Origin of the sequence: Gemmiger formicilis, assembly GCF_018784445.1 — a bacterium.
GTDB lineage: Bacteria > Bacillota > Clostridia > Oscillospirales > Ruminococcaceae > Gemmiger.
Map to the genome: position 1 here is coordinate 173,015 of NZ_WQOH01000004.1, position 57,671 is coordinate 230,685.

The 57,671-nt window shown below is 60.3% G+C and carries 52 protein-coding genes (2 of these 52 running past the window's edge); 43 read left to right on the plus strand and 9 right to left on the minus strand.

The features are described 5' to 3' along the window. The 7 genes from gltX to GPK89_RS01070 form a co-directional block, all read right to left on the minus strand. Positions 1-301 carry the beginning of a glutamate--tRNA ligase gene (gene gltX / locus GPK89_RS01040; protein ID WP_215690914.1) on the minus strand. It extends 1,142 nt beyond the left edge of the window, so the window shows 301 of its 1,443 coding nt (coding positions 1-301); the start codon lies at positions 299-301; its stop codon lies beyond the left edge, outside the window. Between the two features lie 208 nt (positions 302-509). Continuing rightward, positions 510-1,799, minus strand: coding sequence for a GTPase HflX (gene hflX / locus GPK89_RS01045; protein WP_215690922.1), 1,290 nt, complete (start codon positions 1,797-1,799; stop codon positions 510-512). Next, positions 1,796-2,374 carry a GNAT family N-acetyltransferase gene (locus tag GPK89_RS01050; RefSeq protein ID WP_215690925.1) on the minus strand — a complete coding sequence of 193 codons (579 nt, stop codon included), beginning with the start codon at positions 2,372-2,374 and terminating at the stop codon, positions 1,796-1,798. The genes hflX and GPK89_RS01050 overlap by 4 nt, the downstream gene beginning before the upstream one ends. A 9-nt stretch (positions 2,375-2,383) precedes the next feature. After that, a complete protein-coding gene (locus GPK89_RS01055) occupies positions 2,384-3,838 on the minus strand; it encodes a lipopolysaccharide biosynthesis protein (RefSeq protein ID WP_215690928.1) in 1,455 nt (484 codons plus the stop codon). 112 nt (positions 3,839-3,950) lie between these two features. Further along, positions 3,951-5,264: a surface carbohydrate biosynthesis protein gene (locus GPK89_RS01060; protein WP_215690931.1), complete on the minus strand. Its 1,314-nt coding sequence runs from the start codon at positions 5,262-5,264 to the stop codon at positions 3,951-3,953. Between the two features lie 168 nt (positions 5,265-5,432). Beyond that, on the minus strand, positions 5,433-6,377 hold the full coding sequence (locus GPK89_RS01065) for a hypothetical protein (RefSeq protein ID WP_215690934.1): 945 nt from the start codon (positions 6,375-6,377) through the stop codon (positions 5,433-5,435). A gap of 223 nt (positions 6,378-6,600) precedes the next feature. Then, entirely contained in the window at positions 6,601-8,097 is a 1,497-nt protein-coding gene (locus GPK89_RS01070; RefSeq protein ID WP_215690936.1) for an MBOAT family O-acyltransferase, read from the minus strand. A 133-nt stretch (positions 8,098-8,230) separates the two neighbouring features. On the opposite strand from GPK89_RS01070, the gene GPK89_RS01075 reads away from it, so the two are divergent. The 3 genes from GPK89_RS01075 (at position 8,231) to GPK89_RS01085 (ending at position 11,580) form a co-directional block, all read left to right on the plus strand. Beyond that, positions 8,231-9,550, plus strand: a complete 1,320-nt coding sequence (locus GPK89_RS01075; protein WP_215690937.1) for a TrkH family potassium uptake protein — start codon at positions 8,231-8,233, stop codon at positions 9,548-9,550. Positions 9,551-9,671: 121 nt separating this feature from the next. Continuing rightward, positions 9,672-10,343: a potassium channel family protein gene (locus tag GPK89_RS01080; protein ID WP_215690939.1), complete on the plus strand. Its 672-nt coding sequence runs from the start codon at positions 9,672-9,674 to the stop codon at positions 10,341-10,343. Between the two features lie 148 nt (positions 10,344-10,491). Then, positions 10,492-11,580, plus strand: a complete 1,089-nt coding sequence (locus GPK89_RS01085; RefSeq protein ID WP_215690942.1) for a sugar kinase — start codon at positions 10,492-10,494, stop codon at positions 11,578-11,580. 78 nt (positions 11,581-11,658) lie between these two features. Here the strand turns inward: GPK89_RS01085 and GPK89_RS01090 are convergent, their stop codons facing one another. Further along, positions 11,659-12,441 carry a ZIP family metal transporter gene (locus GPK89_RS01090; protein WP_215690944.1) on the minus strand — a complete coding sequence of 261 codons (783 nt, stop codon included), beginning with the start codon at positions 12,439-12,441 and terminating at the stop codon, positions 11,659-11,661. 258 nt (positions 12,442-12,699) lie between these two features. Here GPK89_RS01090 and GPK89_RS01095 point away from each other — a divergent pair, with 258 nt between their 5' ends. The 34 genes from GPK89_RS01095 to recA all read left to right on the plus strand — a co-directional run bounded on the left by GPK89_RS01095 (position 12,700) and on the right by recA (position 49,563). Next, positions 12,700-13,908, plus strand: coding sequence for a phosphoglycerate kinase (locus GPK89_RS01095; RefSeq protein ID WP_215690947.1), 1,209 nt, complete (start codon positions 12,700-12,702; stop codon positions 13,906-13,908). Positions 13,909-14,009: 101 nt separating this feature from the next. Beyond that, positions 14,010-14,780 carry a triose-phosphate isomerase gene (tpiA, locus tag GPK89_RS01100; RefSeq protein WP_078784486.1) on the plus strand — a complete coding sequence of 257 codons (771 nt, stop codon included), beginning with the start codon at positions 14,010-14,012 and terminating at the stop codon, positions 14,778-14,780. Positions 14,781-14,877: 97 nt separating this feature from the next. Then, the gene (gpmI, locus tag GPK89_RS01105) at positions 14,878-16,404 is read left to right on the plus strand and encodes a 2,3-bisphosphoglycerate-independent phosphoglycerate mutase (RefSeq protein ID WP_215690950.1); all 1,527 of its coding nucleotides are present in this window, start codon (positions 14,878-14,880) and stop codon (positions 16,402-16,404) included. Between the two features lie 221 nt (positions 16,405-16,625). Beyond that, a complete protein-coding gene (locus GPK89_RS01110) occupies positions 16,626-18,254 on the plus strand; it encodes a hypothetical protein (protein ID WP_215690953.1) in 1,629 nt (542 codons plus the stop codon). Between the two features lie 113 nt (positions 18,255-18,367). Beyond that, complete coding sequence (locus GPK89_RS01115; protein ID WP_215690956.1) at positions 18,368-19,489, plus strand: N-acetyl sugar amidotransferase; 1,122 nt, start codon at positions 18,368-18,370, stop codon at positions 19,487-19,489. Beyond that, the gene (locus tag GPK89_RS01120) at positions 19,489-19,791 is read left to right on the plus strand and encodes a Dabb family protein (protein ID WP_215690958.1); all 303 of its coding nucleotides are present in this window, start codon (positions 19,489-19,491) and stop codon (positions 19,789-19,791) included. Before GPK89_RS01115 ends, GPK89_RS01120 begins: the two co-directional genes overlap by 1 nt. 117 nt (positions 19,792-19,908) lie before the next feature. Continuing rightward, entirely contained in the window at positions 19,909-21,066 is a 1,158-nt protein-coding gene (locus tag GPK89_RS01125) for an amidohydrolase (protein ID WP_215690960.1), read from the plus strand. Between the two features lie 24 nt (positions 21,067-21,090). Beyond that, positions 21,091-22,653, plus strand: coding sequence for an O-antigen ligase family protein (locus GPK89_RS01130; protein ID WP_215690962.1), 1,563 nt, complete (start codon positions 21,091-21,093; stop codon positions 22,651-22,653). 296 nt (positions 22,654-22,949) lie between these two features. Continuing rightward, entirely contained in the window at positions 22,950-23,900 is a 951-nt protein-coding gene (locus GPK89_RS01135) for a hypothetical protein (RefSeq protein ID WP_215690966.1), read from the plus strand. Positions 23,901-23,917: 17 nt separating this feature from the next. Next, on the plus strand, positions 23,918-24,622 hold the full coding sequence (locus tag GPK89_RS01140; RefSeq protein WP_215690969.1) for a class D sortase: 705 nt from the start codon (positions 23,918-23,920) through the stop codon (positions 24,620-24,622). Then, positions 24,619-25,476: a hypothetical protein gene (locus tag GPK89_RS01145; protein WP_215690973.1), complete on the plus strand. Its 858-nt coding sequence runs from the start codon at positions 24,619-24,621 to the stop codon at positions 25,474-25,476. Before GPK89_RS01140 ends, GPK89_RS01145 begins: the two co-directional genes overlap by 4 nt. A gap of 91 nt (positions 25,477-25,567) precedes the next feature. Beyond that, positions 25,568-26,941 carry an N-acetyl sugar amidotransferase gene (locus GPK89_RS01150; protein WP_215690976.1) on the plus strand — a complete coding sequence of 458 codons (1,374 nt, stop codon included), beginning with the start codon at positions 25,568-25,570 and terminating at the stop codon, positions 26,939-26,941. 44 nt (positions 26,942-26,985) lie between these two features. Continuing rightward, entirely contained in the window at positions 26,986-27,753 is a 768-nt protein-coding gene (gene hisF / locus GPK89_RS01155) for an imidazole glycerol phosphate synthase subunit HisF (RefSeq protein ID WP_215690979.1), read from the plus strand. Continuing rightward, positions 27,750-28,397, plus strand: coding sequence for an imidazole glycerol phosphate synthase subunit HisH (hisH, locus tag GPK89_RS01160; RefSeq protein WP_215690982.1), 648 nt, complete (start codon positions 27,750-27,752; stop codon positions 28,395-28,397). The genes hisF and hisH overlap by 4 nt, the downstream gene beginning before the upstream one ends. A gap of 186 nt (positions 28,398-28,583) precedes the next feature. Continuing rightward, entirely contained in the window at positions 28,584-29,510 is a 927-nt protein-coding gene (locus GPK89_RS01165; protein ID WP_215690985.1) for a sugar nucleotide-binding protein, read from the plus strand. A gap of 3 nt (positions 29,511-29,513) precedes the next feature. Further along, positions 29,514-30,302 carry a sugar phosphate isomerase/epimerase family protein gene (locus GPK89_RS01170; RefSeq protein WP_215690988.1) on the plus strand — a complete coding sequence of 263 codons (789 nt, stop codon included), beginning with the start codon at positions 29,514-29,516 and terminating at the stop codon, positions 30,300-30,302. Further along, positions 30,299-31,099 (plus strand): glycosyltransferase family 2 protein, encoded by an 801-nt coding sequence (locus GPK89_RS01175; protein ID WP_215690991.1) that lies wholly within the window; start codon positions 30,299-30,301, stop codon positions 31,097-31,099. The genes GPK89_RS01170 and GPK89_RS01175 overlap by 4 nt, the downstream gene beginning before the upstream one ends. A 366-nt stretch (positions 31,100-31,465) precedes the next feature. Further along, on the plus strand, positions 31,466-32,584 hold the full coding sequence (locus tag GPK89_RS01180; RefSeq protein ID WP_215690994.1) for an FAD-dependent oxidoreductase: 1,119 nt from the start codon (positions 31,466-31,468) through the stop codon (positions 32,582-32,584). Further along, positions 32,581-33,492 carry a glycosyltransferase gene (locus GPK89_RS01185; RefSeq protein ID WP_215690996.1) on the plus strand — a complete coding sequence of 304 codons (912 nt, stop codon included), beginning with the start codon at positions 32,581-32,583 and terminating at the stop codon, positions 33,490-33,492. The genes GPK89_RS01180 and GPK89_RS01185 overlap by 4 nt, the downstream gene beginning before the upstream one ends. A gap of 3 nt (positions 33,493-33,495) precedes the next feature. After that, a complete protein-coding gene (locus tag GPK89_RS01190; protein ID WP_215690998.1) occupies positions 33,496-35,199 on the plus strand; it encodes a hypothetical protein in 1,704 nt (567 codons plus the stop codon). After that, a complete protein-coding gene (locus tag GPK89_RS01195; RefSeq protein WP_215691001.1) occupies positions 35,196-36,413 on the plus strand; it encodes an NAD(P)/FAD-dependent oxidoreductase in 1,218 nt (405 codons plus the stop codon). Before GPK89_RS01190 ends, GPK89_RS01195 begins: the two co-directional genes overlap by 4 nt. A 252-nt stretch (positions 36,414-36,665) precedes the next feature. Further along, positions 36,666-37,328, plus strand: a complete 663-nt coding sequence (gene cmk / locus GPK89_RS01200) for a (d)CMP kinase (RefSeq protein ID WP_215691013.1) — start codon at positions 36,666-36,668, stop codon at positions 37,326-37,328. 11 nt (positions 37,329-37,339) lie between these two features. Beyond that, positions 37,340-38,053 carry a lysophospholipid acyltransferase family protein gene (locus tag GPK89_RS01205; RefSeq protein ID WP_215691016.1) on the plus strand — a complete coding sequence of 238 codons (714 nt, stop codon included), beginning with the start codon at positions 37,340-37,342 and terminating at the stop codon, positions 38,051-38,053. A gap of 1 nt (position 38,054) precedes the next feature. Then, on the plus strand, positions 38,055-39,974 hold the full coding sequence (locus GPK89_RS01210) for a bifunctional 4-hydroxy-3-methylbut-2-enyl diphosphate reductase/30S ribosomal protein S1 (protein WP_215691023.1): 1,920 nt from the start codon (positions 38,055-38,057) through the stop codon (positions 39,972-39,974). 133 nt (positions 39,975-40,107) lie between these two features. Next, on the plus strand, positions 40,108-40,557 hold the full coding sequence (locus GPK89_RS01215; RefSeq protein ID WP_215691026.1) for a GtrA family protein: 450 nt from the start codon (positions 40,108-40,110) through the stop codon (positions 40,555-40,557). 131 nt (positions 40,558-40,688) lie between these two features. Beyond that, on the plus strand, positions 40,689-40,847 hold the full coding sequence (locus GPK89_RS01220) for a hypothetical protein (RefSeq protein WP_215691029.1): 159 nt from the start codon (positions 40,689-40,691) through the stop codon (positions 40,845-40,847). Further along, positions 40,844-41,518, plus strand: a complete 675-nt coding sequence (deoC, locus tag GPK89_RS01225) for a deoxyribose-phosphate aldolase (protein WP_215691032.1) — start codon at positions 40,844-40,846, stop codon at positions 41,516-41,518. The genes GPK89_RS01220 and deoC overlap by 4 nt, the downstream gene beginning before the upstream one ends. A gap of 420 nt (positions 41,519-41,938) precedes the next feature. Then, positions 41,939-42,718, plus strand: a complete 780-nt coding sequence (locus GPK89_RS01230) for a ZIP family metal transporter (RefSeq protein ID WP_215691033.1) — start codon at positions 41,939-41,941, stop codon at positions 42,716-42,718. Between the two features lie 49 nt (positions 42,719-42,767). Then, complete coding sequence (locus GPK89_RS01235) at positions 42,768-44,069, plus strand: hypothetical protein (RefSeq protein WP_215691035.1); 1,302 nt, start codon at positions 42,768-42,770, stop codon at positions 44,067-44,069. A gap of 22 nt (positions 44,070-44,091) precedes the next feature. Continuing rightward, complete coding sequence (locus GPK89_RS01240; protein WP_215691037.1) at positions 44,092-44,799, plus strand: response regulator transcription factor; 708 nt, start codon at positions 44,092-44,094, stop codon at positions 44,797-44,799. A 58-nt stretch (positions 44,800-44,857) separates the two neighbouring features. Then, the gene (locus GPK89_RS01245; protein ID WP_215691039.1) at positions 44,858-46,306 is read left to right on the plus strand and encodes a sensor histidine kinase; all 1,449 of its coding nucleotides are present in this window, start codon (positions 44,858-44,860) and stop codon (positions 46,304-46,306) included. A 209-nt stretch (positions 46,307-46,515) separates the two neighbouring features. Continuing rightward, positions 46,516-47,442 (plus strand): DUF1385 domain-containing protein, encoded by a 927-nt coding sequence (locus tag GPK89_RS01250; RefSeq protein WP_215691047.1) that lies wholly within the window; start codon positions 46,516-46,518, stop codon positions 47,440-47,442. Continuing rightward, entirely contained in the window at positions 47,439-48,257 is an 819-nt protein-coding gene (gene prmC, locus GPK89_RS01255; protein WP_215691051.1) for a peptide chain release factor N(5)-glutamine methyltransferase, read from the plus strand. Before GPK89_RS01250 ends, prmC begins: the two co-directional genes overlap by 4 nt. A 133-nt stretch (positions 48,258-48,390) precedes the next feature. Further along, positions 48,391-49,563: a recombinase RecA gene (gene recA / locus GPK89_RS01260; RefSeq protein WP_215691053.1), complete on the plus strand. Its 1,173-nt coding sequence runs from the start codon at positions 48,391-48,393 to the stop codon at positions 49,561-49,563. Between the two features lie 274 nt (positions 49,564-49,837). Here recA and GPK89_RS01265 read toward each other — a convergent pair whose 3' ends face one another. Beyond that, the gene (locus tag GPK89_RS01265) at positions 49,838-50,335 is read right to left on the minus strand and encodes a macro domain-containing protein (protein ID WP_215691064.1); all 498 of its coding nucleotides are present in this window, start codon (positions 50,333-50,335) and stop codon (positions 49,838-49,840) included. Positions 50,336-50,874: 539 nt separating this feature from the next. On the opposite strand from GPK89_RS01265, the gene GPK89_RS01270 reads away from it, so the two are divergent. The 6 genes from GPK89_RS01270 to GPK89_RS01295 all read left to right on the plus strand — a co-directional run. Next, positions 50,875-51,492: a regulatory protein RecX gene (locus tag GPK89_RS01270; RefSeq protein ID WP_215691067.1), complete on the plus strand. Its 618-nt coding sequence runs from the start codon at positions 50,875-50,877 to the stop codon at positions 51,490-51,492. Between the two features lie 227 nt (positions 51,493-51,719). Beyond that, entirely contained in the window at positions 51,720-53,060 is a 1,341-nt protein-coding gene (gene rimO / locus GPK89_RS01275; protein ID WP_215691070.1) for a 30S ribosomal protein S12 methylthiotransferase RimO, read from the plus strand. A gap of 3 nt (positions 53,061-53,063) precedes the next feature. Continuing rightward, positions 53,064-53,639, plus strand: a complete 576-nt coding sequence (pgsA, locus tag GPK89_RS01280) for a CDP-diacylglycerol--glycerol-3-phosphate 3-phosphatidyltransferase (protein WP_215691074.1) — start codon at positions 53,064-53,066, stop codon at positions 53,637-53,639. Further along, a complete protein-coding gene (locus GPK89_RS01285) occupies positions 53,639-55,576 on the plus strand; it encodes a hypothetical protein (RefSeq protein WP_215691077.1) in 1,938 nt (645 codons plus the stop codon). The genes pgsA and GPK89_RS01285 overlap by 1 nt, the downstream gene beginning before the upstream one ends. Positions 55,577-55,649: 73 nt before the next feature. Next, entirely contained in the window at positions 55,650-57,047 is a 1,398-nt protein-coding gene (cysS, locus tag GPK89_RS01290) for a cysteine--tRNA ligase (protein WP_215691080.1), read from the plus strand. Between the two features lie 94 nt (positions 57,048-57,141). Beyond that, positions 57,142-57,671 carry the 5' end (the start) of a phospholipid carrier-dependent glycosyltransferase gene (locus tag GPK89_RS01295; protein WP_215691087.1) on the plus strand. It continues 2,416 nt past the right edge of the window, so 530 of the gene's 2,946 nt are visible here — the first part of the coding sequence; it begins with the start codon at positions 57,142-57,144; its stop codon lies beyond the right edge, outside the window.

A 57,671-nucleotide genomic window follows, 5' to 3' on the forward strand; every position in this document is an offset into this window, starting at 1 on the left:
CCTTGACCAGCTGCTCGGCATATTGCTTGAACATGCCCATGCGCTCGCTCTGGACATAGGGGCCGACAGGGCCGCCGATGTCGGGGCCCTCGTCCCAGGTCAGGCCGGTGGCCTTCAGCGTGTTGTAGATAATGTCGGTGGCGCCCTCGACCAGACGGCCCTGATCGGTGTCCTCAATGCGCAGGATAAAGGTGCCGCCGTTGTGGCGCGCTTGCAGATAGGTATACAGTGCGGTGCGCAGGTTGCCTACATGCATATAGCCTGTGGGGGACGGCGCAAAGCGAGTGCGGACGGTAGACATAGTTATTACCCCTTTTTATAGATAAAAGATAATAGATAATACATAAGGTGCGGGCACAGCCCGCCAGAATTATTATAAAACGCAGAGCTATGAGATGTCAACGGGAAAACACACCGTAGGGGCCGGGCATGCCCGGCCCGCAGCCGAAAGGCAGGAGCGCATTTGCGGGAAAGTTGAGGGCCGGACATGTCCGGCCCCTACAGAACGATTAAAGCAGGTATTCCTCAAACCTATGCAAATCGTCGATTTTTACGGTGGCGCGGTAAAAAACGCCCTCCTCGCGGTATTCCTCCTCGGCGACGCTGCCGCGGCTGCGCAAGATATCGGCCAAGGCCAGCTTGTCATAGGGCAGCACGACCTCAATGGTGCGGACGCGGTGGTTCAGCACCTCGTCGATCTTCGCCAGCAGCGCGTCCAGGCCATAGCCGGTCTTGGCGCTGGTCAAGAGGATATCCGGGTCAAAGGCCACGGCATTGGCGACGTCGCACTTGTTGTAGACCACCAGCTGGGGGATGCCATCGCAGTTGAGGCTGCCCAAAACTTCATCGGTCACGGCCAGCTGTTCGGCGGCCTGGGCGTCGCCCGCGTCGGCGACCTTGATGATGACATCGGCGAACGCGGCTTCCTCCAGCGTTGATTTGAACGCCTCCACCAGATGGTGCGGCAGGCGGCTGACGAAACCGACCGTGTCCACCAGGATGATTTGCAGCCCGCTGGGCAGCACCAGCTTGCGGGCTGTGGGGTCCAGCGTGGCAAACAGCATATCGGCCTCAAAGATCTGCTCGCCGCACAGGGCGTTCAGCAAACTCGACTTGCCCACGTTTGTGTAGCCGACCAGCGCCACCACCGGCACGTTGTTTTTCTGCCGTGCCCGGCGGGTCTCGCCGCGGCGCTTTTCCAGCTCTTTCAGGCGGCCTTCCAGATGCTCAATGCGGTGGTGCAGGTGGCGGCGATCCAGCTCCAGCTTTGTCTCACCGGCACCGCGGCGGGCACCGCCGCCGCCCCCGCCGCCGCCGCCCTGGCGGCTCAAACTCTCGCCCAGGCCCTGCAGGCGCGGCAGCTGGTAGCGCAGTGTGGCAAGTTCGGTCTGCAATTTGCCCTCGTTCGTGGTAGCGCGGGCGCGGAAAATTTCGAGGATCAGCATCGTGCGGTCCAGCACTTCGACTTGCAGTGCCGCCGACAGATTGCGGATCTGGCTGCCGGTCAGCTCGCCGTCAAAAATCGCGGCGGCTGCGTTTACGTTCTGGCAGACAAGCCGCGCCTCGGCGACCTTGCCCTCGCCCAGCAGCGTGGCGGCCTCGGGGGTCGAGCGTTTCTGCACCACCTCGGCCACGGCGTCCATACCGTTGGCGTCGGCCAGCGCCCGCAGCTCGTCCAGGCTGCGGGTTATATCGTACTTGCCCTGGTCCAACGCCAGCAGCACTACCGGCAGTTTCTCGGCGTCGGTGGTTTTCTGGGCAGTGGTGCCAAAGTCTAATTCAGTCGTGTTATCGCTCATAATTCCTCTTTCAAAAGATGGTACGCACGGCAGGGGACCGGCGTGCCGTCAAACTTGCGGTCGGTCACGTCATGGTCGTAGACAAAGCCCGCCTTCTCCAAAACGGCGGCGCTGGCAATGTTCTCGTTGGCGTGTACGGCGGCCAGCCAGTCAGCCCCCACCGTGTCAAACCAGTAGTCCCGCACAGCGCACAGGGCCTCGGTCATGTAGCCCTTGTTCCACCACTTGCGGCCCAGCGCGTAGCCGACCTCCCAGGGGGCGCCCAGGCGCTCGGTGTTCAGGTGCCAGCCGGTTTTCAACATCGGGGCAGGGCACAGGCTGATGGTCCCCATCAGCACCTCCGAATGCTTGTCGGTGATGCCCCACTGGTAAAACTTCGGGTCGTTGTAGTGTTTTTCCCACTCATTCAGCGTTTCGGCAGTCTCGCCCCAGCTGCGGTGGGCGTTCCAGCGCAGATACTTCGTCACCTGCTTGTCGCGGGCCCAGTTGTTGTACATCATTTCGCTGTCATCGATGGAAAGCTGCCGCAAAACTAAACGTTCCGTCGTCAATTCCTGTGTGCCGCAATGTTTCATGGTTTCGCCTTACTTTCTGTGGAAGATGCTGCGCAGGATGCCAAGGCCGATGCCCCAGAGCTTGGCGAGCTGTGCACGGTAGAGGGTGCAGTAGATGAACAAAATCACACCTATCAGCGCAAATTTTATAATAAAATGCTGCCACAGCAACGTGCCGACTGCTGTGACCGCGAACGCCAGCAGAAAGCCGGAAATCGTCTTGGCATAGCTGGCGACGGTGCGGTAGTACATCTGGCCCGTGACGCTGCGGTACAAAAACGCAATGCCGTTGCTGGCGGCCAGGGCCAGCGCTGCGCCGGTCAGCCCAAAGGCGGGTACCAGCACCGCGCACAGCCCCAGGTTGGACAGCGCCCCCAGCCCGATGCCGATGGTATCATGCCACGGTTTGCGGGCAATCGAGTTGCCGTAGACCGTGCCCTCGCACAGAATGTTGAAGACGACGGCCAGCATCAGCAGCGGGAAAATGGCGAGGCACCCGCGCTTGTCGGGGAAAATCACGAACACGATATCCTCGAACATGACCAGCACGCAGAAGAAGCTGAAGATCAGCAGGTTCAAAACGTCATGTACGCGGCAGATGCGCTCCTGCTCCTCGCGGTAGTGGGCGTAGACGTAGGGGCCCCAGTAGGTGGAGAAGCCCGCCTGGATGGCCGTGACCAGTTGTGCCAGGCTGTACCCGAAGGCAAACAGGCCCTGCGCATTCTCGCCGCAGGCGTTGCCCACAAAGGAAAGGCAGATACCGCTGGACAGGCTGAACAAGATCTGGGCCGGGGCCAGTGCCACGCCGTAGGGCACAGTCTGGCGGGCAATGCCGCCCAGCTGGCTGGCGGGCAGCGGCGCAAACACAGCGCTGCGGTACTTGTACCCGAATGCAATGGCAACCACGCCAAAGCTTAAAATGGCCGCCACGGCCAGGATAAATACGTTGGAGGTGAAAAAGCCCGGCAGCAGGTAGAACAGATTGTAGCAGCCCTGCATCCAGAGTGTTTCAGCCGTGTAGGCGCGCAGGTCGTTTTCCAGGCGCAGCAGCACGTTCAGATACCGCACCAGCATATACAGCGCCGCATTGATGAACAGCAGCGGCACGATGCCGGGGCCTGCCGACCCCAGGCCGAAGGCCGCCGCCAGCGGCTGGGCAAAGAACACGCTGCCTGCGACACCCAGCAGCATCATGAACGATGCCGAAATGCGGGTGCAGGCTGCGAACAGCTGGCGCGGCTCGGCCCCGGCGGGCGGCTCATGGTAAAAGCGCAGCAGCGCCTGATCCAGGCCCAGGATGCCGATGTTCATGAGGGTGGCCGTGTAGGTCATGAAGGTGACCGGCGCACCCAGGACCTCGGCGGGCAGCAGCCCCTTGACGATGAGCGCCAGCCCGGTGATGGCGAAGCCTAAATAGGTCGCCACCGAGTATTTCATCACATTCCCGGCAAAGGATTCACCGGAGGATTTTTTGCTTTCTGACATATGTGTGTCCTATCATAGCGTTGTAGGGGCCGGGTATGCCCGGCCCGCGGCCTTGCCATTACTGCGCGTCTGCCGCACTGCGGAGGGCCGGGCATGCCCGGCCCCTACATGCTCAGCGGACGAACGGCTTAATGCGTTCCGTCATTGCTGCCACCTGTTCCGGCGTTACATGGGCTTTGTCCACATACCCATAAATGCGCTGGGCAAAATTGGCCAGCGGGGGGCAGAAGGCAAATACCTTTTTCGGCTCCCAGCCGTGGCGGTAGAGAAAATGCACCCCGGCCAGCGCACAGAACTTTACCTTGTTAAAGTGCGGCGTGAAGCCTTCGCCCATCGGCTCGTCCCGGGGCGGGTTCTTGTATACATCCTCCAATAGGTCGGCCATCCGCTTGTAGGCGGGCGTATCGCTCGGGTCAAAATAGCCCTCGATAACGTCCTTTGCAATCGGGAACGGCGGTTCCGGCGCGGCCATGGCAGCGGCAAACTCGCCGCAGGTCGTCACATAATGGGCATCCTTGTAGATGACCGGGTCGTACTCGTGCTCAATGGGCACCGGGCGCAGGATGTGGCAGCTCTTGCCGGCCATGTACACCTCGGCGATGGCGGTGCTCATCCAGATGGAAATAGAGTCTGCCGCCACGATCCACTGCTTGACAGAGTCGGCAAAAATGACATGGAAGTTCGGCCGCTTCTTCGCCAGTTCTTCCAGCGCGGGGCTGTTCCACTCGCTGGGGTGGCGGCGGTAGACCAGCTCGACCTCGGGATGCTGACCTAAATATTCATCGAACCAACGCAGTGTCTCCTTCATCGAGACACGGTTCGTCTTGGCAAAGCCGGTAAAATCGGTGCCCGCCATCTTGGAAAGCTCGGCGACCTCGTCGTCATTCATGCTGGCGTAGCCGAAGCTGGAAATATACAGGTGCAGCTGCTTGGCCGGGTCCAGGCCGAACTCTTTGCACAAGGTCTGTTTGTCTTTAAAGTAGCCGTCAAACTCCGGCCGCAGAAAGTCCATCATGACTGCGCCGGTGACAGGCGTGTTTTTGGCGTCCATGCCGTGGGCCTGCAGGCGGGCGGCGGTGCGCTTGCCCCAACAGGTCTGCACGCAGCGCTTGGCGTTGCCGTTCATATTGAACCAGTCGCCCTCCTCCTGCGTGTCGGAGAGCATCTGCTCCCAATGCAGGTTGACGATCTTGTTGCATTTGCCGATGTTGTTGTAGACATGGCTGTTGATGGCCTCGTTGTCATACATACAGCTGGCGACGAGCACTTCCGGCTTGTCCTTGCCGAACAGCCGCAGGTGCTTCGGATCCAGCAGCTGGCGGATCTCCACCGTGTAACCGCGGCGTTCCAGCTCGAGCTTCAAGAGCAGGTCGCTCTCATACTCGCGGACGGTATGCTCGTATAAAATCAGGAAATCTAGTGCCATTGATAGCAACTCCCATGCAAAGTAAGTTGTAGGGGCGGATGCTTGCATCCGCTCGTGGGGCGTCGGGGACGCCGTCCCCTACAAATGAGGATGCCCCCTTGTCCGGTGGATGTAGGGCGGGGTGTCCTCACCCCGCCGCGGCGGCATGGGGGTATGCCGCCCTATATGTCAACCTGCAATATCGTTAAACAACTCTTGTGTCCAAACCGGCAGGCCGTACTTTTCATCCAGATGGAAACCGTCAAAAAACTGCGTGTCATCGTCGGTGATGGCGCTGCCGCCCCACTCGTAATCCAATAGGGTAAAGCCGCATTCTGCGGCCCAGCCGGTCAGCTGCGGCAGCACGGTATCCTGCATCACATCGGTGATGCCGAACACGTCACAGACCTCGGTGCGGACATTATCAGCCATCGGAGGCAGAACCACGATGAGCCGCACACCCTCGGCCTGGCAGCGCCGGGCCAGCGTGTGCAGGCGGTCGAATTGCTCAGTGTTCAGCGCCCAGCTTTTGCAGCGGGGCGTGATGGTGGCGGTGTAGTCATATAATTTGCGGTGCAGCGGCAAAACCGTACCATCGTCGGCCAGGTAATCCGCGTCGGTCCAGTCCCCGGACTCGATGGTGTCCGGCGTGCCGCGCAGCGTATCCATGGCCACGGTCAGGGCGTTGACGTTGTATTCTAAATTGAAGCAGTAGGCCAGCGGATTGTTCAGCGTCTTTTCCAGCGTGGCAAAGCGGTCGGTGTTGTACCCGGCGTTCAGCGTGTAGAACGAGACTTCCACCAGCAGGGTGTCAACTTCGCGGCCGGAATCCAGCACATAGTCCGCGAGGTCGAGGGTTTCTTTCAGCGACGCGCCGCCGAAGGCGAGATTCTGCCAATTCCGGCCGGAAAGCTCGTCCACCAGCGCCATATCAAAATGCGCCAGGCGGCTGTCACCCAAGATCAGATTCGTGCCAGGCTCCTGCTGGTAGGCCCTTACCCGCGCCACCGGCTGGCTGGACGAAGCGGAGGCTTTCAGCCCGAAGTAGTTGTTAGGCTCAAAGGCAACGAAGAATGCGAACCAAAGCAAAACTGGAATCATCAATAATGCAAGTTTTTTTAGGATATTCTTCATGGGCGGAAGCCTCCTTTCGTTAAAATGGCTTCCCCTCGGGGGAAGCTGTCAGCGGCTTGTCCGCTGACTGATGAGGGGCGAGTTTGCCGCGGCGACCCCTTCATGGGCAATCGCGGTACATACGCCCCTCATCCGGCGCTGCGGTGCCACCTGCTCCCCCTCTGGCGCTACGCGCCACCTCCCCCGTATCGGGGGAGTCTGTCCCTTGGGGGAAGGCGTTGGGTTAAAACCCCGCATACATACCGAATCCGCTGTTCCCAAATCCGCCGCTCTGCATGATGTACCCCACCAGTAAAGCGACGACCAGGGCATAATACACGGCCCAGCGGTGCTTTTCTCCCGCCAGGCAAATCTCGGCGGGCTTGTTCTTATAGGCAAAGGCCCGGCGGGTGTCGAGGTAGAACGCCAGCGCCAGCACCAGCACCACAAAGACATAGTACGCCGCCACCATAATGGCGTTGGCGTAGAATCCATTAGACGCAGCAGCGTACAATTCGCTGCCAAACCGCGCGGGCGACCAGCTCAGGAAGCAGCGGCCCAGGTAGGCAAACGCATCCCCCACGGTCAGCGGTGCGGCGGCGGGGGCGGACCCCACGCGGAAGAACACCATGCTGATGCACCACAGCACAAACACCCCGGCCCGCTTGGCCCACAAAACGCGGGCGGGCGCTTTCTTTTTGGGCTTGCCCAGGCGGCGGTGCAAAAGCTCCTCGCCCAGGCGGTAGCAGGCCTGCAGCAGACCCCAAACCACAAAGGGCAGCGTGTTCCCATGCCAGAAACCCGACACAAAAAACACCGTAAACACGCACACCTCGGCGGGCAGGCGGGTCAGCCTGCCCCCGGTCACGCCGGACATATCCGCCCACGCCAGCGGCATGAACAGATAATCCTGCAGCCAGGACGAAAAGCTGATGTGCCACCGGCTCCAGAACCCGGAAAAATTCGTGGCAAAAAACGGCGTCTTGAAGTTTTCAGGCAGCTCCAGGCCCAAAAGCAGACCCACGGCCCGCGCGACCTCGGAGTAGCCGGAGAAGTTGAAATACAGCTGGAACGTGTAAAACACGGCGGCCAGCACCAGCATCGGCCCGCCGTAGCTGCGGTAATTCGGGAACACCTCGTCCACCAGCAGCCCCAGCACGTCGCTGACAGCCACCAGCTTAAACAGGCCCAGCGCCATGAGCCGCAGCGCGCGCACAGTGCGGTCGGTGTCAAAGCGGTGCTCCTGCTTAAACTGCGGCAGCAGCGCCCCGGCGCGGCAGATAGGCCCCTGAGTGACGGTGGCAAAAAAGTTCAAAAACAGCGCACAATCGATGAAATTTGTCTCAACCTCGCAGTCGCCCCGCGCGGTGTCGATCAGGTAGGCAATGGCCGCAAAGCTGTAAAAGCTGATGCCCAGCGGCATGGCTACGGCCTGCCAGCCGCCCTCGCTGGCGAACGCGCCGTTATATTTGAAAAAGGCCAGAATCGCCAGCAACCCGATAACGCCCCCGCGCAGGAACGCAGTCTTGTGGGCGCTGCTGCGGGCCGCCATGCCGCGCCCGCACAGGTAGGTGAACACCGCAATCGCGATCGTCACGCCCAGCATCGACGGCATGGCCAGCGCGTAGAAAACCCAGCTGGCCGCCAGCAAAAACGCGCTCTGCCAGCGCTGCGGCAGGTGCAGGTACACCGCGGCCACGACCAGCAGAAAACCGAAAAATCCAAAACTTTGCAGGCTCATGGCCACACCTCCCCTTTATAATCAGTAATACCTTATTATACATGATTTGCCGTGGGTACGCAAGTGGGTTGTTGTGGTGCAGCGTGATTTGTGCTATACTATCGGTAAAGCTAAATTTTTGCCGGAGGCCGCTATGTCCTACATCCGCAGCGCAATCTCAAAATTTTTAAAGACCCAGCCCCCGGCGCGTATCATTGCGCTGGGCTTTGCACTGCTGATTTTGTGCGGCGCGGCGCTGCTGATGCTGCCCTTTGCGGTACACCCGGGGCTGCACATTGCCCCGCTGGACGCCCTGTTCACGGCTACCAGCGCAGTTTGCGTCACGGGTCTTGTGGTGGTGGATACCGCCGACACCTTCAGTATGTTCGGCCAGGTCGTCATTGCGGTGCTCATTCAAATCGGCGGCTTGGGTGTCGCATCCATCGGCATGGGGTTGGCACTGGTGACCGGGCGGCGCATCAACTTAAAGGGCCGCTCCCTCGTGCGGGAGGCACTGAACGTGGAAAGTCTGGACGGCATGGTCCGCCTTGTCCGCGCGGTGCTGCTCATGACCCTGATTTGCGAAGGCGCGGGCGCGGTGCTAGGTTTCCCGGCGTTCGCCGGCAACCATATGCCGCTGCAGGCGGTGTGGCTGAGTATTTTCCACTCGATCGCTTCCTTTAACAATGCGGGTTTTGACGCGCTGGGCGGCGGCACAAACCTGATACCCTACCGCGGCGATGTGCTGCTGAATATCGTCACCGACGCGCTTGTCATTGTGGGCGGCATCGGCTTCATGGTCATTCTGGATGTGGGTCGCTGCCGGGGCAATTTTCGCAAAATGACCTTCCACACCAAGGTCGTGCTGACGACGACGGCAGTGTTGCTGTTCGGCGGCGCGGCGCTGCTGCAAATCACCGACCATCTTGACTTTATGACGGCGTTTTTCCAGAGCATGACGGCCCGCACGGCGGGTTTCTCCACTGTGGATCTCAGCGGCTTGAGCAGCGCGGGCCTGTTGGTCATTATGGTGTTGATGTTCGTGGGTGCGTCGCCGGGATCCACGGGCGGCGGCATCAAGACGACCACATTTTTTGTGCTGATGCAGCAGGTGCGGTCGATCTTCTCCAAGCGCAGGCTCGGCGCATTCCACCGCCGCCTGCCGGACGGCTCACTGGCAAAGGCTGCCACCATCACCTTGATGGGCCTGATCGTTGTGAGCTGCGGTACCTTCGCGCTCTGTATTTTGGAGCCGGAGACGGATTTCCTGCGCCTGCTGTTTGAGCAGGTGTCGGCGTACAGCACAGCGGGGCTTTCCACCGGCATCACGGCGGGGCTGCGGGCCGGCAGCAAAGCGGTGCTGATTTTTACCATGTTCATCGGCCGCGTGGGTGCGGTGACGCTGCTCTCCCTCTGGGTTGAGCGCCCTGAACCCAGCGCCCATTACACCGAGGAAGCGATTACGATTGGGTAAACGGCGCGGCGGGGTGAGGGCACCCCGCCCTACAAATACGGAAAACCGTGTGCCGTAGGGCGGCATGCCCTCATGCCGCCGTGGACGCTTGCCGCAGCACATTCAGAAAGGTATTGCCACTATGTTTGACAAAAAGAAGAATTCTGCCGAAAGTTACGGCGTCATCGGCCTGGGTCGGTTTGGTACGGCGCTGGTCAAAACGCTGGCTGCCGCGGGCAAAGAGGTCATCGCCGTGGACAAGGACGAAGCCAAGGTCAAGGCCGTGCGCGGCTACACCGATTACGCCTTTGTCATCGATGAACTGGACGAAGTATCGCTGAAAGAAACCGGGATGCAGAACTGCGGCACCGTCACGATCTGCATTGGTGAGCAGGTGGATGTCAGTATTCTGACTACGATGCTTGTCACGAAGCTGGGCGTGCCCCACGTTATTTCCAAGGCCGCCAGCGAGGTCCACGGCGAAGTGCTCAAGCGCCTGGGGGCCGAAGTCGTCTACCCCGAGGCTGACATGGCCGTGCGCATTGGCAAGCGGCTGATCTCTGGCAATCTGCTGGATTACATTGCCCTGGGCGACGGCGTCGAAGTGCGGCGCATTGCCGTGGGCGGCAAGATGCTGGGCAAAAGCGTCCGCCAGCTGGATGTGCGCAAAGTCTACGGCATCAATATCATCGCCGTGGAGCACGGCAACCAGACCAATGTGGAATTTGCCGCGGACTATACCTTTAAGGAGGGGGACAGTGTGGCGGTAATCGGCAAGGTCGGGAAGATCGATAAGTTTGAGAAGGAAATATAAAGAAGGCCCCCTTTGACAAGGAAGGTTTTGTTCCCCTCTTGTTAAAAAACTAACCGCACAAATTTTGCGCATTTTACCTTGCAATTCGGCCTGTAATGCGGTACACTTAAACTAACAAAATATGGCAAAAACAGGAGGACTTCCCCCCATGGAACACAGCAATCCGATCCTGATGGGCAACAGCAGCCCGCAGAAGTTTATCACTATCGGCGAAGTGATGCTGCGCCTGACCCCGCCGAACTATGAAAAGATCCGCATGACTTCCACTTTCGAGGCCAGTTACGGCGGCAGCGAGGCAAACATTGCGCTGGCTCTGGCGAACCTCGGCGTGGATTCCACCTTCTTCAGCGTTGTGCCCAACAACTCCCTGGGCAAAAGCGCCATCCGCTGGCTCCGCTGCAATGACGTCCACTGCACGCCGATGATCCTCTCCACCAAGGAGGAAACCCCCAGCCACCGCCTGGGCACCTATTACCTTGAGACCGGCTACGGCATCCGCCCCAGCAAGGTCATCTATGACCGTATGCACAGTGCCCTGACCGAGTACGACCTGACCAAGGTCGATCTGGATGAGCTGTTTGACGGCTTCGACTGGCTGCACCTGTCCGGCATCACCCCGGCGCTGAACAAAAACTGCGCCGATTTTATCCTGCGCTGCCTGCGCACCGCCAAGGAGAAGGGCCTGACTGTCAGCTTTGACGGCAACTTCCGTTCCACGCTGTGGTCCTGGGAGGATGCCCGCGACTACTGCACCCAGTGCCTGCCCTACGTTGATGTACTGTTCGGCATCGAGCCGTACCACCTGTGGAAGGACGAAGAGGATCATGCTAAGGGCGACTGGAAGGACGGCGTCCCCCTGCAGCCCAGCTATGAGCAGCAGGACGAAATTTTCCAGCATTTCATCGACCGTTACCCCAACCTCAAGTGCATTGCCCGCCATGTGCGCTATGTCCACTCCGGCAGTGAGAACAGCCTGAAAGCCTTTATGTGGTACGAGGGTCACACGTTCGAGTCCAAGCTCTATACCTTTAATATTCTGGACCGTGTCGGCGGCGGCGATGCCTTTGCCAGCGGCCTGATCTACGCCATGATGCACGACTATAAGCCGATGGATATGGTCAACTTCGCGGTCGCGTCCAGCGCCATCAAGCACACCATCCACGGCGATGCCAACATCACCGACGACGTGGAGAGCATCCGCAACCTGATGAATATGAACTACGATATCAAGCGGTAATACGTAAAATAAAGCGCCGTCCCGGGTGAGGGACGGCGTTTTTATTTGGGAAGGTGTCCGCCGCCCGCCAAACGCAAGTCACCCCAGCGCTACATCCAGCGCCATCATCAGGGTAAAGCCCAGCGCAAAGCAGATCGTGCCCACGTTGGAGTGTTCACCCTGGGACATTTCGGGGATCAGCTCCTCAATAACAACATACAGCATCGCACCCGCGGCAAAGCTCAAAAGATACGGCAGCGCAGGCACGACCAGCCCCGCCGCCCAGATCGTGAACAGCGCGCCCAGCGGTTCCACCGCGCCGGACAGTGTACCCATCAGGAACGCCCTGTCCTTGCTCATGCCCTCGGCTTTTAAAGGCATTGAAATGATCGCACCTTCGGGGAAATTCTGGATGGCAATGCCCAGGGACAGCGCCAGTGCGCCCATGGCGGTGATCTGCGCGCTGCCGGTTAAGTATCCCGCGTACACAACGCCGACGGCCATGCCCTCCGGAATATTGTGCAGCGTGACGGCCAGCACCAACATTGTCGTGCGGGAAAAGCCGCTTTTGGGGCCTTCGGGCGTGTCCGCGCCCTGGTGCAGGTGGGGGACAAGCACATCCAGCAGAAGCAGGAACCCGACGCCGAGCCAGAACCCGATAACGGCGGGCAGGAACGCCAGCCGCCCCAGCGCGGCGGACTGCTCCATGGCGGGGGAGAGCAGGCTCCAGATGGATGCCGCCACCATGACCCCGGCGGCAAACCCGGTCAACGCCCGCTGCACGCCGGGATGCAGGGACTTTTTCATAAAGAACACGCAGGCAGACCCGATAGTCGTGCCCGCAAAGGGGATGAGGATCCCAATGAATGCACTTGTTAGCATACACTAACCCTCCTGTGTAAATCATAGTAAAATAGTATGCTTTCGTGAGGAATTATAGCACAAAGGGGGAGGGGCGTCAAGGCACAGGGGGAAAGCCCCGCCCGACACAAAAATTTTACACCCCCTTCACACAAAGCAGTTAAAAATATATCAAAAACACTTGCGCAAATCGAACTTTGTGCGTATAATAATACTAAACCCCTTGGGGTGCGGTGCGCCCCGCCAAAAATGTGAAACATACCGAGAGGAGCTTTTACTATGGGTTTGGGTAAAAAGACCATTGACGATGAGAACTACGCCGGTAAGCGCGTACTGGTTCGCTGCGACTTCAACGTCCCGATGAAGGACGGCGTTATCACCAATGATAACCGCATCAACGCCGCACTGCCGACCATCAAGAAATTGATCAACGACGGCGCTAAGGTCATCCTGTGCAGCCATCTGGGCAAGCCGAAGAACGGCCCCGAGGCCAAGTTCAGCCTGGCCCCTGTTGCTGTCCGCCTGAGCGAGAAGCTGAGCCAGCCGGTCGTCTTTGCGGACGATGACACTGTCGTCGGCGAGAATGCCAAGGCTGCTGTTGCCACCATGGGCAACGGCGACGTCGTTCTGCTGCAGAACACCCGCTTCCGCAAGGAAGAGACCAAGAATGAGCCCGCTTTCAGCGAAGAGCTGGCCAGCCTCGCCGACGCTTATGTCGACGATGCCTTCGGCTCCTGCCACCGCGCTCACTGCTCCACCGCCGGTGTGACCGACTATGTCAAGGACACCGCTGTCGGCTACCTGATGGAGAAGGAAATCAAGTACCTCGGCAACGCCGTGAACGATCCCGAGCGTCCCTTCACCGCCATTCTGGGCGGCGCCAAGGTCGCGGACAAGCTGAACGTTATCTCCAACCTGCTCGAGAAGGTCGATACCCTGATCATCGGCGGCGGCATGGCCTACACCTTCCTGAAGGCCCAGGGCTATGAGATCGGCAAGAGCCTGTGCGACGACTCCAAGCTGGACTACTGCAAGGAAATGATGGCCAAGGCCCAGGAGAAGGGCGTCAAGCTGCTGCTGCCTGTTGACGCTGCCTGCATCAAGGACTTCCCCGATCCCATCGATGCTCCCATCGAGACCACCATTGTTCCGGTCAGCGCCATCCCTGCTGACCAGGAAGGCTGCGACATCGGCCCCGAGACCATGAAGCTGTTTGCTGATGCCGTCAAGGCCAGCAAGACCGTTGTCTGGAACGGCCCCATGGGCGTGTTCGAGAACCCGACCCTGGCTGCCGGCACCCTGGCTGTTGCCAAGGCCATGGCAGAGAGCGATGCCACCACCGTCATCGGCGGCGGCGACTCAGCAGCTGCTGTCCAGCAGATGGGCCTGGGCGACAAGATGACCCACATCTCCACCGGCGGCGGCGCATCTCTCGAGTACCTCGAGGGTAAGGAGCTGCCCGGCATCGCCGTCATCCAGAAGGCTTGATCAACAATACCCGCAGGAGCGCGGCGGCAGAGCCGCCGCGCTTTTTATGTAAAGGCTTCCCCCCTCGAGTGGGAAGGCTTATTATGGAAGGAGTAATTACCATGGATAAACAGAACCGCAAAGCCATCATTGCTGGCAACTGGAAAATGAACAAGACCGCTACCGAGGCCAAGGCCCTCATCAGCGAGCTGATCCCCGCTGTCAAGGACGCCGGCTGCGAGGTCGTTATCTGCGTTCCCTTCACCGACCTGGTCACCGCTGTCGAGATGACCAAGGGCACCAACATCCATGTCGGTGCCGAGAATGTCCACTTTGAGAAGTCCGGCGCCTTCACCGGCGAAATTTCCGCCGATATGCTGACCGACCTGGGCGTTGAGTACGTCGTGATCGGCCACAGCGAGCGCCGCCAGTACTTTGCCGAGACCAACGAGACTGTCAACAAGCGCACCAAAGCTGCGCTGGCCGGCGGCCTGAAGCCCATCATCTGCGTTGGCGAGAGCCTGGATCAGCGTGAGCAGGGCGTCACCGAGGAACTGGTCCGTATGCAGGTCAAGATTGCCCTGAACGGCGTGACCGCTGACGAACTGAAGAACGTCGTTATCGCCTACGAGCCCATCTGGGCCATCGGCACCGGCAAGACCGCTACCGCTGACCAGGCCGAGGAAGTCTGCGCCGCCATCCGCAAGGTCGTCGGCGAGCTGTACGGCGAGGACGCCGCCAAGGCCCTGACCGTCCAGTACGGCGGCAGCATGAACCCGAAGAACGCTGAGGAACTGCTGAGCAAGCCCGATGTTGACGGCGGCCTGATCGGCGGCGCGTCCCTGAAGGCTGACCAGTTTGCTGTTATCGTGGACGCTGCTACCAAAGGCTAAATTGCGTTTTCCCGGAATGTTTGTAGGGAACGCATATATGCGTCCCGGCAGCGTGACGGCCGCCCCTACAACCCTATTATTAAGGAGTTTCAATTTTATGTCCAAAAAACCTGTTATGCTCTGCATTATGGACGGCTTCGGCTGGACGCCCGACAAGACCTTCGGCAATGCCGTGGCCGCCGCCAACAAGCCCAACTTGGATAAGCTGTTCGCCAACTACCCCATGACCACCATTGAGGCATCCGGCATGGCTGTCGGCCTGCCCGACGGCCAGATGGGCAACTCTGAGGTCGGCCACACCAACATGGGCGCCGGCCGCATTGTCTACCAGCAGCTGACTCTCATCACCAAGTCCATTAAGGACGGCGAGATGCTGAAAAACCCGGTGCTGGTCAAGAACATGAAGGCTGCTATCGACGCAGGCAAGGCCATCCATCTGATGGGCCTGGTCGGCACCGGCGGTGTCCACAGCCACGCCGACCACTGGTTCGGCGTGCTGGAAATGGCTAAGCACATGGGCGCGAAGGACGTCTACCTGCACTGCATCATGGACGGCCGTGACACCGATCCCCACAGCGGCAAGGGCTTCCTGGCTGACCTGCAGGCCAAGCTGGACGAGCTGGGCATCGGCAAGATCGCCAGTGTCTCCGGCCGTTACTACGCCATGGACCGCGACAACAACTGGGACCGTGAGGAAAAAGCTTACGCCGCCTTTGTCTACGGCGAGGGCAACCACGCCGCCAACGCGCAGGAGGCCATTGAGGCCAGCTACGCCGCCGACGTGACCGACGAGTTCGTCATCCCCGTTGTCACCTGCGAGGGCGGCCGCGTCGAGGATGGCGACACCGTCATCTTCATGAACTTCCGCCCCGACCGTGCCCGCCAGATGACCCGCATCTTCTGCGATGACGCCTTCACCGGCTTTGAGCGCCGCGGCGGCCGCAAGCAGGTCAACTACGTCTGCATGGCCGAGTACGACGCCACGATGCCCAACTGCGAAGTTGCGTATCCCCCCGTTGAGCTGAAGAACACCCTGGGCGAGTACCTGGCCGCCAACGGCAAGACCCAGCTGCGCATTGCCGAGACCGAGAAATACGCTCATGTGACCTTCTTCTTCAACGGCGGCGTCGAGCAGCCCTGCGAGGGCGAGGATCGCAAGGTCATCCCCAGCCCGAAGGTTGCCACCTACGACCTGAAGCCCGAGATGAGCGCCTATGAGGTCGCCGACGAGTGCAAGGCCCGCATCGAGAGCGGCAAGTATGATGTCATCATCCTGAACTTCGCCAACTGCGATATGGTCGGCCACACCGGCGTGTTTGATGCCGCTGTCAAGGCCGTTGAGGCTGTTGACAAGTGCGTCGGCGAAGTCACCGACGCCGTGCTGAACGCAGGCGGTGTGGTCTTCCTGACCGCCGACCACGGCAACGCCGAGAAGATGAAGAACCCCGATGGTTCTCCCTTCACGGCCCACACCACCAACGTCGTGCCCTTCGCGGTCATCGGCGCTGGCGACGTGAAGCTGCGCGAGGGCGGCTGCCTGGCGGACATCGCCCCCACCATGCTGCCCTATATCGGCCTGCCCGTCCCCGCGGAAATGACCGGCAAGAGCATTATTGTGGAATAATTTAACAATGCATCCCCGCGGCGGGCCGTTTGGCCCGCCGCCTTTTGTGTTTGTAGGGGCCGGGCATGCCCGGCCCGCAGCTTTCCCATAAGAAACCATTCGCCCTACACACGCGGGCCACAGATGTGCGGCCTCTACAAATGCATCGCGCACCCTTGCTATTTTCCCCCAAATGCGGTATAGTTATCTTAACTGAACATATCCGATTTAGGAGAAACTGCATGAAACAACAAACAAAGGGCGGGGCGCTGCACAAGGTCTGGCAGGCGCTGCCGTGGCTGTGGATGGCGGCAGCGTACCTGTTTGACCTGTGGTATCAGCTGGTGCCCGGCAAATGGATCGTCGATTCCGACCTTGCCTCGGAAATGATCCTCTCCGACCTGCTCAACAAAGAGGGAACCATCATCAGCCATAACTGGTTCTACTCCACCGAGCTGAAAGTCGTCAACCTGCAATGGTTCTACCGCCTGGGGCTGCGGATTTTCCCTAATGACTGGCACCTGGCCCGCACGTTTGGCATGGCCATCACGCTGGCGCTGTTCGCGGCGGCCATGCTCTTTTTCGTCAAATGCGCGGGGCTGGGGCGCGCGGGCCTGTGGATGGTCGGTACGCTGCTGTGGCCCTTCGGACAGCATTACCTGGTCTACGCGATCTACGGCGGCTATTATCTCGTTTATACGTTCTTTTATATGCTGGTACTGGCGCTGGTGCTGCGCAGCCTGAACGCCGATAAAAAGCACTGCGCCCTGCAATGGGTGCTGGCTTGCGTCATCACGGCGGTGGCCGGCATGAACGGCGTCAAGCAGCTCATGGTGTTCCACGCGCCGCTCTGTCTGGCAGCGGCCATTCTGCTGGTGTTGGCACTGCACAGCTGCGGCAAGACCAACTGGAAGGCCGCCCTGGACGCCAGCCGCAAAGAAGTTCGTTTGTTTGCGGCGTCGCTGGTCACGGCGGTGGCCGCTGCGGCGGGATACTTCGTCAGCAACGCGGTTTTGTCCCGGATGTATGACTTCAAATCCTATAACTTCATCGTCTGGAACCGCGACGAGGATTGGTTCACCCTCGACCGCATCCTGATGGACTTCTTCCATGAGTTTGGCTACGAGAACGGCTCCGGTGTGTTCCACTTCGGCGGCATTGCGGCGGCCGTGGGCCTGCTGCTGGGCTGCTGGATGTTCTTCTGCATCGTGCGGCTGCTGCTGCGGCTGGACAAGCTGGAACGCAACGACAAGCTGCTGGTGCTGCTGCTCGTCGCCATGCTGGCGGTCTGCGGCGTGGCCTACACCTACTTCCACGAGTATTACCTCTACTTCTGGCTCATGAATATGCCGGTGGCCATCGCCGTGATGGCGGTGGAGATCAAGACCGAGGACTTCCACATCCTGGGTGCCCGGCAGCTGCTGGGCGTGGGGCTGGCGGCCTGCTTTACGCTCTGCGCTGTCAGCACGGTACGCCAGGAGCAGGAACACCCCTACCTGGCCCACAAGGGGCTGAACACCGCCGCCGAATGGCTGGTGGACAACGGCTATACCCAGGGCTATTCCACATTCTGGAACGGCAATGCCATGACCGAGTTGACCAGCGGCAAGCTGGAAGTCTGGACGCTGCAATCGCTGGACCGCGACGATGTGCCCAACTGGCTGCAGCCCAAGAGCCACCTGACCACCGACCCGGAGCACCCCTTCCTGCTCATCGACACCGAGACGGATGGCCCGGCAGAGAACGCCAAGCTAATCCAGTACGGTGACTGCACCGAGGTGTACAACGATGGCCGCTATGTCATCTACGATTTCGCCGATGCGGACGCCTTGCACGCAGCGGCCCAGGCGGCAGCGGATGCAAAACAATAAGACAAGACACCATGTTATATAGGGGCGGATGCTTGCAACCGCCCGCGGGGCGTCGAGGACGCCGCCCCCCTGCAACCGAACCCGATACTATATATAAATTAAGGAGATTTCATATGCGTTACTGCAAAAAATGTACGATGCCCGACACCCGGCCCGGTATCACCTTTGACGCCGAGGGCGTGTGCAGCGCCTGCCGCCACTACGAGAACCGCAAAAACGTCGACTGGGACGCCCGCTTCAAGGAGTTTGAGGCCTACTGCGACAAATACCGCGGCATGAACGGCCCCGGCGGCTATGACTGCGCCGTCGCCGTCTCCGGCGGCAAGGACAGCCACTTCCAGGTCTGGATGCTCAAGGAAGTCATGCACATGAACCCCATCCTGTTCAGCGTCGAGGACAACTTCCCCATGACGCAGGCGGGTATCCACAACCTCAAGAACATCAGCGAGGAGTTCGGCTGCACCATCATCTCCTGCAAGCCTAACATCAAAGTCCAGAAGGTCCTGATGCGCAAATTCTTTGAGAAATACGGCAAGCCGACCTGGTACGTCGACCGCCTGATCTACACCTTCCCGCTGCACATGGCGGCTAAGTTCAACACCCCTATGCTCTGCTACGGCGAGAACGTCAGCTTTGAGTACGGCGGCAACGCCGACAAGGAAACCTACTCCGCCATGGATCAGATCGAGAACGGCGTCGCTGTGGGCATGCCCATGGACGAGCTGCTGGGCGACGGCGTGACCGAGAAGGACCTGTCCCTGACGCTGGCCCCCAGCGCCGAGGAGCGCGCCAAGCTCGACCCGTTCTACATGAGTTACTTTGTGCCCTGGAACAGCTACAAGAACTACCAGATCGCCAAGGCCCACGGCTTCCACGACCTTACCCACGAGTGGGACCGCACCCACCACGCCGAGAACTTCGACCAGATCGACTCCCGCGCGTACCTGGTGCATTCCTGGCTGAAATACCCGAAGTTCGGCCACGCCGCCGCCACCGACTATACTGCCCGCTACATCCGCTACGGCATGATGACCCGCGAGGAAGCTATCCCCATCATCAAGGCCCGCGACGGCAAGCTGGATCCGCTCTGCGTGCGTGATTTCTGCGATTTCTGCGGCTACACCGAGACGGAGTTCTGGGCCATCATGGACAAGTTCTACAACCGTGACCTGTTCGAGAAGAACGAGTACGACGAGTGGCAGCTCAAACATCCCATCTGGGAGGAGAACAAGTAATGGTACGCCATGTCATTTTGTGGAAACTGAAGGATATGCCCGACGCAGAGAAGGCCGCCGTCAAGGCAGGCATCAAAGCCGGGCTGGAAGGTTTGGTGGGTAAGATCCCCGGTCTGCTGGAAGTCCATGTCTACACCGACGCCCTGCCCAGCAGTGCCAATGCAGACCTGATGCTCGACACGACTTTCACCGATGCCGCCGCACTGAAAGGCTACTTCACCCACCCGGCCCACGTCGCTGTGGCCGACGGCAAAGTAAGACCATACACGGCGGTACGGACGTGTTTGGATTTTAACGTGTAAGTAAGCAGAAAATAAAATGTAGGGGCGGATTCTATATCCGCCCGTGGACGCTTCCGCAGCCGCGGACTCTGCGGGCGCATATAGAATGCGCCCCTACGGTATAATGGAGGAATAACCATGACCACCCTCATCCGCGGCGGCCTTATCCATGACGCGGTCCACCGCGGGGCGTATATCGCCGATATCCTGCTGGCGGGCGGCAAAATTGCCGGCATCGGCACCGATCTGACCGCCCCGGCGGACGCGGAAATCTTCGACGCGGACGGTCTCGACGTCTACCCCGGCTTCGTCGATGCCCATACTCACATTGGCCTGGACGGCTACGGCATCGGGTACGAGGGCTGCGATTACAACGAAATGAACGATATCTGGACGCCGCAGCTCCGAGCCATCGACGGCATCAACCCCCGTGACCCCTCGCTGGCCATTGCCCGCAAGGCGGGCGTCACCTGCGTCTGCACCGGCCCGGGCAGCGCCAATGTGCTGGGCGGCACGTTTTTAGCCATGAAAACCGTCGGCGACCGCATCGATAACATGATCGTCAAAGACCCTGTTGCCATGAAATGCGCCTTCGGTGAGAACCCCAAGCGCTGCTACCGCGACAAGTGCGACTCGACCCGTATGTCCACGGCGGCGTTCCTGCGCGGTGCGCTGATGCAGGCCAAGGACTACGGCGCACGCAAGCAGGCCGCAAACGGCGATGTGACCAAGATGCCCGCCTATAACCAGAAGCTCGAGGCCCTGCTGCCGGTGCTGGCAGGGGAGATCCCCCTGAAAGCCCACGCCCACCAGGCAAACGATATCTTCACTGCGCTGCGCATTGCCCATGAGTTCGGCCTGCGCATCACGCTGGAACACGTCACCGAGGGCCACCTCATTGTGGACGAGCTGGCAAAAGAAAAAGACGTGCCCATGGCCGTCGGTCCCAGCCTGACCCACGCCAGCAAGTTTGAATTGCAGAACAAATCCTGGGCTACGCCCGGTGTGCTGGCGAAAGCGGGCTGCCATGTCTCCATCATCACCGATAACTCGGTCATCCCGCAGCAATATCTGCCGCTCTGCGCCGGTATGGCCGTCAAGGCGGGCATGGATGAGTTTGATGCGCTGAAAGCCATCACCATCAATCCGGCGGAGCATATCGGCGTAGCGGACCGCGTCGGCACGCTGGAGGTGGGCAAGGACGCCGACGTCGTCATCACGAACGGCTGCCCCTTTGAGGTACTGACCGAAACGCGGGCTGTTTTCATCGACGGCAATCGCGTCGATACCCTGTAAAACAACGCTGAAAGGAATTATTGTATGCACCTGCCTGAACGCCCGCTGCGCTGCGCCCCCGCAGCCATTGCCGGGAATGTGCTGACGTTGGCGGCGCTTTTGCTGCTGCCGCTGTATATGCCAAGCGGCTATGTGGGCCTTGTGGATGCAAAATTTCACCTGCTGCTCTGGCTGGCGGGGGCGGGCGCTGCGCTGCTGGTCTGGCGGCTGTGGCTGGGCCTGCGCGGCCGCGCCCCTGCCGTTCGGCTGGATTTGGCAACCGCATTGCCGTTGCCGGTGCTCTGTTTGAGCTACACGGTGGCCTGGCTCTTTGCCGAGGATCGTGCCCTGGCCCTGTGGGGGCTGGCGGGACGGTACAACGGCCTGCTGATGCTGCTTGCCTGCACGGTGCTTTACTTTGTGGTGCGGCTGGTGGGTGGCGGTGTGCCCTCGGTGTGGTTCGGGCGGTTGCTGGCGGGCGCGGGCTGCGCCGTCACGCTGTTGAGCTGGCTGAACTTTTTCATGGCCGATCCGCTGGACGCCTATTACAGCTTTCTGCCCGGCAGGGGCGGGCTATTTCTGGGCACGGTGGGCAACATCAATTTTTACGGTGCACTGTTGGATATCTGCCTGCCCATCGCTGTGTGGGAGCTGCTGACTGCCCCCGACCGGGACACCGCCCGGCGGTGGGGTGCGGTGTCCGTTTGCCTGGGCACCGGGCTGATTGCGGCGGGCAGCGACGCCGCCTGGCTCGGGGCCGTTTGCGCGGTGTGGGCGCTCTGCATGGCACGGCGTGTCACGGCGGGGCGGCTGGCCCGGCTGCTCTTCGCGGGAGGGGCCTGGGCGCTCTGCGCCGCTGCGGCGGGTCTGCTGGCCCGCTGGCTGCCCATCCGCACCGAATGGCGCACCCTGTCCGGGCTTGTCACACAGCTGTTCCCCGCGCTGGCGGTGGCAGGGGTGCTTTTTGCGCTGGGCGCACTGCTGCGCCGCTGGCCCACGGCCCGCAGCTGGCGAGCCGCGCGGGTGCTGGGTGTCCTGACCGTTTTACTGGCGGCTGAGCTGTTTGTAGCGGCAAATTTCACGAGCATTCTGCCCGAATCCCTTGCTGCCTCGCTGCGGTTTGACGACCAGTGGGGTTCCAACCGCGGCTTTGCGTGGAAGCGCCTTTGGACCGTCTACAAGGACGATTTGACGCCGCTGCAGATGGTGTTCGGCCTGGGCGGCGACGCAACCAACGCGCGGCTGAACATTGATGATTATTCTGTCAAATATATGACGCTGCTCAACGGCGACATTTTTGACTCGGCCCACAACGAGTATTTGCAGCACCTGCTTTGCGGCGGTGCGGTGGGCCTGGCTGCCTGGCTGGCATTTCTGGCCGGGCATATCCGCCGTGGGCTGCGGACTGCGCCCGGGCTGGCACTGGCAGTTTTCGGGTATGCGGTGCAGGCGTTTTTCAGTATCAGTATGCCCGGTGTGCTGCCGCTGGTGTTTGTGTTGGCGGCCCTCTGTGTAAAGCCGCAGCCCCTGGCTGCCCGGGGAGAGTACCGATGCCTGCTGGGCCTGGCCCTGGCCGCCCCGCCGGTAATGCTGCTGGCGGCGCTATAAAAGAATCGTATCGAAAAATGTGCGGTAGGGGCGGGGCTCTGCTCCGCCCGTGGTCGCTTGCCTTTTGGAGAGCTTTCCCGGAAAGGGGATACAAGAGTAAGCCGCCGAGCGGAGCAGAGCCCCGCCCCTGCGTTGAAAACGCTGTGACCCCTAAATAGTGTACAAAAGTGTGAAAGAAAATGTGGATTATTGGTGAAAATGTGAATTGACAAAAGCTAATGGGGGGGGGTATACTTTCAATAGTTTTGAAATTTACTGCAAAGTAAACAAACACTATTGAGAGGAGTCCTACCTGAATGAAGAAATTCCTTGCCATGCTCTGCGCTGTGGCGCTGGCGGCTCTGTGCGCCGTCTCCGCTTTTGCAGAGGCTACCCCCGGCCAGGCCGCCAACGAGCTGGCCACCAACATCCTGAACACCGCCAACAAGGGCATCATGGTTCCCGAGGCTGTTGAGATGACCGAGCACATCGTTGCTAATCCCACCATCCCTGTCACCAAAGAGCAGGCCAACGCGGCTATGGGCGTTATGAACGCTGTCGGCAATACCGTCGTTAAGAAGGTTGCCACCGGCAGCAAAGTTTCCAATGCCATCAGCTTTGAGTCCTACAAGGAGAACGGCGTTGTCGTCAATAGCCTGACCCGCAAAGACGACAAGACTCTCGTGCTGGATGCTTCCTGGTCCGGCAATGAGGCCCAGCCCGAGATGGGCGTTATGGTCGCCGTGTACGGCCTGGAGTCCCGCGCGGGCTACCAGCTGGTTTACGTCGCTGACGACGGCACCCGCACCACCTACGACACCCAGCTGTCCTCCGCCAACAATGCGGTCGTATTCTGGATCCCCCACTTCTCCACCTATGAGATCGTCCGCGTCCGCGACTATGTTGAGCCCAGCAACGACAGCCAGACCGACGCTGACCGCGCTGCCCAGGCAGCCGCTGCTGCCGCCGAGGCTGCCCGCGTTGACGCCCAGTTCTACACCTGCCCGGCCTGCGGCTACCACAACTGGACCGGCACTGTGGGCGGCTACAAGTGCGACCACTGCGGCCACATCGAGGCCAAGGACCTGAGCAGCTACCCCAACGTCAAGGGCACTGCCACCCTGGCCGCCGCTTCCTCTACCAAGGCTGTGGGCACCAACCCCATCAAGGCTACCGGCGCTGACATGAACCTGATGGTCCTGGCCGTTCTGGTTCTGGCTGCGGCTATGGTCGGCGGCTTCGCCTGCGTTGCCCGCAAGCACAAGTAAAAAAGGATAAACTGCTTATGAAGGAAACACATTCCGGCAAAGCAGTGTCATCACACAGCAAGAGGAAGAACGTTGTTCTTTCTCTTGTTTTTTGTGTGGCCGCAGTTTGCGTGGCACTGCTGGTTTTGGTTGGCCCCGGGCACAGCCTGGCGGGCGCGGCCCAGCGCTCCGGCGTGGACGCTGCGCTGCCCGCCTCCATCGATACGACAACTTCGGACAACACCGCCCAGCCCACCGAGGCCCCCACGGCACCGCCGCAGCCTGCGGCGGTGAACATCAATGATTTCGGCGGCTACCCCAGTGCGGGGGACGCTTTGGGCGAAATCAAAATCTCCGGCACGTCGGTGGACTGCACGCTGTACTATGGCGACGAGGATGCCCAGCTGGACGCGGGCGCGGGCATCTACCCGGGCAGCAAAATCCCCGGCGAGGGCGGTACAATTCTGGTGGCCGGACACACGGCGACCTTCTTCCGCGATTTTGAGCATGCCCAGAACGGTGCGCAGATCACCGTCACCACCGTCTACGGTACCTACGTCTACGAAATCACCGATATGCAGGTTGCGACCGACACCGACACTTCGGCCTACGACCTCGACGCGGCGGAGGAAAACATCATCCTCTACACCTGCTACCCGCTAGGCCAGACCGCGCTGACCGATCTGCGCTACTTCATCTACGGCCGCTTCGTCAGCGGCCCTGCGCTGGAGGGTCTGTCTTGACCCGCCCCGCAGAACACCCGGGCGCGGCGCGGCTCTCGGTCATGGTGCAGCTGGTGGGCAGCGTCTGCGCGGTGCTGCTGGCCCTGAGCCTGGCTCTGGCCGCCACGCTGCTGCGGGAGGGGCACTTTGCCGCCTGCATCGAAAACAGCGGCTACCTGGACACCCTTCACACCGCCGTGCTGGACACCTGCGGTGGGTACGCTGCGGCAGCGGGTACGACCGCTGACCCGCTGGCGGACATCATTACGCCGGAGGCTGTCCGCGCCGGGGTGTTGCACCGGGCCGACGGCCTGTGGCACGGCAGCACCGTCGATGAGACGGACCCCTTCAATGACCTCATCGTGACCTACCAGGACAACGTCGCCCCGGAACCCGCCGTCTACGATGGCTACCGCATCTTGCAGTACAACTGCCAGATGGAATGGAAAAGCGCCATGGCAACGCCGTTTTCGGCGGCTATTAGTATGGTGCTACAATACCGCACCGTCGTGGCCGTGACGATGTACCTCTCGGCGCTGCTGCTGGTGGGGTGTATTGCGCTGCAATACCGCCTGGCGGCGAGATGGCGGGTATTCTGCCGCGGCCTGCTGCATATGGCCGATGCCTGCCTGCTGGCGGGCGCGGTGCTGGCCGGGTGGCTGGGCTTCGGCAGCGGCTATCGCAGCTGGACAGCAGTGGGGGATATCGGCTATACGCTGTTCTGCCGCTGGTTCGGTGCGCTGGCCCCGGCTGTGCTGGGCTGCGCCGCGCTGGTGGCGGCCATCCCGACCGGGCTGGTTTTCTGGGTCTGCGTGCAATATCACCGCGCGAAAGCGCAGCGCCCCTCTTGCAAAACCGAAAAACCTGTGTTATAATACATCCATACGGCAAAGGCGCCGTCTGATAGCATTGCTATCGGACGGTGCCTTTTCATTTTGATACAGAGCCGATTGGAGTGTAAAGAATATGGAAAAGATTCCCCGCCATGTGGACATTGATTACAGCAAGTACGCCCCCGATATCCCGGAGGACCAGCTCGAAGCCTACTACGGTCTGCCCAAGCACGTGCAGTTCTGCAACGAGTGCGTCATGAGCAACCAAAAGCCCAACTCCTGCTATGAGTTTGAGCACACCATCAAATCCATCAAAAAGACGATGGTCATTCAGGACGACGGCGTCTGCGATGCCTGCCACGCCTGCCATAACAAGGCCAATGGTCACATCGACTGGGCCGAGCGCGAAAGGGAGCTGCGCGAACTCTGCGACCAGTACCGCAAGAACGACGGCAGCTACGACTGCCTGGTGCCCGGCTCCGGCGGCAAGGACAGCTTCTACGCCGCCCATCTGCTGAAATACAAGTACGGCATGCACCCGCTGACCGTGACCTGGGCCCCGCATATCTACACCCCCTGGGGCTGGGAAAATATGCAGGCATGGATCCATGCAGGCTTTGACAACTACCTGTGCACCCCCAACGGTATGACCCACCGCCTGCTGACCCGCCTTGCCACTGAGAACCTGTTCCACCCGTTCCAGCCGTTCATCCTGGGCCAGAAGCAGCTTGCCCCCAAGATGGCCGCCAAGTTCGGCATCCCGCTGGTGTTCTACGGCGAGAACGAGGCCGAGTTCGGCAACCCCATTGCCGACAACAACTCCGCCCTGCGCGATGAGCACTTCTTCGCCGTCAACGATTACGACCATATCTACCTGGGCGGCGTCAGCCTGCGCCAGCTGGAGGAGGACTATAAGGTCGATAAGGCCGACCTGGCGATTTATCTGCCGAGTGAGACGTCCAACCTCGAGAAAAACCACATCCAGGTGCGGTATCTGGGCTACTACGAAAAGTGGCACCCGCAGGGCGCGTACTATTACAGTGTCGAGCACGGCGGCTTCCGCCCCGCGCCGGAGCGCACCCAGGGAACCTACTCCAAGTACAACTCCATCGACGACAAAATCGACGATTTCTTCTACTACACCACCTACATCAAGTACGGCATCGGCCGCACGACCTACGATGCAGCGCAGGAGATCCGCAACGAGGAAATCACGCTGGACGAAGGCAAGGCGCTGTGCAAGAAGTTCGACGGCGAGTACCCCGACCGCTTTGAGAAGGAAATTTTCAAGTATCTGTCGCTGGACCGCCAGCACTTCCCCTGGGCCAGCCAGCTGTTTGAGCAGCCCAAGATGGACCGGGATTATTTCATGGACCTGGCCGATCGCTTCCGCTCTCCCCACATCTGGAAGTGGGAGGACGGTATGTGGAAGCTGCGCCACACCCCCTATGAGGGCGACAGCGAGGTTCTGTGGGGCGACCCGAGAGGCACGCATCACGAGATTTGACAAAGGGCTTCTCCCTCAGGGGAAGGCTTTAACGAGGTTCACTTATGCTGAAAAAAATACGACTGATCGCCCGTCTTGACGTCAAAGACACCAACCTTGTCAAAGGCATCCAGTTGGAAGGGCTGCGCAAGCTGGGCGACCCCAACGCCTTTGCGAAAGAGTACTATGAGCAGGGCATCGACGAACTGCTCTATATAGATATCGTGGCAAGCCTGTACAACCGCAACAACTTAAGTGATATCGTGCGCAAAACCGTCGATGATGTGTATATCCCGGTCTGCGTGGGCGGCGGCTTGCGCAGCGTCGAGGATGTGCGCCACATCCTGGCGATGGGTGCGGACAAGGTCGCCATCAACACGGCGGCCATCAAGCGGCCCGAGCTCATCACGGAGGTGGCCGAGGCTTTCGGCAGCCAGTGCATGGTGCTGTCCATCCAGGCCAAGCGCAGCCGCACCTGGCCCGGCAAGTGGGAGGCCTACTACGACAATGGCCGCGCCCACTCCGGGTATGACGTCGTCGAGTGGGCCAAGCGCGGCGTGGCGCTGGGCGCGGGCGAGATCCTGCTGACCAGCGTCGACAACGAGGGCTTGCAGCAGGGGATGGACCTGGAACTGATCGAGGCCGTGACCAAGGCTGTGAACGTGCCGGTCATCTGCGGCGGCGGTGTAGGCTGCGGCGATGATATCGTCGATGCCGCCAACGCGGGCGCGGACGCCGTGGCCTGCGCTGCGGTGCTGCATTATAAAAAAGAAAACGTGCAGGAGTTGAAGGATGACATCCGCGCGGGCGGGGTGGAGGTGCGCCGGGTATGAAAGTGACGATTATTGACTACGGCCTGTCCAACCTGCTCAGCGTGCAGCACGCCTTCGCGCATTTTGGCGCGAAGACACTGCTGACGAGCAAGCCGGAGGATGTGTTGGCCGCCGACGCGCTGGTGCTGCCCGGCGTGGGCGCATTCCAGGATGGCATGGCCGGGCTGGAAAAACTGGGCCTGGTGGAGCCGATCCGCCAAAAAGCCGCTGCCGGTACGCCGCTGCTGGGCATCTGCCTGGGAATGCAGATGCTGTTTGACGAGTCGGAGGAGTTCGGCTTGCACAAAGGCCTGGGGCTGATCCCGGGCCGCGTGGTGAAAATCCCCGACACCGACGCCGACGGCTGCCCCCAGCGGGTGCCGCACATCAGCTGGAACCCGCTGTACCCCGGCGGCAGCCGCGCCGATTTTGGCGGCACGGTGTTGGCGGCGGTGCAGCCCGGCGAGGAGTGCTACTTTATCCATAGCTACGAGGCCAAGCCCACCGACGAAACGGACTGCCTGGCCTTCACGGTCTACGGCGGCCGCCGCATCTGTGCCGCCGCCACCCACGGCAGCGTCCTGGGCTGCCAGTTCCACCCGGAAAAGTCGGGGGAAGTAGGGTTGAAGATTATAGAGGAGTTTATGAAGTCGGCAGATAGGTAGGGGCCGGGTATGCCCGGCCCGCGGCTTTACCGTAAGAGCCCCCTGCCGTACCGTGGAGGGCCGGACATGTCCGGCCCCTACAGAGCAATCATCTGCAACGCCCTGTGCAATCCTGCACAGGGCGTTGCTTTTTCCCCCGCAATACGGTATAATTATCTTGTATAAATGTGCAAAGGGGAATCAGCCATGTCCTGTGATCTGCTCGTCGGCTCCACCGGCTTTGTGGGGGGCAACCTGGCGGCGAAGCATACCTTCACCGCGGCCTGCCACAGCAGCGATATCGCCGCGCAGTACGGCACCCGCCCGGATCTCTGCGTCTATGCGGGCGTGCCGGCCGCTATGTTTTTGGCCAACGCGGACCCGGAGGCAGATCTGGCTGTCATGCGTGCCGCGCGGGAAAATATCCGAAGAATCGCGCCGCAGCAGCTCGTCCTGATTTCCAGTATTGCCGTGCTGGCAGACAGCCGCGGCGTCTATGAGGACAGCCCCGCCCAGCCTGCTGAAAAACTGCCTGCCTACGGCAAAAACCGCCTGCAATTAGAGCAGTGGGTGCGGGAGGATTTCCCCGACGCGCTCATCGTGCGGCTGCCCGCGCTCTACGGCATCGGCATCAAAAAGAACTTCCTCTTTGACCTGCACACCATCACCCCGGCTATGTTGAAGCCGGAAAAATACGACGAACTGGCGGCAAAATCGCCGTTGGTGCAATCCGCCTACACGCTGGCGGACAACGGCTTTTACAAGCTGAACGGCACAGTGGATGCCGCAGCGCTCAAAGCGTTTTTTGTGGGCAACGATTTTAATGCACTGGCCTTCACCGATTCCCGCAGCCGCTACCAGTTTTACAACCTGGGGCGGCTCTGGCCGGATCTTGAGAAAGCCCGCGCCGCCGACTTGAAGCTGCTGCACCTCTGTACGCCGCCCATCACGGCGGGGGAGGTCTACACCGCCGTCACCGGCAGGAACTGGCACAACGAGCTTACCAAGCCGCCGTTTGACTACGACCTGCGCAGCCGCCATGCGGACATTTTGGGCGGCAGCGGGGACTACCTGTGTACCAAACAACAGGAACTTGACGATATAACGCGCTTTCTGCGCGATTGGAGGGATTGACCCATGGCGAACTATCAGCTTGCCATCTCAAACATTGCGTGGCTCAAGGACGACGACGAGGCCGTCTACACCGCCATGCAGCAGGCGGGCTTCACCGGGCTGGAGCTGGCCCCCACCCGCATTTTTTCCGAAGCACCGTATGAAAATCTGACCAGTGCGCTGCTGTTCGGCGGCTATCTCAAAAACCGCTGGGGCTTCTCGGTGCCCAGCCTGCAAAGCATCTGGTACGGCCAGAAGGGCAATATCTTCAACCCCGCCGACACAGAGCCGCTGCTGGATTACACGGCCCAGGCATTCCAGTTTGCCCACAGCCTGAACTGTCCCTCGCTGGTGTTCGGCTGCCCTAAAAACCGTATGCGCCCGCTGGGCGGCAACGATGCCGCCGCCGAGGCATTCTTCATGCAGGCGGGCAACCTGGCCGCGCGGTACGGTGTGCATCTGGCACTGGAGGCCAACCCGCCGATGTACACGAACTATCTGAACGACACGGCGGACGCTTTCGCGTTGGTCAAGCGGCTGGATAACCCCGGCCTGTCGGTCAACTTTGATTTGTCCACTGTGCTGGCCCAGGGCGAGAAACTGCAAACTTTCATCGATGATATGCAGTATGTCAGCCACGTTCATATCAGCGAGCCGGGCCTGGCCCCCATCCAGAAACGCCCCGAGCACAGGGAACTGGCGCTGCTGCTGGGGGCGGTGGGCTACCGCGGCTTTGTCTCCATCGAGATGGCCCACACCGACCTGGACACGATCCGCCGCACGATGGACTATATTGCGGAGGTGTTCGCATGATCGAGTACGAGCGCAAAAACCTGAACGGCGTGCCGGACTACACCGCCGCCGAATTTGAGGGCCGCCGCAGCGACTACTGCCTGCTGATTCCGGTCATCAACGAGGGGGCGCGCATCCTGACCGAGTTGGGCCGCGCCGAAAATGCGGGCATCAACAAAATCTGTGATATCGTCATCTGCGACGGCGGCTCCACCGACGGCAGCATGAAGCATGATATCTTGCAGCTCTACCACGTCAATACGCTGCTAACGAAAATCGGCCCCGGCAAACAGGGGGCACAGCTGCGCATGGGCCTCTATTTCGCGCTGGATCGCGGGTACAAGGGTGTTCTGACCATCGACGGCAACAACAAAGACTCGATTGAAGATGTACCCAAATTCATTGAAAAATTGCAGGCGGGCTATGACCTGGTGCAGGGCAGCCGCTTTATCCGCGGCGGCCATGCAATCAACACGCCGCCGGTGCGCTATGCGGCGGTGCGGCTCATCCATGCGCCGCTCATCAGCCTGGGGGCGCACCAGTGGTTCACCGACACCACCAACGCCTACCGCGCGTACAGCCGCGAGTACCTGACCCATCCCGACGTGCGTCCGCTGCGCAATGTCTTTGCCGGGTATGAGCTGCTGGCGTATCTGAGCATCCGCGCAACCCAGCTGGGCCTGAAGGCCTGCGAGGTCCCCGTGACCCGCGCCTACCCGGCCACCGGCAAAACACCCACCAAGATCACCGGCTTCAAGGGCAACAGCGACCTGATGAAGGTCCTGCTCAACGCGCTGAAGGGAAAGTATAATCCGTAAAAGGGGAGTGCTATGCACAAGATAAAAAAGTTTGCGGCAGAGCACAAGCGGGAAATCATCTTTGCAGCGATTTATCTGCTCATCGTAGTGTTTCGCTTCAGCTGGTTTTATACGCACTCTCGCTGCTCTGGGGCGTGGTGATGGTCATTGCATGGGTGCAGCAAAAACGCCCGCCTTGGCTGCATATGGCCTTGTTTGCCCTGCTGATGTGTACGACTTTCTTGACTTTCTTTATCACCTGCGGCGAATATATGCGGACGATGATTACCGTTGTGCCGTATATGTTCATTTGTATGGGTATGGCGGTGCAGCGGCTTATTGTGCCGCATGGGCTTGTAAGTGTGTGCCCCAAAGGAGAAAAATAAATTGACCTACGATAAAATCATCCTCGGTGCGGGGCTGTATGGGCTGTATGCGGCGCAGAAATGCGGCGCGGCGGGCCAGCGCGTCCTTGTGCTGGAGCGTGACCCCGCGCCCTTTATGCGGGCAACCTACATCAACCAGGCCCGCGTCCATATGGGCTACCACTACCCGCGCAGCTACTCCACGGCCATCAAGTCGGCCCACTATTTTGAACGTTTCTGCGCGGATTACGGCTTCTGCCTGCACACGGAGTTTGACCAGGTCTACGCCACCAGCGCACATTTCTCCTGGACGAACGCCGCCGAATTCCGCCGTTTCTGTGCGGCGGCGGGTATCCGCTGTGACGATGTTGCACCCGAGCGGTACTTCAACCCCGGCCTTTGCGACGGCGCATTCCTGACGAAAGAATACACCTACGACGCCCAGGTGCTCAAGCGCTGGTTCCTGGAGAAGCTGGCCGCCCTGCCGAATGTCGAAATCCTGTACAGCCACAAGCCCGACAAGATCGAGAAAGCCGGTAGTGCGTGGCGGGTCACGGCGGGGGACACCACCGCCGAAGCGCCCTATCTGCTCAACGCTACCTATGCGGGCGTCAACGACGTGCACGCCCTGCTGGGTCTGCCGCCCTTCGGCATCAAGTACGAAAAATGTGAGATCATCTTGTGTACGGTGGAGGATGCCTTAAAGCACACCGGCATCACGGTCATGGATGGGCCGTTTTTCAGCCTGATGCCCTTCGGCCAGACCGGGCTGCACAGCCTGACCAGCGTGACCTTCACCCCGCATGAGACAAGCTATGACAGCGTAGCGACCTTCCCCTGCCAGGCAGAAAGCGGCGGTTGCTGCACCCCGGGCAGCCTGTACAACTGCAACGAGTGCCCGGCTAAGCCGCAAAGCGCCTGGCCCTACATGAGCCAGCTGGCCCGCAAATATTTAAAGGAAGAATACGGTTTTGCCTACCACAGCAGCCTGTTCAGCATGAAACCAATTTTGAAGGCAAGCGAAATTGACGACTCGCGCCCGACGGTCGTGCGCGTCATGAGCGATGAGCCGAAGCTCGTCAGCGTGCTGAGCGGCAAGATCAATACCGTATATGACCTGGACGAGGTGCTGGAAGTATGAACACAAAAGAAAAAAACTTTGTCTCGGCAGTCGTCTACCTGCACAACGACGGTGCCCGCGCGGTGGAGTTCTGCCGCACCGCCGCCGCCGAGCTGGACGCCCACTTCGCCCAGTATGAACTGGTCGTCGTGGATGACGCCTGCACCGACGACACCGTGGCCCAGCTGCGCGCCTGGGGCAAAGAGCAGGCCGCTCCGCTGACGATTTTGCACATGAGCACCTACCACGGCTTGGAAAACGCCATGAACGCGGGCCTTGACGCTGCCATCGGCGACTATGTGTATGAGTTCGATTCCACCGAGCTTTGCTACCCGGCGGAGCTGATTTTCAAGGCCTACCAGACCGCGCTGACCGGCAGCGACATCGTCTCGGTCTGCCCGCGCACCGTGCGGGGCAGCAGCGGCCTGTTTTACAAGGTGTTCAACGCTCATTCCCAAAGTGCCTACCGGCTGCGCACCGATGCGTTCCGGCTGGTCACGCGCCGCGCCATCAACCGCGTACACGCTTCCAGTGCCCACCTGCCCTACCGCAAGGCGGCCTACGCAGCGTCGGGCCTGAAAATGACCGATCTGGAATTTGACGGCCAGCTGACCGTCAAGAGCAAGGGACGGTTCAACCTGGCGCTGGACAGCCTGGCGCTGTACACCAATGCTGGGTTCAAGGCCAGCATGACGGTCACCCTCTGCATGCTGGCGCTGGCCCTGGCCGAGCTGGTCTACACGCTGGTGGTGTTCATCACCGGCCACCCGGTCGAGGGCTGGACCACCACGATGTTCGTCATCACGGTGGGATTTTCCGGGCTGTTTGCGGTGCTGACCATCGTGGTCAAGTACCTGTCGCTGCTGGTGGATCTGGTGTTCAAGCAGCAGAAATATTTAGTGGAGAGCATCGAAAAGCTGCAAAAGTGATCCATGAAGAATTTACACAAAAAGCAACTTCGCCTGTCCCGCCGGGGCTTCTGGCTGGTCTGCGCCCTGCTGGCCTGCCTGCGCCTGGCGCTGACGAGCTTTCAGCAGGCGTACACCTGGGTGGGCGGCGCCCCGCTGGACGATGAACTGATGTTCCACGCGGCGCAGAATATCACGGCGGGGGAGTGGCTGGGCGCGTATGACTACCTGACGCTGTCCAAGGCCATGTTCTTCCCGGTGTGGCTGGCCCTGCTGCACGCACTGCACCTGCCGTATCTGGTCGCGGGCGCGGCGCTCTGGTGCGGCGCGGCGCTGCTGGCAGCGTTTGCATTTTCGCCGCTGTGGCGAAAAAAACGGCCCGAGCAGGGCCGTGTGCTGACGCTGGCGCTGTTTGCGGCGCTGGCGTTTCTGCCGTCGTCCTGGGCGGCTTACACGCTGCGCGTTTACCGCGACAACATCTTCCCGGCACTCTGCCTGTACTTTTTTGCGGGCATGGCCGGGATGGCACTGCGGGCCGTCTTTGAAAAAGACAAGCCGCTCTGGCCCTGGCTGGCAGCGGCGGGCGCGGGCCTGACCTGCGGCTACCTCGACCGCGAGGATGCCGGGCTGTTCCTGTTGCCCTTTGCCGCGGCGGCCACCGTCATTGTGGCGTTGGTGCTGGTGGGCAAGCGCCGCTGGAAAGCCTTTGCCGCGCAGGTCATCCCCTACGCCATGCTCGGCGTCGGTGTGCTGACCTTCTGCACCCTCAACTACACCCACTACGGCGTGTTTGCCCTGTCGGATTTCTCCGAGGGCTCGTTTGCCGCCGCCATGGGCGCGATGATGCGCGTTGACACGGACAGCGACAAACCGTACCTGTCTGTGCCCGCTGACGCACGCGAAAAAATCTACGAAGCTGTGCCGGAACTGAAACCCGTCGCCTACTGGTTGGAAGAGGACGCCCAGATGGAGAACGACTTCCGCGACCCAGGCCTTGACGACTACCGCGCGGGCAGCTTCTATTGGGCCATCCGCCGCGCCGCCCAGTATGAGGGCATCTACGCAGACGCCCAGACCGCAGCCAACTATTGGCAGACCGTGGCGGACAAGATCAACGCCGCCTGCGACGCGGGCACCCTGCCCAGCCGCACCGGCAAACGGGTCGCCACCAGCCAACCCATCACGGCGGCCTATGTGCCCGCCACGCTGGCCGAGACCTGGAACGGCTTCCGGCACGTGCTGGGCTTCCGCGACTGTGCGCCCTACGAGGCGCTGCGGTCGATTGGAACCGACGACGACATTGCGGCATGGTCCGGCTACCTGCACTGCGGCTTCAACGCTGCCGCCAACGCGGGGGAGGACACGCCCTATTACAGCCCCTACCAGCGTGCGATTTTCGCCGTTATGCAGGGGTGGGCTTGGGTGTACGGCGTGGTGCTGACGGTCTGCGTGTTCTGCGCGGTGGTGTTCCAGCTTATGAAGCTTTTATCGTGTCTGCGCAAAAAATGCACGGCGGAGACCGTTGTGCCCTGGCTGCTGCTGTTCGGCATCTTCGGTATTGCGCTGCTGCGCTGCGCCATGATCGCCTTTGTCGAGGTGTCCAGCTTCGGCATCGGCACCAGCACCATGTACCTGGCTCCGGTACACCCGCTGCTGGTTCTCTACGTATTTGCCGGGCTGTTTTTGTATGGACGGCCTATATCTGTTAAAAGAAAGGACAACGCATGACGGACTTATTGGTCATCGGCGGCGGTGCGGCGGGCCTGATGGCAGCCGGGGCGGCCTGCGCCCGGGGCCTGACCGTGACCGTACTGGAGCACAACCCCAAAGGCCCCGGTCAAAAGCTGCTCATCACAGGGAAAGGACGCTGCAACGTCACAAGTGACAGCGATGTGCGGGAGTTTTTACCCTATGTGCGCCACAACGGGCGGTTCCTGTACTCGAGCCTCTACGCCTTTCCGCCGTCAGCGGCGATGGAACTGTTTGAATCCCTCGGCGTGCCGCTGAAAACCGAGAGAGGGCGGCGGGTGTTCCCCCAGAGCGACCGCGCCGCCGACGTGCTGGCCGCCCTGCGGGACTATGCCCGGGACGCTGAATTTGTGCGCGGCAGCGCGAAAAAGCTGCTGATCGAGGACGGGGTCTGCAAGGGTGCCGTCACCGACCGGGGCGAGACACTGCGGGCCGAGAACACGCTGATCGCCACCGGCGGCATCAGCTACCCGGCCACCGGCAGCGACGGCAGCGGCTACAAACTGGCGCGTCAGGCGGGGCACAGCATTGTGCCGCCCCAGCCCAGCCTGTGCAGCCTGGTCAGCCCCGACCCGGCCTGCCGCCGCATGATGGGCCTGGCCCTGCGCAACGTCACGCTGACACTGCTCTGCGACGGCAAGCCGCTGTTTACCGAGCAGGGCGAGGCACTGTTCACCCACTTCGGCCTGTCCGGGCCGCTGGTGCTCTCGGCCAGCACTTACATCGAGGACATCACGAAGCACCGCTATATCTGTGAGTTTGACCTAAAGCCTGCGCTGGACGAGAAAACGCTCTATGACCGCCTGACCCGCGACTTTGCCGAGCAGGGCAGCCACAGCGCGCAGGGCGCACTGGCCAAGCTGCTGCCCAATTCCATGCGCCCGGTTGCTGTGGAAAAGTGGGGCGTTGACCCCGCCACCAAAGCCGCACAGATCACGCGGGAGCAGAAGCAGGCCCTTGTGGACCTGTGCAAGCACTGGCAGGTGCCGGTGTCGGCGCTGGGCGACAAGGAGCACGCCGTTATCACGGCGGGCGGCGTGGATGTGCGCGAGGTCGATCCCAAGACGATGGCAAGCAAGCTCTGCGAGGGGCTGTACTTTGCCGGTGAGGTCCTTGATGTGGACGCCCGCACCGGCGGGTATAACCTGCAAATCGCATGGTCAACCGCGCAGGCGGCGGTGCGGGCGCTGTAACCCCAAGCCTTCCCCCGTTGGGGGGAAGGTGGCTCCGCAGGGCCGGATGAGGGGCGGCCTTACGGCGGCAGCCCGTTGATGGGCAAACCGCCCGGTAGGGGCCGGGTATGCCCGGCCCGCAACTTTACGGCGGCAACATGTTTATGGGTTGTGCCGGAAAACGCTCCCCTCATCAGCCGCCTGCGGGCGGCAGCTTCTCCCCTCAGGGGAGAAGCCAAAGTGATACTTATTATTTAAAAAGGGTGATATATCATGGTTTCTATCGCAATCGATGGCCCGTCCGGGGCCGGTAAATCCAGCCTGGCCAAGGCACTGGCCAAGGATCTGGGTTATGTCTACGTCGACACCGGCGCTATGTACCGCTCCATCGGGCTGTACGCCGTGCGCGCGGGCGTGGATCCCCACGACGCCGACGCCGTAGCCGCACTGCTGCCGAAGATCCGGCTGGATATCCGCCTGTTGGACGGCGCACAGCACATCTACCTGAACGGTGAGGACGTCAGCGACGCCATCCGTGCCGAGAACATCGGCATGGCCGCCTCCGCCGTGGCTGCGCACCCCGCCGTGCGTACCTTCCTGCTGGACACCCAGCGCGGGCTGGCCGCCAGCCAGAACATCCTGATGGATGGCCGCGATATCGGTACGGTGGTTCTGCCGAATGCCACCGTCAAGATTTTTTTGACCGCCAGCGCCGAGGCCCGCGCCCAGCGCCGCGCCAAGGAATTGGCCGAGAAGGGCCAGCCCGCCGACTTCGCCACGGTGCTGGCAGATATCCAGCAGCGCGACTATCAGGACAGCCACCGCGCCGTCGCCCCGCTGAAACAGGCCGCGGACGCCATCCTGGTGGACACCAGTGACATCGGTTTGCAGGAGAGCTTTGACCTGCTGAAGCACACCATTCTTGCGCATATCTGAGGGGGCTGCTTATGCTTTTATACTGGATTCTGCTGCCCATTGTCTGGGTGCTGGCGCACATCATCTGGCGGTTTGAGGTCATCGGCCGCGAGAATCTGAAAGCCGTCCGCGATGGCCGCGCTTACGTCATTGCGCCGAACCATATCGCCAATCTTGACCCTGTTTTCGTCGCTATAACGGTGTTTGACTGGAAACGGCTGCGCATTTTGGCAAAGGAAGAACTCTTTAAAAATCCGCTGGCCGGGTGGTTCCTGCGCTGCATGGGCGCGGTCGCCATTGAGCGCGGCAAGGGCGACACAACCATCGTGGAAAAGCTGACGAATGAGTGCAAAAATGGTACGGGCATCATGGTCTTTCCCGAGGGCACCCGCACCAAAACCGGCAAGCTGGGCATGATCAAAAGCGGCGCGTTCGTCATTGCCGCCGCGGCCGGGGCCGATATGCTGCCGGTGCGCATCATCTACGGCACCAAGGACGGTAAAATGCACCTGTTCTGTAAAATCCGCATCGTGTTCGGTGAGGCTATCCCTGCCGAGGATCTGCAAATTAAAGACCAGAGCCACAAAATGGCCGAGCTGCGCCGCATGAAGAACCGCCTGCGCGACGAATTGGAGCAGCTGCTGGCGGACAACGCGTTCACCCCGCAGATTGCCGAGAACCCCGCTCCCGCCGTAGATGTGCCCGAAACGACCGATAAGCCGCAGCTGCCAAAAGGAGACGCATAATATGCAAATCATCCGTGCAAAAACAGCCGGGTTCTGCTTCGGCGTGGACCGCGCTGTCAAGCTGACCTATGATTTATTGGCGCAGGGACGCAAAGTTGCGACCCTTGGCCCGCTGATCCACAACGCCCAGGTCGTAGCCGACCTGGAAGAAAAAGGCGCTGTGACCTGCCCCGATATCGACGCCGTACCCGATGGGTACGAGGTCATCATCCGCAGTCATGGCGTGCCCAGAACTGTCTATGATAAAATAAGCACACGCAGCCTGGCGTATCATGATGCTACCTGCCCATTTGTAGCAAAAATCCATAAAATTGCTATGGAAGCAGACAAAATCGGTGCGCTTTTGCTAGTCGCTGGCGACGCTGATCACCCGGAAGTACAGGGGATTGTAGGCCATACAACAGGCCCGGTGCGGGTTTTTGCCGATTTGGAGCAACTGCAAAAATTGCTCCCTGAACTTTTGCAACAAGAATCCATCTACGTGGTCGCACAAACGACGTTTCGCGTGGAAAGTTGGGAAAATTGCAAAGGTTTTTTAAAAAAAGAGTGTACAAAAGCCAAAATTTTTGATACAATATGTAATGCAACGTGGGCGAGGCAACAGGAAGCGGAAGACCTCAGCCAAAAATGCGACCGCATGGTCGTCATTGGTGGTCATCATTCTTCCAATACCCAAAAGCTGTTACAGGTCGCCGCGCGGCATACCAAAGCCATCAACGTCGAGACTGCTGATGAACTCGACCCAAGCTGGCTTGCCGGTGCTGCGGTGGTGGGCGTGACGGCCGGGGCTTCAACGCCTTCGTCTATAATTGAGGAGGTACTTAACAGTATGAGTGAAATCCGTGACGACATGAGCTTTGAGGAGATGCTCGCCGCATCCGAAGCAAAGCCCCTGTACGCAGGCAAGATTGTAAAAGCCAAGGTCATCAGCGTTTCTCCGACGGAATGCACCGTCGGCATCGATGGTTCCAAGCACACCGGCATTGTGCCCCTGCGCGAGATGAGCCATGATCCCAACGCCAAGATGGAAGACCTTGTTAAAGAGGGCGACGATCTGGATCTGGTGGTCGTTAAGACCAACGACCAGGAGGGTGTTGACACCCTGTCCCGCGTCCGTTTTGAGGCCCAGAAGGGCATGAAGGACGTCTCCGAGGCTGCCGAGAACGGCACCGTCATGGAAGGCGATGTCATGGAAGCCAACAAGGGCGGCGTTGTTGTCAACGTCAAGGGCGTTCGCGTCTTTGTTCCCCGCTCTCAGGCCACCATGCGCCGCGACGAGGACTACACCAAGCTGGTTGGCCAGCACGTCCAGCTGGTCATCACCGAGTGCGCCGGCCGCAAGATCGTCGGCTCCATCAACAAGGTCACTGCCGAGGCCAACAAGGCCAAGCGCGAGGAGTTCTGGGCCAATGTTGAGGTCGGCAAGCAGTACAAGGGCGTTGTCAAGAGCCTGACCTCTTACGGCGCTTTCGTTGACGTGGGCGGTGTCGATGGCCTGTGCCACATCAGCGAGCTGAGCTGGAACAACATCAAGCATCCCTCTGAGGTCGTCAAGGTCGGCGACGAGATCGAAGTCTACGTCAAGAGCTACGATCCCGAGAACCAGAAGGTCTCCCTGGGCTACAAGAAGGAAGAGGACAACCCCTGGGTCAAGCTGGAGAACGAAGTCCCCGTTGGCACTGAGTTCACCGCTCCCGTTGTCTCCATCACCAAGTTTGGCGCTTTCGTCCGCATCATGCCGGGCATTGACGGTCTCGTTCACATCAGCGAGATCAGCAACGAGCGCGTGAACAAGGTTTCCGATGTGCTGAAGGTTGGCGACGAGGTTCGCGTTAAGCTGACCGCAGTTGACTTTGACCGCAAGCGCATCAGCCTGTCCATGAAGGCCTGCCTCGACGAGAACGGCGAGGACGCTGAATAAGTCTGAGCAACCGCAAGGGGCCTGCCTGTTGTAACAGGCAGGCCCCTTTTGTATAAGAACGTTGTAGGGGGACGGCGTCCTCGACGCCCCGCGGGCGGGCGATACCCGCCCCTACAAATAAAACGGGTACATCATGCAAAAACTCAAAGGCTTCATCAAAAAATACTACGAGGGCTTGGCCTACCTATTCTTCGGCGGGGTGGCAACGCTCTTGAACCTGGTCGTGTTCGCGGCCTTCCAGGCGGCGTTCGGCACGGATTTTGCGGCGGGTATCGGTAATGTCATCGACAACATCATCTGCATCCTCTTTGCTTACTGGACAAACCACACCTTTGTGTTCAAGAGCGAGAACAAAGGCAAGGCGGCCCTGGCAGAGTTCGGGCAGTTTGTGTCCTGCCGCATCGCAACGATGGTCATGGACCAGCTCATTATCTGGGTGGGCGTCAGCCTGGTCGGCCCGCACGTCGCCTTCGCCGCTGCCAACGGCAAGCTGTGGGCGATGGGCGTCAAGCTATTCAGCCAAGTCATCGTCATTTTGTCCAACTATGTTTTCAGCAAATTGTTTATCTTTAAAAAGAAGTGACTTGAACCGGGAAGGAGACAGCCATGCTTATTTTTAAGGTAGCCAAATTCGCACTGAGGCATCCGCTGCTGACCCATGGAGCAAAGCAGCTGGTGCACAAAAAATTACGTCCCAAAAAGGAGGCATCCCCTATGAAACAGAAAGTTCGCGGTCATGCATTCCGCCTGGTGGGGCTGATCCTGGGCATCATCGGTGCCACGGTCAGCATCACCTCCATCGTATTTGCGGCGCTGGGCCTGCATCAGGCGCGCCTGTGCAAGCGCTGTGAGAAAGGGGAAAATTTCCGATGAAATACACGAAAGAAGAAATGCTGAGCAAGGTCGACCATACCCTGCTCAAGCCCGAGGCTACCTGGCCCCAGATCCAGACCCTGTGTGACGAGGCCATCGCCAACCACTGCGCTTCTGTCTGCATCAATACCTGCTATGTCAAGCAGGCCGCCCAGTACATGGCGGGCCGTGTGCCGGTCTGCTGCGTCGTCGGCTTCCCCCTCGGCGCTATGGACACCGCCAGCAAGGCCTTTGAGGCCAAAACTGCCGTTGAGAACGGCGCGTCCGAGGTCGATATGGTCATCAACATCGGCTGGCTGAAAAACAAGCAGTACGACGATGTGCGCAACGACATTGCCGCCGTCAAGGCCGCCGTGGGCGACAAGGTGCTGAAGGTCATCATCGAGACCTGCCTGCTGACCGAGGAAGAGAAGATCAAGATGTGCGACATCGTCCCCGAGGCCGGTGCTGACTTCATCAAGACGTCCACCGGTTTTTCCACCGGCGGCGCGACCTTCCACGACATTGAGCTGTTCGCCAAGCACGTTGCGGGCCGCTGCAAGATCAAGGCTGCGGGCGGCATCTCCACCGTTGAGGACATCGAGAAGTTCCTCGACCTCGGCGCGGACCGCCTGGGCACTTCCCGTGCCGTCAAGCTGCTCACCTCCGGCGAGGCCGGCAGCGGGTACTAAGGGCGGAACACGAAATAAAATAAGAAGGCGTTGCTGTCAGATAGATAGCAGCGCCTTTTTATGTTGTGTGCATCCGTAGGGGCCGGGTATGCCCGGCCCGCAGTTTCCCATAAATACCCGCTTATCCTTACAAACTGGAATTTCACTTACTTAGATAATGGCAATGTCAATTTTCCTGATAATAAAAAATACAGCAGAAGTAAACCAACTATAATTAGAATACCGCCAACCACTTTAATGCCAATTCGATTAACCTTGTTATTTTTTAACGGATACATGAGTTTTCTCCTTTCAAATTCCGATTTGATATGCTAAATCAAGTATATCATACTCTCCCGCCAAAGAACACCCCTGTCCTCTTGTCATATGCTGCCCTGCGCACCGTATACATTTACAAATCTAAAGATTGGGGGCGTACCTATGCAAACTTCACCGATTGTACTTACCACGATTGCCGGGCTGTCCACGGGATTGGGCGGGGCGCTGGCGGTGCTCTGCACACCGACAGAACGGCTGCTGGCGGCCAGCGCAGGCTTTGCGGGCGGGGTCATGCTCACGGCGTCACTGACCGATCTGCTGCCCGAAGCGCTGGATTTTTACGCCGCTTACCTGCCGCCGCTGGGCAGCGGCGGGGCGGCGGTGTCGCTGCTGGCACTGGGAATGCTGACCGCTGCGCTGCTGGGACGACTTTTGCCCGAGGAATCCGAGCTGGCCGACCGCTTTGGTCAGGGCCGCGACCCGGCCCGCGCGGCGGCCATGCGCACGGCCCTCATCACCGGCGCGGCACTGCTGCTGCACAACTTCCCCGAGGGCGTACTCACATTCTTCGCCGGGACGGCAGACCCGGCGCTGGGTCTGCGCACTGCGGCGGCCATTGCACTGCACAACATCCCGGAGGGCCTTGCCGTGGCGGTGCCCTTTGCCTACGCGACCCGCAGCCGCGCAGCCGGTGTGCTGGCGGCGCTTGTCTCCGGGCTGGCGGAACCCTTGGGGGCGGTGCTGGCCTGGCTGTTCCTGCGCCGGTTTTTTACACCCGGCTTTTTGACGGGGACGGTCGTGCTGGCGGCGGGTATTATGGTATGGGTGGCCCTGGCCCAGCTGCTGCCCCAGGCCCTAGCAGCCAAACATCGCGCTGCGGGCATTTTTGGTGCGGCGGCAGGCACCCTGCTGATGCTGTTAGGCATTGCGGCGCTGCCGTAAATGTGGTATACTATATTCGTATATTTATGTGAGAAAGGAGCAGACCGCCATGATGAAAAAAATCGCCGCGCTGCTCCTTGTGCCGCTTTTACTGGCGGGGTGCAGCGCGGAGGGGAACGTGGAGACCCTGCTGCGCGCGCCGCAGCTTTCCGGTGAGAGCGCGGCCCTGCAAAAGGCGCTGAACAGCTATCTGGGCGGCAGCGCCACCCTGAAATACCCCGCCAACGGTGACTTCCTCTCGCCTTTCGCCTTCGGCGACTGGGACGGCGACGGCACCGACGAGGCAGCCATCCTCTACACCACCGACACGACCAGCTCCAACGTCTGGCTGGCTGTGCTGGAGCCCAGCGGCGACAGCGGCTGGCGCGTCAGCCACGCCATCGAGGGCCTGACCAGCGAGGTGCAGAGCTTTTCTGCCGCGCACCTGCGCGACACCACCAGCCAGCAGCTGTTGGCCGGGTACATCTCGCCCCAGGGGGATCAATATCTGGTGGTCTACCAATATGACGGTGCTACGCTGTCTACGGTCATAAGCAAGAGCTATACCGACATGATCGTCGCCGACTTCACCGGCAAGGGCGACACGCAGGACCTTGTGCTGGCCCTGCCGCCGGACAGCGAACTGGGAGGCGTGACGCTGCAATTACTGACCGCCAACGATGGCGAGTTCCGCTCGACCCAAACGCTGAACCTAGGCGAGGGCGTGTACAGCAGCTGCGCAGCCCTGCACGCGGGCACCGGCAGCGACGACGGTATGTACCTGGTCATGGACGCCTGGACCGGGGCCAGCGGCCTGGTGTCGGACATTATTTTGTACGACGCCGAGACCGGCTTTTTGCAGCCCTACCGCCCCAGTGGTTTGAGCGACATCCAGCGCAGCACCCTGCGCTACCACAGCGAATTGTTGAGCTGCGACATTGATAACAACGGCACCGTGGACATCCCGGTGGAGATCGACGACGGCGGTACGCTGCAAACGCCGATGGACAAGCGCCTGAGTTTTGCGCTCTGGAAGGATTACACCTCGGCGGCCGGCGGCAACAGCCGGTTTGGCGTGTACGACAGCGAGTACAACTTTTTCATGCAGCTGCCGGAGTCAATGCACGGCAGTGTGCTGATACGCTCGAACCAGAGCGGCACGGGCTGGCTGCTCTGCAACGCCGAGGGCACGACGGTCTACTGCGAAATGCGGGTCGTGGACCCGGCCGACAACGCGGCCACCGGCGTGGGGAACTACCTGCGCATTGCCAACATCGGCAGCCAGCAGCTGCAGGCGCGGGTGGTCACACCCTATTACGGATTGAGTTTGGACACCATCAGCCAGAACACCGTGCTGTTGGGTTCCAATTAAAATAAGGAAGGGAACCTGTTGTATGAAACGAGTTTTACTGGTCGAGGACGAAGCCAGCATCCGCGAAATGGTAGCCCTGAACCTGAAAATGGCGGGCTGGGAAGTGGTGGAAGCCCCCAGCGCCGAGCGTGCGCTGGAGCTGATGCACGGCGGTGAGCGCTGCGATGCGGCGCTGCTGGACATTATGCTGCCGGGCATGGACGGCCTGAGCCTGTGCGAAACCATCCGCCGCGACGACAGCGATATCGGCATCATCATTGTGTCGGCCAAAGGGCAGGAGAGCGACAAGATCCGCGGCCTGTCCATCGGCGCGGACGATTACATAACCAAGCCATTTTCCGTGTCGGAGCTGATTGCCCGCCTGGAGGCGCTGACCCGGCGCATCTACCGCGGCAGCAGCGGCAGTGTGCCCAAACCTGCCGAGGAGCCGGAGCAACTGGTCAGCGGGCCGTTCGTGCTGGACGAAAAGAGCCGCATTCTGTACAAGTCCGGCACGCCCATCGACCTGACCCAAGTGGAGTTCCAGATCATGGAGCTGTTCTTCCGCAACCCGGCTACGGCGTTGGTACGTGAAAAAATCCTGGAGGGCGTCTGGGGCAAGAACTATTTTGGCGACGTAAAAATTGTCGATGTGAACATCCGCCGCCTGCGCATGAAAATCGAGGACGAGCCCAGCAGCCCCCAGCACATCATGACCGTGTGGGGGTACGGGTACCGGTGGAACGCGTAATAAGGGTTTGACGGCTGCTCAGCCCCCAAAAAATCCCCCCAGAAAGGAGGTCCCCCTCATGCAGTCTAGCAGTATCATCCGCCGCTGGATACGCGGCAGCCTGCTCATCACCGTGCTGGTGCTGGCGATTGCCGAGGGGTTGTTCCTGTATTACAGCTACAATGACCTCTACGGCGGGGTGGAACGTGCGATGGAAAGCCGTTTTTCCACCGTCGTGGGCCGCTTGCAGGCCACTGGCACGGCGGGGAATACTGCGACCACTGCCGAAAGCCGCGGCCAGGCCTTGCGCCGCGTGGTTGAGCAGTTCGACGAGAAGGACAAGTTCGAGTTCATGCTGCTGGACGGCCAGGGCGTCATTCTGGCGACCAGCAGCGGCACCATGAGCCGCGACTTGACCGACGGCACCGACTATGGCCGGGCGCTTACCTCGGCCAACGGCATGGGGGCGGCCATCTTCACAACGCCCAACGGCGAGCGCGTCATGGCCGTGACGATGCTCGTGCCCTACGCGGCGGGCAGCATCGCCGCCATGCGGATGGTGACAAGCCTCTCGCTGGTGGACGCGCGGTGGTGGCGCACCATTGCCATCTGCATTGGCCTGGGCGTGCTGGTGCTGACCTTTACCGTCTGGAGCGGCCTGTTTTTTGTGCGCTCCATCGTGCGCCCCCTGGGTGAGGTGGAAGCCACCGCAACGAAAATTGCCAAGGGTGACATGAAAGTCCGCCTTCCGGATACACGATACAATGATGAAATTGGCCGCTTGTGCAAGACCATCAACCAAATGGCCGAGGACCTGGCCGAGACCGAGCGGCTGAAGAACGAGTTTATCTCGTCGGTCAGCCATGAGTTGCGCACCCCGCTGACTTCCATTAAAGGCTGGGTCGAGACGATTGAAAATATCGACGACCCAACGAATGAAAATTACCGCCGCGGCCTGTCGGTCATCGGCACCGAGACCGACCGTCTCTACACGATGGTGGAGGAGCTGCTCGACTTCTCCCGCCTGCAAAACGGCATCAAAATGAACTGTCAGGTGCTGGATTTTGTGGCCGAGGCCACCGACGCAGCGCTTTTTGTCGAGGCACGCATCCGCCAGGAGGGGATGCAGCTCGTCTATTCCGAGCCGGAGGAACCCTACCCGGTCTGGGCCGACCCCGCACGCCTGCGGCAGGTGTTTGTGAATCTCTTCGATAATGCGATAAAATATTCCGAACCGAGCGGTACGATTTTTCTGGAATTGAGCCGCACCCCGGTCACGGTCACGGCGTCCATCCGCGACCAGGGCCGGGGCATCGCGGCAGATGACCTCGAGAAGGTCAAGCAGAAATTCTTCAAGGCAAAGAACTCGGTGCGCGGCTCGGGCATCGGTCTGGCCGTCGTCGATGAGATCGTCCAGACGTTGGGCGGCCGATTCGATATCGACTCGACCCTGGGCCAGGGCACGACCGTCACCGTCACCCTGCCCATCTATCACCCCGGGCAGGAACATCTGCATGAAAAGATTTAAGGCTTCCCCCGAGGGGGAAGCTGTCCGCGAAGCGGACTGATGAGGGACGACCTTGCCGCAGCACCCTTTACCGGGCAATGACGGCACACCCGGCCCTGCGGGGCCACCTTCAGCCTCTGCGCTAAGAGCCACCTTCGGCGGTTGCGCTCCGACACGCGCCTGCGGGCGCAGTCCCAAGGGAGAAGGCAAAGAAACAAAGGAGAGCGCTTATGTCCAAAGAATTTCGCACCTCCGTCGGCGGGCAAGCCCTGATGGAGGGCATCATGATGCGCGGACCGGAGAAAATCTGCTGCGCCGTGCGCAAGCCGGACGGCAGCATTGATCTGACCTACGACACCGTCACGACCCACTGGTACAATAAAGTCCCGCTGGTGCGCGGCGTCTGCAACATGGCCGAAAACCTCTATAAGGGTTACAAATACCTGATGCACGCTGCCGACGTCGCCATGGAGGGGGAGACCGAACCCGCCGAGTCCAAGCTGGACAAATGGTTCGAGGAACACGCCACCCCCGCCGTGCAGAACGCCATGATGACCTGCGCGGCTTTCGTCGGCGTGGCGCTGGCGCTGTTCCTGTTCACCTTCCTGCCCACGTTTTTGACTGGCCTCGTCATGCGGGCCGCGCCGCTGGGCCGCTGGCCGCGCGTCATCCTGGAAGGCGTACTGAAAATGGTCATCTTCCTTGGGTATATGTTCCTCTGCACCCGCTTCAAGGAGCTGCACCGCGTCTTTGAGTACCACGGTGCCGAGCATAAGACCATCGCCTGTTACGAGGCCGGGCTGCCCCTGACGGTGGAAAACATCCGCAAACAGAGCCGCTTCCACCCCCGCTGCGGCACCAGCTTTATGATTCTCGTCATCATTATCAGTATCTTTTTGTATGCGGTGCTGCCTTGGACCAGCACGGCCCTGCGCGTGGTGTACAAGCTGTGCATGTTCCCACTTTTGGTCGGTATTTCGTATGAAATTCTGAAATGGGCGGGCCGCTCGGACAGCCTGCTGTCCAAGATCGTCTCACAGCCCGGGCTGTGGATGCAGCGACTGACGACCTTTGAACCTGACGACTCAATGATCGAGGTCGCTATCGCCGCCGTCACGCCGGTTCTGCCCGAGAATCAGGAGGAAGCCCGCTGGTGAACGCTGCATTTCAGGCTCTTTGCGCTCGGCTGTCCGCCGCCGGTGTGCCCGGCGCCCGGTTTGACGCGGCGGAACTTTACCGTTTTGTGACCCGGCGTGACCCGCGCCTGGACGACGGCCTTACCGAAGCCGAGGCCGCCCGCTTGGCCGCGCTGGCCGACCGCCGCGCTGCGCGGGAGCCGCTGCAATATATTTTAGGCGAGTGGGATTTTATGGACTTTTCGCTCAAAGTCGGCCCCGGCGTGCTCTGCCCCCGGGCTGACAGCGAGGTCGTCTGCGAGACGGCCATCGAGCTGCTGCAAGGCGTGCCGTCGCCGCGGGTCTACGACCTCTGCGCGGGCACGGGCTGCCTGGGGCTGGGCATTGCCCGCCATGTCCCCGGCGCGGACGTGACCTGCGTGGAAAAAAGCCCCGACGCCTGGCCCTATTTGACCGCCAACACGGCGGACAGCGGCGTGCGTACTATGCAGGCCGACGTCTTTACCTATTATAAGTTGCTGTCCGAAGAGTACGCTGATCTCATCATCTCTAACCCACCCTACCTGACCGGGCCGGAAATGGGGGCGTTGATGCCCGAGACGGCCCACGAACCCGCCATGGCGCTGGATGGCGGCGCGGACGGCCTAGATTTTTACCGCCTGCTGACGACCCGCTACAAGGCCGCACTGCGCCCGGGCGGCTGGCTGGTCATGGAGATTGGCTATGCCCAGGCCGCCGATGTGCTGGCCCTGGGCGAGACCCACGGCTGGGCCAACGGCAGCTGCCGCAAGGACTACGGCGGCAACGACCGGGTTGTTTTGCTGCAAAAAAATTGAAAAAACCGCCTGAAAATCCGGTCTATGGGACACAAAACGCACAACAAAATGTTGTAATCTGTTCGTAAATCGTATATAATAGAGGCAAACGCAAATCATAACCTTACTTTGCATATAAAAGGAGAAACGCAACATGGCAGCTAAAAAAGATACCACCCCCAAGACGGCAGGCCCTGCCGCCGATAAAAAGGCCGCGCTGGAAACCGCGCTGGCGCAGATCGAAAAGCAGTTCGGTAAGGGTGCCGTCATGAAGCTGGGCGCCAACGTCACGATGCAGGTCGACGCCATCCCCACCGGCAGCCTGGGCCTCGACCTGGCGCTGGGCATCGGCGGCGTGCCCCGCGGCCGTATCGTTGAGGTCTACGGCCCCGAATCTTCCGGTAAAACCACGCTGGCACTGCAAATTCTGGCCGAGGCCCAGAAGATGGGCGGCGAGGTCGCTTTCATCGATGTTGAGCACGCCCTCGACCCCACCTACGCCGCCGCCCTGGGTGTCGATATCGACAGCCTGCTGGTCAGCCAGCCGGACACCGGTGAACAGGCCATGGAAATTTGCGAGGCCCTTGTGCGCTCCGGCGCGATTGACGCAGTCGTTGTCGACTCCGTTGCCGCCATGGTGCCCCGCGCCGAAATTGAGGGCGAGATGGGCGACAGCCATGTCGGCCTGCAGGCCCGCCTGATGAGCCAGGCCCTGCGCAAGCTGACCGGCGTTATCGGAAAGACGAACACCGTCTGCATCTTCATCAACCAGCTGCGCGAAAAAGTCGGCATCGTCTATGGCAACCCCGAAGTCACCACCGGCGGCCGTGCACTGAAATACTATTCCAGCGTGCGTATCGACGTGCGCCGTATCGAGGGTCTGAAGGACTCCACCGGCGCATTCATCGGCAACCGCACCCGCGCTAAAATCGTCAAAAATAAGGTCGCACCCCCGTTCCGTGAGGCCGAGTTTGACATCATGTTCGGCGAAGGTATCTCCAAGATCGGCGAAATCCTTGACCTCGGCGTCAAGCTGGGTGTCGTGCAGAAGAGCGGCGCGTGGTTCAATTACGGAGAAATGCGCCTGGGCCAGGGCCGCGACAACGCAAAGCAGTTCCTGAAGGATCACCCCGAAGTCTCCGACGAGATCGAAAAGATCGTCCGCGCCAACGCCGACCGTCTGCTGGCCGCCGGCAAGAAGGGCACCGTCAAACCGCTGGATCCCAGCGAGATCGTCAAGCCGGTCGCCGCCGGTGAAGCCCCCGCCGCCCCCGCTGCCAAAACCACCGGCAGCGAGGTAGACCTCGATATTATGGTCGATGAATAATCGTTGATTTTTGGAACTTTTTCGACGCCACGAATAAACAACGAATGTTCGCCAAAAACGGCAATTCTTATGCTGCGCGGTGCTCCTCTTTTCTCCGATATTCTAGGTCTTATTTTGGTCGTAGGTCGTAAAAATGGCGTAAAATACGGCAGAATAAGGCACTAAAAGGGCCTAACTTTTGGCGCTATGCCTCAATAAAATGAACCCCTGGAACGCTGAAGCCCAGGGGTTCAATTATTGAATCACGTATTTGTTCCGTCTGCGTTCCAAAGTTTTATCCGAGTTCTTTGGTGAATGCCTGGTATTCGCGCTCGCCGTAGCAGTAGACACGGATGTCGGTCAGGCTCTTGGCTGGGAAGGTGCGCAGGGTGTCTGCTGCAATCTTCACGGCCTCATTCAGCGGATAGCCGTAGATACCTGTGCTGATGGAGCAGAACCCGATGCTGTGCAGGCCGAGCGTTTCTGCCTGTTCCAGGCAGCTGCGGTAGGCGCCGCGCAGAAGCTCGGCATCGTGGGGCGTACCTGCGTAAATGGGGCCTACCGTATGGATAACGTATTTTGCCTTGAGCTTGAAACCGGGGGTGACGACGGCCTTGCCTGTGGGGCAGCTGCCGATGCGGTCACAAGCACGCTGCATATCATCCCAGCCTGCCTCGGTGAAAATCGCACCGCACACACCGCTGCCGCCAGCCAGCTGCGCGTTGGCTGCGTTCACGATGGCGTCGGTATCGGCGTAGACTACGCTGCCGCGCAGGACGCTGATTTTTGCCATTTGGGTTACCTCGCTTTCTTTTTGGGCTTGGCTGCCGTAGTGCGGCCTCCTTTTGCTTTACTGTAACACGTTGGCGTGTAAAAGTCAATCTTCTACACAGTGACGTTAGTTTCCAGCTTTGCATTGCGTTGATGCACATCCGTTACGTGTTGCTGAATGCCTCTTATCAGTCTTCCTCGGATTCAGTGCGTTTCTTTAGGAACAAGGCGGACTTGCAAAGCAGCAAAAACTATGGTATATTCAATGTGTCTAGGTCTGAATAGGTCTTGTGATATTTTAAACGAAGCGTCGAATAAAAAAATCATGACCTGAATTTGAAAGCCAAGGCGTCCGCATTCTTGCATCGGGGTGAACGTTTGCCAGTGGTCGGATAGATTTTGCTGGAATCGATAGGAACAGCTGTCCGGTCATGCAGGGCCACTTTTATCTGGATTTGACTGAATGCGTTTTCAGCAGCAAAGTCACAAAGTGTACAGAAATCGTAAGGAGTTAAAATGAAATATTGCAATGTCAAAAGAATCGCGGTAGATGAATAACCCATGCCGCGATTAACGCAAATCAAAGAGACAAAAAAAGGCAGACTTGCGCTGTTTTTTGACGGTGAATTTGCATTCTCGCTGGATGAAAACACCTTTGCCGATGCCGGGCTGCATCAGGATGATGACCTGGAAGAGTGGCAAATTGAGGAACTGCGCAAGAAAAGCGAGACCCGCCGCGCACTGGACAAGGCCATGGATTACCTGGCCCTGCGCGACCATGCGGCGGGGGAGCTATACCAAAAGCTCTGCCGTAAGTTCGACGCCCACAGCGCCGCCTACGCCGTGGCGCGGGCGGGGGAGCTGGGCTTGTTGAACGATGCCGGGTTTGCCCGCCGCCGTGCAGCGGAGCTGCTGCGCAAGCGAAAATCCCGCCGTGAAATTTTAAACGATTTGTCGGCAAAAGGTATCGACCGCGACACCGCCGCCGAGGTGGTGGAGGAGTTGTTTGCCGAGGGCGAAGACGGCGAAAACCCGGAACTCGCCACTGCCCGGGCATTGGTGGAGCGACAGTACACCGCCAAGCTGGCTGCGGGCAAGCGCGATCAGGTCGCCGCCGCTCTGGCCAGGCGCGGGTTCAGCCACGCGGTCATACGTGAGGTCTTATCCGACGACGAGTAAACCGCACCGCACTGTAGGGGCCGGGCATGCCCGGCCCTCGGCCTGTCGATTGCATCCCCTTACCGGTTCGCAATGTAGGGAGGGGTCTTGACCCCTCCGCGGCGGCCAGAGGGCTGGCCGCCCTACAATTTCCGGCAAGCATCTGCCGCCCCGCAGGCCGTCGCTGCCGCCGCACCCTGCAACCAATGCGATATTCAAAAATTAAACCAATTATAAAGGACTACCCAATGAAAATTGCCATTATCTCTCTCGGCTGCCCGAAAAACCAGGTGGACGCCGACGTTTTCTGCCATGCCCTCATCAAGGACGGCCACACCACCGTGGGCGACCCGGCCGAGGCGGACATCATCATCATCAACACTTGCGGATTTATCGAGTCCGCCAAGACCGAGGCCATCGAGAATATCCTGATGGCCTGCCAGTACAAGCAGCAGAACCCGGCCCTCAAGGTCATCGTCACCGGCTGCCTGGCCGAGCGCTACAAGCAACAGATCATCCAGGAGATCCCCGAGGTGGACGCGGTCGTCGGCATCGGCTCTAACGCCGCGCTGCCCGCCATTGTGCGCCGCCTGTGTGCCGACGGCGCAGGCCAGACCGAGAGCTACGGCCCCAAGAGCGATATGCCGCTGGGCGGTGCCCGCGTCATCTCGACCCCGCGCCACTATGCGTACTTAAAAATTGCCGAGGGCTGCAACAACGGCTGCTACTACTGCGCCATCCCGCTGATCCGCGGTGCGCTGCGCAGCCGCGAGATCAACGACTGTGTGGCCGAGGCCCGCTGGCTGGCTGGCGAGGGCGTGCGGGAGCTGATTCTGGTTGCCCAGGACCCCACTGCTTATGGCGAGGACTGGGGCAAACCCGGTGCCATCTGTGAGTTGCTGGACCGCTTGCAGGAAATCGACGGCATCCGCTGGATTCGCGTGCTGTACGCCTATCCTGAACGTATCAGCGATGAATTTATTGCGGCCCTCGTCCGCAACACCAAGGTCGTGCCCTATCTTGACCTGCCCATCCAGCACTGCGACGACGCCGTGCTGAAAGCGATGAACCGCCGTGGCGGCCGCAAGGAGATCGAGGATGCCATCGCCCGGCTGCGGGCTGCCATCCCCGGTATCACGCTGCGCACCACGCTGATCGCGGGCTTCCCCGGCGAGACCGAGGAGCAGTACGCCGAGTTGTGCGACTTCGTCAAGACCGTCAAATTTGACCGCCTGGGCTGCTTTGCCTACTCGGCCGAGGAAAACACCGTGGCCGCGAAGATGCCCAACCAGCTCGACGAGGAAACCAAGCAGCGCCGCGCCGACCACATCATGGAATTGCAGGCCGAAGTCAGCGCCGAGCGCGAGGGCGAGAAGGTCGGCAACACCTACGAGTGCATCTGCGACGGCATCGACGAGGAGACCGGGATGTACCTGTTGCGCACTAAGGCTGACTGCCCTGAAATTGACGGCAATGTGCTGACTCCTGCCGACACCCCGCTGGAGACCGGCGCGTTCTACAACGTGACCATCACCGATTCCGACACCTACGACCTGTACGGTTATGTGGAAGAAAAGCTGGAGGATTAAACGATGAATCTGCCTAATAAATTGACGATGATGCGTGTGGTTCTGGTGCCTGTGTTCATGATATTTGCGGCACTGTCCCACTATGGCACGGCGGATTTCAACGCCGCATTCATGCTGACAGCGGGCATTATCTTTGCCGTGGCCAGCTTCACGGATTTTCTGGACGGCTACCTGGCCCGCAAGAATAACCTTGTCACCGATTTCGGCAAGTTTATGGACCCCCTGGCCGACAAGTGCCTGACCACTGCCGCTTTTATTTATATGGTCACGGATGGCGTCTGTTCGCCCATCGTGCTGGCGGTCATCCTGTTCCGTGAGTTTGCGGTCGCCGGCGTGCGTATGCTGGCCGCCGAGACCGGCACTGTCATTGCCGCCAATATGTGGGGCAAGGTCAAGACCGTTCTGCAGATGCTGACCATCATCTTCTACTACTTCTGCGGTGCGCTGGCCGGGCCGACGGATGTGGGTGTTGTCAGCTTTGTGACCATCGTGCTCTGCTGGCTGTGCGGCGCGGCCACCGTGCTTTCGGGCGGTATTTACCTGTGGCAGAACCGCAAGCTGTTCATGCAGGCAAAATAATGGCAAAACTCCGAACGAAACTTTATACGTTGTATCGCAGGATGACCCGCCTGGAGCGGGCCGTCCTGGTTTTGTTGTGTGTGTTTGCAGTTAAGTTTGTGTGCAGCACCGCGGCGCATTTTGTCCCGGGGCTGCAAGCCGTGGATATGCTGGGCAGCGGCCGCAATCCGGTGGATATCTGGCTGCTGCTGCTCTCCTGCGCGGCGTTGCTGGGCGTGTTCTGCCTCTACCGCCGTGCGGCGAGGACCGTCGGCGCAAAGCTGACAAAGGCAGATGCCGTCATTCTCGGTATCTGCATTGCGGCCAGCGCGGCGTTCTACCTGCACGCCATGGTGGGCCGTCAAAGCCTCTACCTGTGGGACAACGCCACCTACTACAATTTGCAGGTGCGGCTGGAATCCAACTTCGCCGACGGCGTGTTCACCGGCGTAGGTTCCACCATTTATAAAACCTGGTTCAACGACTACGCGCCGCTGGTCATCAACCTGCTGGCCGAGCCGTTTTTCATGTTCACGCCCCGCACGGCCAACACCTTCGCGCTACTCTGTGCGCTGCTGATCCCGACGCTGGTCTATTACAGTGCGTGGATTTTCCTGACGGTGTTTCGTCAAAAAATGCAGCCGAAAGCGCCGCGGCTCTTCACAGCGCTGTCCATGGCGTTTGTGCTGCTGCTGCCGCTTTTACACATTGCGCTCTACCGTGGTATGCCGGATCTGCTGGGTGTGGCGTTCGCCTTCATGCTGTTTGCGCTGGGCGTCGGATATGATTTCAGCGGCCCGGCCCCCGCACGGCTCGTCAGCCTGGCGGCCTTCACCGGGCTGCTGATGCTGACCCGCCGCAGCTATATGTTTACCGTTGTGGCGTTCTATTTGCTCTACGGTGTCTGGGTGCTGGCCCGGGCCGCCCGCGCCAAACAGGGCAGTGCGGCCCTGCGTTTTGTGAAATTTGCTGCGGCATCGCTGGTTTGCGTCGGCGTGCCGCTGCTGCCCATGTTCTGGCGCATCGTCCGCGCAGATTACAGCGACCGTTACGCCACCTACCAGACCGGCGGCTTTTTGGCCGAGCTGAACAACCAGCGCGTCTATCTGGGCTGGCTCGTGTTCGCAATTATGCTTGTTGGCATACTATACGGATTGTATAAATCTTGGACTCGCAGCCTGTCGGTGCTCTCCGCTGTCGGCGCGGTGCTGACCGTGCTGCTTGTGACCCGGGTGCAGAATATGGACGACCATCAATCCCTGGCCGTCGCACCGTTCTACCTGCTGGGCTGCTTCCTCTGTGCGCTGCTCATCGCCAACCTGCCCTGGGCGTGGCCCCGCCGCGCCGTAGCTGCGGTGCTGGGCGTGCTGTGTGCCCTCAACTTCGGCGCGTGCAGCCAGCTTTTGCCGGTCATTCTGCCAAACGCTGTCAACAGCGGACTGTATTTCTATGTGGACAGCCCTCGCGCCGACCTGGCCCAGGTGGCTGAGGTCAACGCCTGGCTGCGGGAAAACTGCACCGGCGAGAACTCCGCCTACATGATTTGTCACGGCGTTGTGTACAGCCCCGATGTGTTCCGCGTGTCGGCGCTGCCGGATGAGACAATCCGCGAAATCTTGCCCTACGGTGTCTGTAACCCCGGCAACGACGCCTTTCCGAAGGAACTGTTCACGGCGCAGGTCGTGCTGACCTGCACGCCGTTTGACCCCAACAACCACACCGAGAAGATGGACGCCGCTTTCCTGGAAAACCAGGAAAAGTACGCGCCGTTTGAGATTGCAGCGGAGTTTGACATGGGCAACGGCTACACCATCACGGCCTACCGCCGCATCAAGGCCCCGACTGTGGCCGAGCTGGACACCTACCGCAGCTATCTGGCCGAGGAGGACGCGCGGTTCCCTTACAATTTCAGCGCCGTGTGGGACGAGCTGGCCGCCCAATTCGCAAATAACGGCTGAATCCCCCTTGCAACCGCGCCGCGTGTTGGCTATAATAAAGGTATCCCTATATAGAGGAAGGAACGTGCAAGCTATGCAGATCTTCAACACCATGACCCGCCAGAAAGAGGAGTTCACCCCCCAGAAGGAGGGCGAATACCGTATCTATGTCTGCGGCCCGACGGTTTATAATTATATCCACATCGGCAACGCGCGCCCGATGATCGTGTTCGACACCCTGCGCCGCTACCTGGAATACTGCGGCAACAAGGTCTACTACGTCTCCAACATCACCGACATTGATGACAAACTCATCAAGAAAGGCCAGGAGGAGGGGACCTCGATGCAGGAGGTTGCCCGCAAGTTTGAGGCCGAGTACATCAAGGACTCTGACGGTCTGAACGTCAAGACCCCCACCGTGCGCCCCCGCGCCACCGAGCATATCGGCGAGATCATCCACATCGTCAAGGATCTGGTCGAGAGCGGCCACGCCTATGTGGCCCGCAACGGCGACGTCTATTTCCGCGTCAAGTCTGACCCCGGCTACGGCAAGCTGAGCCATCTGAACCTCGACGACCTCGAGAGCGGCAACCGTGAACTGCGCAGCCGCATGGACGACGATCTGAAAGAGGATTCCGCCGATTTCGCGGTCTGGAAGGCTGCCAAGCCCGGCGAGCCCTACTGGGAAAGCCCCTGGGGGCACGGCCGTCCCGGCTGGCACATCGAGTGCAGCGCCATGGCCCGCAAGCACTTGGGCAAGACCATCGACCTCCACGCCGGCGGCCAGGATTTGATCTTCCCCCATCATGAGAACGAGATCGCCCAGAGCGAGTGCGCCAACGGCTGCACCTTCAGCCGCTACTGGATGCACAACGGTTTCCTGAACATCAACAACGAGAAGATGTCCAAGAGCGCGAACAACTTCTTCACGGTGCGCGAGATCGCCGACAAGTACGGCTATGAGCCGATCCGCTACTTTATGCTGACGGCGGGCTATCGTATGCCGCTGAACTACACGGTCGAGTTGATCGAGAGTTGCAAGAACAGCCTTGAGCGTATGTACACCTGCCGTGATAACCTCGATTTCGCCATTGAGCATGCCCACGGCACCGACACTGCGCTGGTGGAGAAGTGCGCAGAAGCGCGCAAAAAGTTCAAGGCTGCCATGGACGACGACCTGAACACCCCCGATGCCCTGGCCGCTATTTTCGACCTGGTCAAGGACATCAACACGCTGTCCGATGTCTCCGACAAGGCAACGCTGGAAGAAGCCGCCAAGACGATGGACGAGCTGACCGGCGTGCTGGGCCTGCTGTACAACCGCAAAAAGACCGACAGCATCCCCGCCGAGGTCACGGCGCTGGTCGAGGAGCGCGCCGCCGCCAAGAAGGCCAAGGACTGGGGCCGTGCGGACGCCATCCGTGCCCAGCTGACCGAGATGGGCTGGAGTGTCACCGACACTGCCCAGGGCCCGAAAATCGCAAAACTGTAAGCAAAAACAGATGCAGGGGCGGCCTGCGCATCTGCGCCGCAGGGCGCGGGTGCGCGGGCTGGCCCCTGCTTTTGTACCAGGGATTTGTGATGATATGACGAAACAACGCGAAAAACAAAACAAAACCCTCTGGCTGCTGCTGGGCTGCGGGCTGGCGCTGCGGCTGGTGCTGGCCCTTGTGACAGAGGGCTACCCCTACGACATGAGCTGCTTTGTGGCCTGGGGTGACAAGCTGGCCGCCGAGGGCCCCGCCGCCTTTTACAGCGAGGGCTACTTTGCCGACTACCCGCCCGGCTACCTGTGGATGCTGGGGCTGGTGGGGGCCATCCGCGCCGCGCTGCACATTGCCTACGAGTCCAAATGGACCTACTTTCTGCTGGCGCTTGTGCCGTCGCTCTGCGACTGCGCGGGGGCGGCGCTGGTTTATACCACAGCCCGGCGCGGCAGGGTAGTGGAGCACATGGCGCTGGTGCTGGCGGCGTTCACAGCGTTTAACCCGCTGCTATTGTTTGACACCGGCGTCTGGAAGCAGATCGACGGCGCATTCGCACTGCCGCTGCTGCTCTGCTTTTTGCTGCTGGAACAGCGCCGCTACCTGCCTGCCGCCGTCTGGTTCGGCGTGGC

Coding starts and splice junctions, on each gene's coding strand:
- hflX (WP_215690922.1), bottom strand. CDS start 1,799: ATGAGCGATAACACGACTGAATTAGACTTTGGCACCACTGCCCAGAAA.
- GPK89_RS01050 (WP_215690925.1), bottom strand. CDS start 2,374: ATGAAACATTGCGGCACACAGGAATTGACGACGGAACGTTTAGTTTTG.
- GPK89_RS01055 (WP_215690928.1), bottom strand. CDS start 3,838: ATGTCAGAAAGCAAAAAATCCTCCGGTGAATCCTTTGCCGGGAATGTG.
- GPK89_RS01060 (WP_215690931.1), bottom strand. CDS start 5,264: ATGGCACTAGATTTCCTGATTTTATACGAGCATACCGTCCGCGAGTAT.
- GPK89_RS01065 (WP_215690934.1), bottom strand. CDS start 6,377: ATGAAGAATATCCTAAAAAAACTTGCATTATTGATGATTCCAGTTTTG.
- GPK89_RS01070 (WP_215690936.1), bottom strand. CDS start 8,097: ATGAGCCTGCAAAGTTTTGGATTTTTCGGTTTTCTGCTGGTCGTGGCC.
- GPK89_RS01075 (WP_215690937.1), top strand. CDS start 8,231: ATGTCCTACATCCGCAGCGCAATCTCAAAATTTTTAAAGACCCAGCCC.
- GPK89_RS01080 (WP_215690939.1), top strand. CDS start 9,672: ATGTTTGACAAAAAGAAGAATTCTGCCGAAAGTTACGGCGTCATCGGC.
- GPK89_RS01085 (WP_215690942.1), top strand. CDS start 10,492: ATGGAACACAGCAATCCGATCCTGATGGGCAACAGCAGCCCGCAGAAG.
- GPK89_RS01090 (WP_215690944.1), bottom strand. CDS start 12,441: ATGCTAACAAGTGCATTCATTGGGATCCTCATCCCCTTTGCGGGCACG.
- GPK89_RS01095 (WP_215690947.1), top strand. CDS start 12,700: ATGGGTTTGGGTAAAAAGACCATTGACGATGAGAACTACGCCGGTAAG.
- tpiA (WP_078784486.1), top strand. CDS start 14,010: ATGGATAAACAGAACCGCAAAGCCATCATTGCTGGCAACTGGAAAATG.
- gpmI (WP_215690950.1), top strand. CDS start 14,878: ATGTCCAAAAAACCTGTTATGCTCTGCATTATGGACGGCTTCGGCTGG.
- GPK89_RS01110 (WP_215690953.1), top strand. CDS start 16,626: ATGAAACAACAAACAAAGGGCGGGGCGCTGCACAAGGTCTGGCAGGCG.
- GPK89_RS01115 (WP_215690956.1), top strand. CDS start 18,368: ATGCGTTACTGCAAAAAATGTACGATGCCCGACACCCGGCCCGGTATC.
- GPK89_RS01120 (WP_215690958.1), top strand. CDS start 19,489: ATGGTACGCCATGTCATTTTGTGGAAACTGAAGGATATGCCCGACGCA.
- GPK89_RS01125 (WP_215690960.1), top strand. CDS start 19,909: ATGACCACCCTCATCCGCGGCGGCCTTATCCATGACGCGGTCCACCGC.
- GPK89_RS01130 (WP_215690962.1), top strand. CDS start 21,091: ATGCACCTGCCTGAACGCCCGCTGCGCTGCGCCCCCGCAGCCATTGCC.
- GPK89_RS01135 (WP_215690966.1), top strand. CDS start 22,950: ATGAAGAAATTCCTTGCCATGCTCTGCGCTGTGGCGCTGGCGGCTCTG.
- GPK89_RS01140 (WP_215690969.1), top strand. CDS start 23,918: ATGAAGGAAACACATTCCGGCAAAGCAGTGTCATCACACAGCAAGAGG.
- GPK89_RS01150 (WP_215690976.1), top strand. CDS start 25,568: ATGGAAAAGATTCCCCGCCATGTGGACATTGATTACAGCAAGTACGCC.
- hisF (WP_215690979.1), top strand. CDS start 26,986: ATGCTGAAAAAAATACGACTGATCGCCCGTCTTGACGTCAAAGACACC.
- hisH (WP_215690982.1), top strand. CDS start 27,750: ATGAAAGTGACGATTATTGACTACGGCCTGTCCAACCTGCTCAGCGTG.
- GPK89_RS01165 (WP_215690985.1), top strand. CDS start 28,584: ATGTCCTGTGATCTGCTCGTCGGCTCCACCGGCTTTGTGGGGGGCAAC.
- GPK89_RS01170 (WP_215690988.1), top strand. CDS start 29,514: ATGGCGAACTATCAGCTTGCCATCTCAAACATTGCGTGGCTCAAGGAC.
- GPK89_RS01175 (WP_215690991.1), top strand. CDS start 30,299: ATGATCGAGTACGAGCGCAAAAACCTGAACGGCGTGCCGGACTACACC.
- GPK89_RS01185 (WP_215690996.1), top strand. CDS start 32,581: ATGAACACAAAAGAAAAAAACTTTGTCTCGGCAGTCGTCTACCTGCAC.
- GPK89_RS01190 (WP_215690998.1), top strand. CDS start 33,496: ATGAAGAATTTACACAAAAAGCAACTTCGCCTGTCCCGCCGGGGCTTC.
- GPK89_RS01195 (WP_215691001.1), top strand. CDS start 35,196: ATGACGGACTTATTGGTCATCGGCGGCGGTGCGGCGGGCCTGATGGCA.
- cmk (WP_215691013.1), top strand. CDS start 36,666: ATGGTTTCTATCGCAATCGATGGCCCGTCCGGGGCCGGTAAATCCAGC.
- GPK89_RS01205 (WP_215691016.1), top strand. CDS start 37,340: ATGCTTTTATACTGGATTCTGCTGCCCATTGTCTGGGTGCTGGCGCAC.
- GPK89_RS01210 (WP_215691023.1), top strand. CDS start 38,055: ATGCAAATCATCCGTGCAAAAACAGCCGGGTTCTGCTTCGGCGTGGAC.
- GPK89_RS01215 (WP_215691026.1), top strand. CDS start 40,108: ATGCAAAAACTCAAAGGCTTCATCAAAAAATACTACGAGGGCTTGGCC.
- GPK89_RS01220 (WP_215691029.1), top strand. CDS start 40,689: ATGAAACAGAAAGTTCGCGGTCATGCATTCCGCCTGGTGGGGCTGATC.
- deoC (WP_215691032.1), top strand. CDS start 40,844: ATGAAATACACGAAAGAAGAAATGCTGAGCAAGGTCGACCATACCCTG.
- GPK89_RS01230 (WP_215691033.1), top strand. CDS start 41,939: ATGCAAACTTCACCGATTGTACTTACCACGATTGCCGGGCTGTCCACG.
- GPK89_RS01235 (WP_215691035.1), top strand. CDS start 42,768: ATGATGAAAAAAATCGCCGCGCTGCTCCTTGTGCCGCTTTTACTGGCG.
- GPK89_RS01240 (WP_215691037.1), top strand. CDS start 44,092: ATGAAACGAGTTTTACTGGTCGAGGACGAAGCCAGCATCCGCGAAATG.
- GPK89_RS01245 (WP_215691039.1), top strand. CDS start 44,858: ATGCAGTCTAGCAGTATCATCCGCCGCTGGATACGCGGCAGCCTGCTC.
- GPK89_RS01250 (WP_215691047.1), top strand. CDS start 46,516: ATGTCCAAAGAATTTCGCACCTCCGTCGGCGGGCAAGCCCTGATGGAG.
- recA (WP_215691053.1), top strand. CDS start 48,391: ATGGCAGCTAAAAAAGATACCACCCCCAAGACGGCAGGCCCTGCCGCC.
- GPK89_RS01265 (WP_215691064.1), bottom strand. CDS start 50,335: ATGGCAAAAATCAGCGTCCTGCGCGGCAGCGTAGTCTACGCCGATACC.
- GPK89_RS01270 (WP_215691067.1), top strand. CDS start 50,875: ATGCCGCGATTAACGCAAATCAAAGAGACAAAAAAAGGCAGACTTGCG.
- rimO (WP_215691070.1), top strand. CDS start 51,720: ATGAAAATTGCCATTATCTCTCTCGGCTGCCCGAAAAACCAGGTGGAC.
- pgsA (WP_215691074.1), top strand. CDS start 53,064: ATGAATCTGCCTAATAAATTGACGATGATGCGTGTGGTTCTGGTGCCT.
- GPK89_RS01285 (WP_215691077.1), top strand. CDS start 53,639: ATGGCAAAACTCCGAACGAAACTTTATACGTTGTATCGCAGGATGACC.
- cysS (WP_215691080.1), top strand. CDS start 55,650: ATGCAGATCTTCAACACCATGACCCGCCAGAAAGAGGAGTTCACCCCC.